Below are 56,001 nucleotides of genomic sequence, written 5' to 3'. Positions count from 1 at the left end.
CAGAGAGGTCGATCCCGAAACAGGCAGGGACAAGAAACCTTCGTGGCATCTCACGCATCTCAGTTCGTGGTCCACACTTGACGGCACGACTACATGTTGACGCAGCGGCGAACCTGCGACACGGACATCGGGTCCAGTTCTCTTCGTCAGCCTCATCGGCCGACACCGCCACCTGAAGTTCACTGCACATCGAAGAGAGCGGACGTAACGTGCAGCCAGGCTGAACTCTACTGTGTCGTGGTTCTTTTCACCACCGCAACGCAGCATCGAAACCCCTCGATTTCGCCAGCCGAATGTGCTGACCACGCGAAGATCACACACCCTCAGCCGGCCGTAGGACCAAAGTCCGCGAACATCCAACAACGCCCGCCGCCACCGGAAGCCGGTGCACACCAATCGAACAGGGCAAACACCACTCGCCCCGAAATCGACGGGCGGCGATCGAAGTTTCCACACCGGAACAGTTCATCTACTGACGGACCTTCGTCCCAGGCACGCGGGCACTCCCCTCGACGCCGTGCAATAACCATCCCTCACTGATGGTTTCACCGATCTACGGCCTTCCAAGACCTCGATAGGTCCACCCTGCGTCGCGCCAGGTGGTCGGTTCCAGGCAGTTACGTCCGTCGATGATGACCTTCTTGCGGACGACCGCTTCGAGATCCGACGGCAACAACTTTCGAAACTCGGTCCACTCGGTCAGAACCAAGACGACATCAGCCCCTGCACACGCGTCAAGTGCACTCGAAGTGTAAGTGAGGGTGGGGAACAACGCCTTCGAGTTTCCCATGGCCTTCGGGTCATAGACATTGACGGCAGCGCCTTGGAGCTGAATCTGGCCGGCAACGTTCAGCGCAGGTGAGTCGCGCACGTCGTCGGAGTCAGGCTTGAAGGCTGCACCGAGAACCGCCACATTGGCTCCGAGTAGAGAACCACACGCTTCTCGAGCCAGTTCGACCATCCGAGTACGACGACGCATGTTGATATTGTCGACTTCGCGTAGGAAAGTGAGTGCTTGATCTGCTCCCAGCTCACCCGCACGTGCCATGAAAGCACGGATGTCCTTAGGTAGGCAGCCACCACCGAAACCGATTCCGGCGTTGAGGAATCGTCTACCAATTCTCTCGTCGTGGCCGATGGCATCGGCAAGAACGGTCACATCCGCGCCCGACGCCTCGCACACCTCCGAGATCGCATTGATAAACGAGATCTTCGTCGCCAGAAATGCATTGGCTGACGCTTTGACCAACTCCGAAGTCGCAAGGTCGGTCACAACGAAGGGAATACCTTCGTTCAAGAGCTGCTCGTACACTTCACGCGCAACCGATTCCGCACGTCCGGGTCGATTACGGTCGACCCCGAGCACAAGCCGGTCCGGGTGAAGCGTGTCTTTCACCGCGTAGCCTTCCCGGAGAAATTCCGGGTTCCACGCCACCTCGACGTCTTGTCCGGCAGGGGCCAGTTCCCGTGCCCGCGAACCCAATCGCTCTGCTGTACCCACTGGCACAGTTGATTTCCCGAAAATGACGGTCGGCCTGGTCAAGAGGGGTGCAAGCGTCTCGATCACCGAATCGACAAAACGCATGTCGGCCGCGAACTCCCCCTTCTTCTGCGGCGTACCGACGCCGAGGAAATGGATGTCGGCGAACTCTGCGGCCTCCTCGTAGGAAGCCGTGAATCGAAGACGTCCCGCGGCTATGTTGCGGCGCAGCACTTCCTCGAGGCCCGGTTCGTAGAAGGGAACCTCCCCAGCTTCGAGCATAGCGAGCTTGTTCGGATCAACATCCACCCCGAGAACCTCGTGACCCAACTCGGCCATGCAAGCTGCATGTGTCGCCCCGAGGTAGCCGGTGCCGAATACCGCAATACGAGAAGTCATAACGATGTCTGCCTGTCGAAGTCGGGTTTACGTCGAATAATGCTGTAGTACTTCATGTCCTGATCGAATCGACATTCTGTCGATACCACTCCACGGTCGATGCGATCCCCGCACGAAGATCAATCCTGGGCTGCCACCCCAAATCTCGAAGCTTCCCGATGTCAAGCAACTTCCGCGGCGTCCCGTCAGGTTTCGAGTGATCCCATTCGATCTCGCCGTCGAACCCGATCTCGTCCGCCACGATCGCGGAAATCTCCGCGATACTCTGGTCCTCGCCCGTACCAACATTGACGTGTTCTGCTCCGTCATAGTGGTCGAGCAAATGAAGGCAGGCATCCGCCATGTCGTCGACGTGGAGAAACTCGCGCCTCGGCGTCCCGCTGCCCCAGTTCACGACTGACGCAGCTCCATCACGGCGCGCGTCGTCGAAGCGCCTGATGAGGGCCGGCAGCACATGAGAGCCCTTGGCAGAGAAGTTATCACCCGGGCCGTAGAGGTTCGTCGGCATCGCGGAGATCCACGGTCGCCCGAACTGCTTGCGAACAGCCTGTACCTGCAGGATTCCCGCGATCTTTGCGATGGCATATGCATCGTTCGTCGGTTCCAGATGACCGGTCAGTAGATACTCTTCGCGAATCGGTTGAGGCGCGAATTTCGGGTAGATGCAGGATGATCCGAGGAATAGAAGGCGATCTACGTCGAATTCGGCCGCCGCGTCCATCACGTTCACCTGGATGCGAAGGTTGTCGGAGATGAAGTCCACCGGCAGTGTGCTGTTCGCCAGTATCCCGCCCACTCTGGCCGCCGCGAGGACCACGTTCTTCGGCCTCTCAGCAGCGAAGAATTCGAACACGGCACCGCGGTCGCGAAGATCGAGTTCGGCGGACGTGCGACCGACAAGGCGATTGAAGCCGTCGGCTTCCAACCGACGCCAAATCGCTGAACCAACGAGTCCACGATGGCCCGCAACGTATACCGCGTCGCTCCGATCGAGGGACTTCTGCGTGTACTCCCCCGTCATCGAGCGTGCTCCCAATCCACCAGATTCGGACGGTCGATCCAGGGCTTGCCCTCACACGTCAGAGCCTCGATGTCCGCATCGACCATGATTCGAGCCAGCTCCGGGGTATGCACAGTCGCCTTCCAACCGAGCTTCTGCTCCGCCTTACCGGCATCTCCGATCAACGCATCTACTTCCGTCGGCCGCAGATAGCGCTCGTCGAAGCGCACGTGATCTTCCCAGTTCAGGCCGGCGTGCTCGAAGGCCACCGTCAGGAAATCCTTGACCGAGTAGTTACCGCCTGTCGCGAGCACGTAATCGTCCGGTTCGTCGGCCTGAAGCATTCTCCACATTCCCTCCACGTACTCCGGCGCATAGCCCCAGTCGCGGATTGCATCGAGATTGCCCATGTACAAATGGCTTTCCAGACCGGCCTTGATCCGCGCCACCGCTCGCGTGATCTTGCGAGTGACGAATGTTTCGCCTCGCCGGGGAGATTCGTGGTTGAACAGAATTCCGTTCACGGCAAAGATCCCGTACGCCTCGCGGTAGTTCTTGGTGATCCAGTACGAGTACACCTTCGCCGCACCGTACGGCGATCGCGGGTAGAAGGGAGTCTGCTCGTCTTGCGGAGGCGGTGTCGCACCGAACATCTCGGAACTGGACGCCTGGTAGAACCTGCATTCGAGACCAGCCATCCGGACTGCTTCGAGCAACCTGATCGACCCGATTCCCGTGGTGTCACCGGTATGTTCTGGCTCGTCGAAGCTCACCCGCACGTGGGACTGCGCTGCGAGGTTGTAGACCTCGTCCGGGCGTATCTGTGCGAGAAGAGTGACCAAACGCGCCCCGTCGCTGAGATCTCCGTAGTGAAGGAACAGTTTTGCATCCGGCGTGTGGGGATCCACATACATGTGATCGATTCGAGCTGTATTGAACGTGGACGACCTACGAATAAGTCCGTGGACCTCGTATCCCTTGCTCAACAACAGCTCGGCCAGGTATGAACCGTCTTGGCCTGTAATTCCGGTAATCAGTGCACGTTTCACTTGAAACTCCGTCCTCGAAGCAGATACTTGTCTGCGAGTAGTCATCGGCCGAATTGTGTTGTGTGGGAGTAACGAACCCACAACCAGAACTGAGAAACCCTCACGGCATTACTGCCCCCTTGATCCGCGATCTCAAATCCTCCAGTTCCGCGGCAGCGGAATCCATTCCGCGAGAGATACGGGTAGATTCGTCGTGCCCGAGATTCAAGCTGCCACCCGTCGCATCGTCCATCCAGGAGGCCTGCGGCGCGAGTACCGGTTCCAGCGAATCCCTCAGCTTCGGTACCGAACTGCTGCCCGCCATCACCGGTATCGATCCGCCTCGAGCGCTCAGGATCAAAACATGGAGGCGGTCACTGATGGTTACGGCAGCGCGCTCGTACAGGGCGCGGACAGCGGACTCCTGTTGCCGATGGGTCACGTCATCGTCCCATCCCACGTACTGAATACCCAGCGTTGCAGCAACTTCACGATTGTGGTTGTCGTCCTCGGCAACTTGGCAGCAGGCCACCAGATTCAAGCCGATTGCCTCGACCTGACTGTGGATCGACCGAAGAACCGCGTAGTTCACCGGTCGGTCATGCCGAAGTGAAAGCAAGGCTATTTCTCGGCTCGCAGATTCTCGGCCTGCAGACTTCGCTCCGTCGGATACGCCGGCCCGGAACGCGAGATCGGGATAGAACCGACTCTTGCCTCGCAGGTACTCACACGTCCTTTTGTCACGTGCCGCGTAGACGTCGGCTACGCCGACGAGGATCTTCTCGGGTACTGCCGCCATCGAGCTTCGCACCTCGATCGACCGTCCCAAAACGAGGACTCGTGTACCGAAAATGCGAAGCACCGCAAAGACTGTCACCAACAACGAGTGCTTGACGACGCTTGCTGCTGAAGCCCCCAGAACCGCCGGCCCAGGTGCCATCACGATCACTGCCCGCTTTCGGCGCACCGTATCGGACAAAATCGCTCGCCAGAAGCTGATACCCGAATCCATGACCTCGTCGGTTGGCTCCCAATCGAAGGCATCGACGTACTCCGCGCTCATACTGCCGGAAAAGACAACGGGTTTGAATCCCAGTTCACGCATGTAGTCGACTGCTGTTCGCCGTATCTCGATGTCACCCAGATTGCCCTGAGCTGCTGCAATACTCATGAAGAACCTACGCATGGGGATCCCTCCTCATTGCAACGACAACGACACAGGTCAGCAATGCGGTTTGAAGTACATAGCTGAGCGAGAGCGACCACCCCGCTCCGAGCGCCCCGTAACGGGGGGCAGCAAGCACGATTCCGACGAGGCAGATCAAGGTGCTCACAACCGTTATGTAGGAGACAATTTCAACTCTGCCCGTACCTTGCAGAATCGCATTCAATTGGGACGAGATCGCTGCGAAGATCAAACTGAAGCAGACGACCTGCATTACCGGTACCGCGTCTACGTACGCATCGCCCAAAATCGGTGGAACGAGCACAGGTATGGCAGCTGCGATCACACCGAAGATCACCGCGCTTGCGATGCATACGTACATCGCGGGTCGCAGAATGCCCTGGGTGATTCGCCCGGTCGTCGAGCGCGCCGCCGCCGGCATGAGAACTGCCGCAAATGATGTGGGAATCAGCCGCAACGGCGTGGTGATACGACTCGTCACGCCGTAGATTCCGGACACGGCCGGCGACGTGACAAGTCCAACCAGCAGTACGTCGAAGTTGCGCGTCTGAGTAGCAACGGAATTCAACCAGAAGTGCGAAGACTTGCCGATGATCGACTTGTACGAGCGTCTCGATCTGACACGAGTGATCGCCGGTCCGAGCCGAATGGCCACGAAGACAGCGATCATCGAAGAGAACGCGAGGCCCACGGAATACCAGAACACTGCGTCGGCTCCTGCGAGCCAAGCCGCCGCAACAAAAACGAGAGCAAGTGCTCGCCGGAGGAGCAACGACACCGCGTTCTGCCAGGTATTCCCGTCAGCGAGTGGTAGCGAGAGCAGCGTCTCGACGTAATTGTCCAGAACAACCCAAGCTGTCAACGGCACTACGAACCAAAGCTTCGGCTCGAAGACCGCGGCTACCGCCGCGGTAAATGCCAGCAATGCACCAACGGCCAGGTTGGCGCGGCGCGAGAACTCCAAGGTCGACGCGATGAGGGGGTCCTGGTCACCCAACGCACGGATCCGAACCAGAAATGGGGTGAACCCGAAGTTCAGAATGGTCTGAAGCACCAGTCCGACACCATAAGCCGCAGCGAAGATTCCAAAGCCGGACGGACCGGAGATACGCGCGAGTAGGACCATACTCAGTGCCTGAATCAACGCACCGACAAGACGTCCGCCGGCGATTCCCGTGAACTGAACCACCAGGGGGTTCGTCATCACCTTCATGTTCCACCACCCGGGCACTCGAACGAGTGCGGAACCCCGGCGCAGCGCGGTCGTGCGCCCTTCATGGTCGTCCGATCGACGAAACCGGGGCGCGGACGATCGAACTCGCCGGAACATCAGATGTAACAAGGCAATTTGCGCCGATAACCGAGTGGTCACCGACCGACGTGCCACGGAGAATTGTGGACCTGGCCGCAATCCACACTCCGTCGCCGATGACGATCGGTCCGTTGTCGAACTCGAAAGTCCGTGACTTTCTGCTGTGACTGCCCGCGCACAGAAAGACGTCCTGCGAGACACAACTGTTCGACCCGATACTCACCGGTTCGAGATTGAGGATCCATGCTCCCTCACCCACCCAAGTGTTATCACCGATCGACAGTTTCCACGGCCAATGGATCTTCACGCCGTGCCGAATCAGGACTGCATCACCGATCTGAGCGCCGAACAGTCTGAGAATGGCAACTCGTATGCGTGCCGGCACGAACCAGGCCCGGAACAGTGGTGCCACCGCGAGCCAGGCGACCTGCACTGATGCCGGACGTCCCTTGTCGTATCCTGCCCCGGTGAATTCACCGAGGGAGAGCTGCGGGTGTGTCATCGCGCTCGGGCTTGCGTCGGTCGAGTCGGCAAACTGTCTCGATTGATGAGTCCGTCGAAGAGGTCACCGAACGCCGTGGTGGCAGAGCCGGGAGACAAGGTTTCGTGCACGTACTCCCCCCCGCTTCGCGCGAGTTGAGCGGCACGGACGGGGTCGGATACCAGCATCTCTATTTCACGTACCAATGCTTCCGGATTTCCGGCGTCAACACGTACTCCCGCCCCGGACAGGGCGATCTCCTCGCCGGAGGCACTGTCCGAAGACGTAGCCGCGACGACGGGTACCCCTGAAGCGAAATACGATGTGAGTTTGCTCGGAACGGCCATACTGCGAAGATCGGCCAACTCGTTGAGAAGTAGTGCGTCCGCTGCTCGCAGCACATCGGTGAAGTCCTCGCCGCCAACAGGATCCATGAATTCGATCCCGGTGCATCCCTCGGACAGCTCTTCGAGATGGGCCCGCTGATTCCCATCCCCCATCAGCACGAATTTGATGTCGGACTGCCGCGGCCCAAGTAAACGCGCGGCGTCCACTACGTTCTCGAGCCCTTGCTTGGCACCCATATTGCCGGCATGCAGAACTATCTTCTGTTCCGGCCCCCAGCCCAATCGCTTTCGCGAATCTTCTCGGGTGCAGGCAGACTGGGAGAGATCCAGGTGGGTCCAGTTCCTGATGACTGTGACGCTGCTCGAGTCGACTCCGAGGTTGTCCTGAGCATGCTTCGCGAACCGCGGATGGATCACGACGACGTGATCGGACTTTCGCAAGATCCAGGATTCGGCTCGATCAACGAGAGACGACAGGCCTCCGCTCAGCTGACCGGTCTCGGACGCGCCCAGTCCGTAGAAGTCCTGCACCCACAGCACCACGGGTGTGCGCGACCGAAGGAGCCTGGTCCTGATGACAAATGCCGCCGAGGACAAAAGTGTAGGACTTAAACACAGTATGAGGTCTGCTCGATGGAAAAGAGTCGCCCAGGTCGCTCTCAAAGCGAAACTTGCCTCCATCAGAATTCTTCGCAGGAAGCTGGGATTCCGAGGGATGTAATGACGAAGTCTTTGAACCGTCAGATTTTCCGACTGCTCTACGGAGGACAGACCTGAGAAGCCATCCATCTTTCGCCAGAATGGATAGTGCGGATACCCTGTCACTACCCTGACGTCAGCACCGGCATCCGCTATCGCATTTGCCAAACCCTCCGTGTACGGAGCGATACCGGTTGGCTCAGGAGAATAGTTGATTCCCACGATCAGGATTTTATTTCCCTGATTATCCATCGTGCTCATTTCCCTTTTCAGCTAACTCAGGACGGCAGTCCGTGCACAGCTTGCAGGTGTGCACTTCTCTGCGTGTCACTCTCGAATCGTTCGGCGACTTTCCGTGCCGGAACTCCGACATTCACCGAGAAACTCTCGACGTCGTTCGTCACGACCGAACCGGCTCCGATAACCGCACCGTCACCGATCTTCACACCGCTCAATATCACCGAACAGGCGCCTATCCATACGTCTGTTCCAATTTCGACAGAATCGCGGGCACCAGGCTGACGGTCCCCCACCCACGTCGACGCGAGCATCGGAATACCCACCTCGTCGATCGCGTGGTCTTCGCGCCCCACGATGTAGACGTTCATTCCGATCATGACGTGGGATCCGATGGAGCCGTCTACCTGAATAACGGTTCGGGGTCCGACACTGACATTATCGCCGATATTCAGTCGGTGAGGCGCACTGATGATAGCTCCACGGCCGGCGTTGAAGTCGCGCCCTACTGAAACATTCCCGTTCGATATTGCGAGTCCATTCATAATTCCGCGAAGGGCTCGCCTGACACCTGACGGTAGGCGTGATCGGTTGCTCATCGTACGACCATCTCCTTGGGCCATCCCTCATTGTCGAATTCGACGACCTGACCTCGCAACGCAGCAGAGATCCCCGATGCCATGGTTTCGGCGGAATAGAGATCCCCGACCTTCGCTGAAACTTTCTCCGCTGGAACGGGATTGGAGACAAGATGCAGGAAGTAGTCTCGCAGCGCCGCAGCCAGCGACTCCTCGGTCGTCGGTGAGTAACTCTGCATAGGACCGACAGCAGCAAGTTCGATCTCGGGGGCGTGCGGGGCGTCCTCGGGGTACAGCATCGGGACTCCGAATCCCAAACTCTGAGTGACACTCAACCCGACGTATCCGGGAGAGATCGACATGATTGAGCGTGCGTAGATTTCAGCAAGTTCGATCGGACTTTCAATGCGACCGTGTACCACAACGGACTCTTCCAGACCTAAATCGATAATTTGCCGTTCTATCGTTTCCACCGCATTGCCGAAACCCACGATTTCCAACACGGCACCCTCGTCTACGAGGCCCGATCGGTGGAAAGCTGGAACCAATTGATCGACGTTCTTCTCGGCAACCAATCGGCCGACATAGACAATTGATCTACGCGATTCGCCGATGTTACCAGCGTTGATGTCAGCGCGTTTGTACAAAGAATTGGGTGCAACCCAAACTGGTTGGCCTGGAACCTCGAGCTTGGCTGGGACCACACTGGCGTACCCGTAAAGAATGGTCCCCTGAGACAAGCGGCGCATCGTTCGCCGAAGGAAAGCCGTCTTCGACGAAGAACCTTGCCTGGGATGCAAATGGCCCCAAAGAAGAGTACGGCGACGCGCTATTCGTCGAAGGACCAAAATACTCCACGATGTGAGACTACGGGGATTCAAATCCAGGATAGTCACGGACGCGGAAAGCGGATTTTTCCAAGAACCCACCTGAAGAAGAACCTTGTCACCGAAGATTCCGATCCGTCGAACGCGGTCGTAGAAATCCTTGTCGATGCCAGTTCGCACCGTGGAATCCAGCCCGTAGTCCGAAGCGAGAATATCGAGATTTCCTTCTTCCATCTCACGCAACACCTCGATGCACGGATTCCGATAGGTTGGAATCACCGCCAAATACATCGAGTATTTTGTTGATGACATCGAGCCTGCTCCCCCAAAGTTCTCATCGAGCACCACCGATTGGCCAGTGTGCATTGCGCAGTTCCCTTACTTCGGATCCCAGGCAGAGTTCGCCGGGAATGGCGAATCGGATTCGCGATACGAATACGAATACGAAAGACTGACTGAACGGATCAGTATGCGCCGTCACTAGCCATTACGGCTTTGAGCGTCTTCACGACGATCATCACGTCCCCGACCATCGACCAGTTGTCGACATAGGACAGATCCAGCCGAACGGTTTCTTCCCACGAAAGATCCGAGCGCCCGCTCACCTGCCACAAACCGGTGATACCCGGTTTGACCAGCAGTCGCCTTTTGACGGCCCCGTCGTATGCCTCTACCTCGCGCCTCAACGGCGGTCTCGGGCCAACTACGCTCATCTCGCGACGGAGCACATTGACGAACTGAGGCAACTCGTCAATCGAAAACTTTCGAATGACGCGCCCCACCTTGGTAACCCGAGGATCGTCACGCATCTTGAACAGGACGCCGGCGCCCTCGTTATCCGACAGCAGGCTGTCGACCTGCGTATCTGCGTTCTGAACCATCGATCGGAACTTCAGCATCGGAAAGGGAACCCCGTCCAATCCCATTCGCTCCGACCGATAGAGCACAGGACCCCGACTGGTGAACTTGACTGCCAAGGCCGTCACGATCAAAACGGGACTGATCAAAATGAGAATGACAGATGCGAAAACGACGTCGAAGGCTGTCTTGGCGAACCGTTGAGCACCATGGTATCGCGGACGTTCGACGTGAATCAGTGGAAGGCCCGCCACCGGCCGCATCGACAGTCGCGGACCGGAAACATCCAGGATTCCCGGTGCCACAACAAGATCGACGTCCTTACACTCCAGATCCCAGGCCAGTTTCCGCATACCGTCGTAGCCGAGGTGTTCCGTCGCCGTAACCGCCACCGCATCGGCACCGACCAAATCGAGTGCGTCGGTCACGTCGTGCTCGTCGCCTAGGACCGGTATTTCGTTGCCGTCGACCACTATGACTCTGTCGCGACGTCCTAGTTGACTGGGTTGGCAGACGCCCACTACCCGGTACCCGTCACCGGGAGCTCGTTCGAAGGTCTGGGCCATTTTCTTGACTGCAACCGGGCTTCCCACGACCAAGACGGACGTCTGAAAATCGCCGCGAGACCGCTTCCGCGCGATCACCTTTCGCCAGATCCAGCGGCTCGCCATCAGTGCGGTCAGACCGACCGGAAATGCGAAGGCCAGATAGAGCCGTGCGATGTCCAACTGCAACAGCAAGCTGACAATCGCAATGAGACCGAAGAGGCGAACTGTCGCGACGAAGATTCGTCTGTACTCCTCGGGGCCGCTGCCGATCACACGAATCGAGCGAGTGCGGAAGATCCCCAAAGACGATAACCACATCGCCGCCAATGCAATTGACACACCGGTGTAGCTGAGTTGCCCGAGGATTCCGGGGCTTACCGCACGGCCGTCTCCGCCGAATCGTAGCCATTGAGCCAGAAAAACCGTCGCCACGATGATCACCGAATCGCCCAGGAACAGCCTTCTGCGGTATGCCGTTTCCCATTCCCTCCGAGAAGTCGATCCGCGGCGGAGGTCGGGCACTGCGCGGGGAAGCGTGTGCTTGGTCTTGCCCAGTGTGGACACGTCGAGCGCCGTCACGTGATCAGTCCCTTCCTCATTCGTGGAATCCGTGTGTCGTTGAATCCGTGTGTCGTTGACAGGTGTTGAGCGTGATTCACCAGATTTGAGCAATCCACTGGAACAGCAAATTGCTCGCTTCGATCCGAAGAGTGCAATTGTTCGAGAATCGGAACGCTCTCACGCTCCGATTGGATTACATTGCAGCACTGTCCGAGCGCAGGATCAAACGCAAAGTCATCCCAGTTCAGGCCTGTAGCCGCCCACACCCCCACCTATTCCAATATGGCCGCAGCGCAAGCGCTTTGCCTCTCGCCCTTCGGCGGCGGATCGACTGGAACAACTGGACGAGAGATCGATTCAGAAGCAACTATCGCGTTACTTCAACGAAAGTGCGGCAAACGGGAGGACCTTACTCGCCAGTAGGCGGTTGCCACAGGGCACCACATTACCGATACCGCCTGAACAGAGGATCATTTCCATTGGTAACCAACGCTATGACTTTCGCCGACAGAAGGTGCCTGCGCCGTTGGGGACCTACGTCCCCGACAGGGATCTTGGTCCCTATTGCCGTTTCGATGTGCAATTCGAAGGCGAATAGCACTACAGCCCTTGCTGATACAGGCATCAACATCAGAACAAGAACAGGTCGCTCGTCCAGTTCGCAACTAACCGGCCCCGAAAAGAAATTTTTCCTTCGTCTCAATATGTGAGATTCTTACCCGGCTTCGGCCATTCCGCATCGGCCGGTGTGCGGATTCGCACCTTGCGATCGATCACGTAAGGTCGACAAAAGTCGGGTTCGCTGACACAACCTCGCTGCAGCCGACACGGCCGGAGTAGACGACCAGTTCGAATAGGACTACATATCTTGAAGATTCGCGACCTACGCACGCAGTCGGGAATTATCCCCCGCCTCACAGTACGTTGGCTGATGATTGCAGCCGCGACAATCTTTGCTTTCTGGCCTACCTGGACCAATTTGTGGAGGAGCACCGCGAGCGGTACCGCCATCGGATACGTTTTTGTCCTCCCCTTGCTCTGCCTGATAGCCGCCGTCGGAACAGATTTGCGGCGAGGCCCGGACCTTCCGATCCACGACCGCGAGACGGACAAGATTGTCGGCGGTATCGGCTTACTTGTCTCTCTGGGTTTACAGGCACTCCTCATGCCACGTTTTGCCGAGAACTATGAACTGATGCATATCGATGTAATCGCGGCTTGGGTATTCGTCTGGAGCGCAGCGGTTCTCATGTTCGGGCTGCGTCCGGTGAACCGCTACTGGGCAATCTGGGTTGTTCCGATCGTCCTGGCGCCGCTCATCTACCGCACGCTGGCGACTGAACTCGGCGGCACTCGATTCGACTACAGCATCATCATGGTGCTGGTCGCTTCGGCCGCAACGACGATCGCCGTCAGTAGGACCTGGAGACGAGGATTCGCCGGGTTCGTCGGCTCGTCCGTCCTGGGTGCCGCCTTGGTCTACTATCTCTCCCGTCAGTACCCGACTGCACCCTTGTTCAGCATCCAGCTGCTACCAGCACTAGGTAGCGCTTTACTGGTAGGCGGGTTCTTCTACCTGTACGAGCGACGTGGAAGGTCATGGAAGCCGTTCGAGCGTCCGCTCCGGAATCCTTCGACGTCGACCAGCAACTGGACGATCCTGGTGGTGTTCGCCGCGGCGATCGTGATGTTCTTTACGCCGGTGCCCACCGCTCAGGGCGTTCCGGTCTCGGTAGGCCCGCCGGCGACTGCTGATCCACGCCTCATCGTCCCCGCTGGTTGGCGTGAAATCTCGACCAACGAATACGATTGGCCGAGAAAATACTTCGGTTCCACTTCGGCACTCACTCGCCAGACGATTCGTGCTGATACGCCCAATCCTGCCTGGGACACCCAGATGCGCCCACGCACTGTCCAAATGGACGTTGTTCAAGTGCGTCGCCCGTCTACTCTGTCTGTCTATCCGAGCAATACAACTTATGATCTCCAGAACGCACGTGTCAGCCCCACCGTACGAGTCGAGTTGAGTCGTGGAGTCGTCGCGGAAATGTACACAGTTGTCGACGACTCCCTCCTACTCACCTGGAGCAACCTCAATTTCGTGTGGACACGCGGCGACGGTGCCGCACAACGCGTCACACTCTTGACAGTGGACAATCATGAACCGAATGCCTTGTTCCCCGAACCGAAACCATCAATGGCTTCGAATGGAAGCAACACCTTGGCCGTTCTACTCAGAGGCCGGATATCGACTGTGGACAGCGAATCTCAGTACAAGGATCTAGGTATGCTCCAGTCACTCGGAAGGCTCGTCGTGGAGGCACAGAAGTGGTAGATCCCGATCTCTCGGTTGAGGGCGAAAGCTCCGAAGAATTCAAACGAGCCGCACTCCACGACGCTGTGAACGGACTGCGTGAACGCAAACCGATTTCATCGGCATCAGTTGCGTTCTATCCGTGGCAGCGCAACATCCTGCTCCTGATTCTCGTGATCACCATGGTGTGTCTGGTCTTCTTCCTTACTCCCACGCTGATCGTTCTCACATTGGCGTGCACTCTCGGTTACGTGTGGGCGATGGTTGATCGACTCGTGCTGTTCACAAGAGGTTTGGATGCTTCCTCGATCATGACGATCAGCGATCAAGAGGCAAGCTCGCTTTCGGACGAAGAACTCCCGCACTACACAATCCTTGTTCCGGCATACAACGAGCCGGAAGTAGTCGGAGACCTGATTTCCGCTATGCGCGCGATCGACTACCCCTCGGACAAATTGCAGGTGCTCTTGCTCCTCGAAGAGGATGACACTGTCACTATCGAAGCTGCGACTGCCGCCGGAGTCGATGCTGTGGTGAGTATCTTGAAGGTCCCTGCTGCAGATCCGCGCACCAAACCCAAAGCCTGTAACTACGGATTGCACTTCTCTACGGGCGAGATAATCACCATCTACGACGCCGAGGACTCTCCGGATCCGCTCCAGTTACGTCGTGTGGTAGCAACTTTCGCAAAACTTCCATCGAATACTGCGTGCGTTCAGGCGAAACTCGCATTTCACAACGGAACTCAGAATTTGTTGACCGCATGGTTCACGGCCGACTACGCCCTCTGGTTCAATTTCATCCTCCCTGGGCTGATGCGCAGTCAGTCACCGATTCCTTTGGGGGGCACGTCCAATCACCTTCGGCGAAGTGTGCTCGACGAGATCGGCGCCTGGGATCCCTTCAACGTCACGGAGGACGCAGATCTCGGAGTTCGCATCGCCGAGAGCGGCTACCGGACCGCTGTTCTGAACTCGACGACGCTGGAGGAGGCCAACAGCGACACGATCAACTGGATCCGACAACGCTCACGCTGGTACAAGGGCTACCTGCAGACTTGGCTGGTTCACATGCGTCAACCCGTGAAACTGTGGCGCGGACTCGGCACGGTCGGATTTCTACGCTTCACGATCTTGATGGCGGGTACACCCGTCGTGGCGACGCTGAACATGGCATTCTGGCTGATCAGTCTCGGATGGATCCTCGGCCAGCCTGAGGTCATCCACGACGTATTTCCCAACTACGTCTACTTTCCGGCACTCGTGTCACTCGTCTTCGGTAACGCTGCAGTCCTTTACATGAACTTGGTGGCGTGCCGCGAGACGCGGAATCCCATGCTGCTGATTGCCTGCCTCACCGCTCCGCTCTACTGGGTACTGATGAGCATCGCAGCCATAAAAGGCACCTATCAGTTGATACGCAATCCGTCGTACTGGGAGAAAACCTTCCACGGACTGAACACGTAGCCTCAGTTCCCGATCGGAGATTGTTGCGCCGGTTGAGCTTTGGACCTCGCGGTCCGATCGCTGTCGGTCGAAAGACACGCAAACGCGAGTACGACCGGTAGCCAGTAGTATGCCTGCTCGAAAAATGCCGATGTCAGAGCGAACGTCATCATCGAGACCAGAACGCCGGCCGCGGCGGCGTTCTTGCCGGACTTCATCGATCTGAACGCAACCAATGCCGACGCGCAGATGATCAGTGCCACAGCCAGGGCAAGCACCACCCCGCCTTGGTACCAGGATCGTAGAAACACATTGTGGACGACTGTGACGTTGTCGAACGAGGCCGCATTGGCCGCGTTCAAACCCACCCCGGACAGCGGATGCGCACGAATAGCGTCCCAAGCGAATCCGTAAGTATCGTTACGGATCTCTAGAGTGCTGACGGCCTTGGTCTGCCCTGTGACCTGAAGGTATCGATCAGCCGGCGTCTCCAGGTGCTTTCCGAACTCGGTGTAGGTGATTGCGATCCAGAAGAGGACGGAGGCACCGACAAAACTCTTGACGATGGTGGCGATCTTCACTCGCGAAGAAATCGCCACCACGATCAATCCGATCGCGCACGCCGACAACGAACTCAAGCTACCGGTTGCCAGCAGTCCCACCGCGTTCACAATCGAGATCAGCACCAGAACGACCCGATTTCCGACCTTTTGCACTGCAGCCCCCAGGCACAGAATCAGCGCAAGTGAGGACATGATGCCCAGAACGTTCGGGTGACCTGCCAGACCTGGAGCACGACCGTTCACAACACCGAAACCGAAGACGGATGAACCTGCCAATTGGATAGCGGCGACCAGAGCAGAAACCGATTGGCTTGCTATGAACGCAATACATACACGCCTGACAAATTCCGGATCGCGCCGGACATTGGCGACCATCACAAATATTCCGAGCCCGAGAACAATGAAGAGTTGGATTCCAACGTAGAGATTTCCGGTGACGTCACTGCCACGCGTTGCTGTTACCGTGGCGACAAGAGCGGCGTAGCCGGCGATCAACCAGACGCCGACAAACTGCGGCCGAGCAACTCGTCCCAGTGCTACTGACGCCACGATGACCGCAAGCACTGCCATCGCCCACAACTGCGTGACGGCGCCGGGCAACGAGCGGTATATCGGAACTACGACCGCGATCGCCATCCAGACGGCGGTAGTCGGCGACAAAGGAATTCTGCCTGTTCGCCCTGCCGTCGGAGCGGCATCATCCCGAAGGCCTTCAGGTCTGATTTGACTCGGCGTTGTCATTGAGTTCCTGCTTCCGACAATCGAATTTTATGCATTTCACCCTCAATTTCACCCTTCGCCAACGCCGGGCTGAATAATCCCCGCTCAGCGCAGAAGTCAGCCTCAGTCGGCGACGTCGCGTAACTGCAAATAAGCGAATCGTCGACGTAAAACTTTGCCACGACATGGCAGATATCCAATTGTCCTCGACTCGTGGCCGAAAGGAAGTGGCATATACCTCTCGGCTCAGGCAATATGACCGCTATGAGTGGTTTCTCCGCATGGGTCGAGAATCAACTGGAACTTCGCTCGTTCGGCGACATCCAGGAAGCTGCGCGTGCGCTGAAGATTCGACCTTCCGAGCTGAGTCGATGGCTGTCGGCCAAGCGCCCTCCCACGCAGGACACGATGCGGACGGCATGTCAGGTCTTCGACGCTCCGATCATGGAGGTCCTCGTAGCCGCCGGTTATCTGACCTCTGAGGAGGCGGAGCCTGGAACGACTCCACCGCCGGTCGTCGCGACGATTGCGACACAGTCCCTGGTGGACGAACTCACCCGACGCGGTATCGACAAACGCAGCGAATGAATCCGGGCTACCGACATTCACATACGCACTAACCGAAAATGGTGCGGATTCTCTTGCACCAAAACATATTCCGATCTCAGCTGTCATGGACGGCATTCTTCAGTACGTCAACTGCGGATCCGGCTGATCCAATCGTTCCTTGAGCCAGACTCGCAACTCCGGACCGTACTCGGTGCGACTGAGCGCATGGTCGAGAGATGCTCGCAGAAAGCCTCCCGGGTTACCCAGATCGTGGCGGGTTCCGTGATGGACGACGACGTGAACCGGATGCCCCTCCGCGATCAACAGCGCTATCGCATCCGTCAGCTGCAGCTCACCACCTTGCCCAGGCAAGATTCGCCGGAGCGCATCGAACACGGCGCGATCGAGCAGATAGCGTCCGGCTGCGGCGAGGGTGGACGGAGCATCCGCCGGGTCCGGCTTCTCCACCATGCCGACGACCGCGAGCACATCGGGGTCATCGCCTTCCTCAGGCGCTTGGACGTCGAATACTCCGTACGCACCCACACGATCGGGCGCGACGTCGAACGCGCACAGCACAGAACCACCACGCTCGGCACGGACCTTCGCCATAGCGTCGAGAACGCCGCAGGGGTGAACCAGGTCGTCGGGAAGCAGCACCGCGAACGAGTCCTCGTCGGCATCCAACACCGACTCGACAAGACCGACGGCATGACCCAAGCCGAGCGGGGTTTCTTGGACGACAGGCTTCACCGATATGAGGCCAGGTGCTCGACGCACACGCTCGAGCAGATGGTGCTTTCCACTCGCGGCGAGCTTGCCCTCGAGCACCAGGTCCTCGACGAAGTGACCGATCACCGATGCCTTGCCTGGCGCGGTGACGATCACCAAGCGTTCTGCACCGGCCTGAGCCGCTTCGCTGGCAACCAGTTCTATCCCGGGCGTATCCACGACGGGGAGTAGCTCTTTCGGGATCGTCTTGGTGGCCGGAAGGAAGCGGGTCCCCATCCCGGCAGCCGGTACCACCGCAGTCCTGAAAGGCCGTTCAGAGTATCCAGTCATCGTTCACCTCTCCGCTCACGCGATGCTCCACACACTTACCGTTACGCGCATGCAGCGGTCGTCCCCTCATTTCGACGACCGAAAGCTCACATCGCATGTACAGCCTGCGCACAAGGTCTACCGGGCAGCCGATGCCGTCGCAAGTCGACTCGAACTCGGAATTCGTTGCGCGCGAGAGCTACACACCACCCCACATTGTCACTTCCGCGAGGGCCGCACCGAACTCCGCTCACTACCCGTTACCGCGGCGAACGGTCGTGCCCGCATTTCGACGTCAATCGGAAAGGGACTGCTCTGTCAACCAAAGGGGCAGGTACAGCGCAACTTCCGTTGCCGGCGTCTCGATTGGGCCGTCCTCGCACAACCGGACGTAGGTCCTGCGGGTGCCACGTCGATAGTCCTGCTTGGTCCCGCGGGCCTTCAAGTTCGGTTATCCGCAGGTGAATGCCACTGAATACCATTGGATGCAAACGAAATACGGTCATCACGTCACAACGCCAGGTTCAGGTTGTTATCAGATCGTGACCATACTCCCACTGGGCGGAACTCCTAGTGGACTACCAGCAGTGTCCTAACTTGCCAGTGAAGCGATCACGTCGAAGAGTGGATCATCGGGCCCGATGTCCATTGTGCACTCGTTCGGCCGCGGATCCGGTACGAAGGCCCACAGGAGAGCTCCGGCCGTGCCGGCCGCCTTCTGCCCCGTCAGCTTCGTCTCGATATTCGTGGCTCGGGTTGCCAATGATTCACAACTGCCCGCCAATTCGCCTGTCTCAGCGACCAACAACGGCTTCGAGACGTTCGTGGCCTGTTCGATGCGACGCGCCAGTCCGTTCCACTGGTCGCCCGGAAGCGGAACCCCGTCTGCTCCGTAGTCGTGATACTGCAGAATGTCGACGAAGTCGGACTCGCTCACGTATTGGTAGTCGTCACCAGCAGTGCCGCACTGACCGCCCCCGACGTATCCCGCCGTGATCAGGGTGTTCGGATCGATCGCCCGAAGTTCGGCGCCTGCCGTGTCGAAGAACTCCCGCAACACCTGCGCGGAATCAGACGGGCACGTTCTTGTCCACCAATTGCAGGCGGCGTCGGTACACAGGCTCGGTTCCGGCTCCCCCACCAATTCCCACGCCGCGACGGAAGGCTCGTTCTTCCAACGGTCGACGGCGGTGTGCATCCAGTCCTGAAAGCTCATGGTGGCTCGACCTGGGATCAGGTTCGCAACCTTCCAGTCGTCGGTGTACCAGTCCCTGGATTTGAACAGCCCGTCATCACACCCGCTGTCCTGTGGTGAGAGCACCGGAATCGTGAACTGGTTGTGTCGCGCCGCAGCGTCGAACACCGCGTCCATCGGTCCGAAATCCATCTCCCCGGACACCTTGTTCACCGCGAGCGCTTGGAAGGCGTTGAAACGCGTGACGGAATTCGGTGGCAGAGAACCGAAGTAGGCATCGAGATCGACCATCGCGCCACAGCCGAAGTTCACCGACCAATCAGTGGCCAGTTGATAAGCATTGAGCCCGGTGGGCCACCACGGCTGTCCGTCGAGTGTCAGTCCGCTCGACGACGCTCCGACCCGAACCGTCTTGGGCGAATCGGCAACCACCGGCGTCGTGAACATTCCTGTCACGACCGCGACGGTTGCAAAGCTGACTACAGCGGCAGCGATACGGCGACGCACTGTGCCACGCACACGCGGACGCGCTTCTTCAGAAGACATCTACAACCATCCACGTCATACGGACAATCCTCCCACACGAATTCCCTCATCGACCCGTTTGACGTTCACCGGTCACGCGATACAAACGCCAGGCCGAAGGGTCCATGCCGCCGTCGTTGGGCACCTCGAGCACCAGTGCTCCCACACCGCCGGCACCAGTGTCGTACATCGTCGGATAACGCCGATTGACCGCGTCCGACACACCGCGACCGGTGTTCGGAACCGACAGGATGTACTCGACGTGATGTTCGGCCGGGTTGTTCAGTACGCGCACGAAGTCCGCATCGGAAGGCACGACGAATTGCCGAGGGTTGTTCGACGAGGCCACGACGGCATAGCTCTGCACGGTGTCGAGCAGAACCGACCCCTCCGGCAGAGCCAAGTCGTCCAGGTACCTGGCGATGCGACGCTCGGCCGCAAACGTGCGTAGATTCGTCTGCTCCTCCAGGTTCTGGCGGCCCGGAATGATCGCGCTGGCAATGGAATGCTCGAGCACTGCGATCCGCGCACTACCCATCGCGACAAACGTGACCAGCGTCGAACCGACCAGCAAGCACAGGGAGATCACAAGAGGTAGAGACGGTCCCGCCTGCTCGGGGTACGTCGACACCGAGCGCGACGCAGCAGCCCCTGGTCGACGCGTGATGACCGGCGCTCCGCGAGGAGCGATCAGGACGACCAATACGAAACACAGCGGAATGATCGAAATGTAGAAGCGCAGAAGAGGAAACGTCGATCCCATCAGGTAGAGCAACGTCTGCGCTCCGAGGATGGCGCCGAACAGCACAAGAGGCACCACCACTTCGGTGTCGCGCCGCCGAAGTGCGTAGATGACTGCCAGGACCACGAACACCGGGAGCGCCGGCCCGAGTACCGCCATTTCGGTGATCGAGAACGCAAGGCGGGCAACCGGTGAGTCGGTTCCGGCACCAGCCTGTTCCAGGATGGAACTGTTCCCGTACACCGACGAGAACTGTTGGAACGCTTGACCCGTGATGAGCCAACTGGCAAACGACCACAAGGCGAAGGCCAGGAAACCCGGCATCAGCACGACGGCGCCGTCGAGCGCCGCTGCCCAGAGCCGCAAGCCAGGTCCTGCGCCCTCGCCCCGCTCCTCCGCTGTCGGTTGAAAACGAAGCCAACTCACCACGGTCACCAGCACCACCGCGACAGACAGAGGTGCCAATGCGTCGTATCGAGTGAGGTACGCCAGAGCGAACGCGAGGCCCGCACCGATGAGGTCGTGTACGTCGTCGCTGCGCATCCACCGAATCAGTCGACGTGTCGCCCACAGAACGAAGAAGAGGAACGGAGCTTCGCTCATTCCGCTCGCCGCGTACATGACGATCATCGGATTGACAGCGAACAGCACGGTAAGGACGACGGTGACCCATCGCGGACACCCACGGTCGCGGCTGATCCCGCGTATCTGAATCACCGCGCCAGCCATGAAGGCCGCGGACATCACGACCGCAGTGATGTTCCACCGCAGCAGATCCGGCCACCAATGACCCATCAGGCCCATCGGAATCTGGACTGCCGCCGTCAACGGGGTGAACACGAATCCGATCGCCGCGAAGTGCGGATCACGGCTGAGCAGCATCGCCGACACCGCGGCGACACGACTGAGCGAATCGGTGAAGATGAACCCGATACCCGCGTTCATCCACACGCCCAACGCGGTGTAGATCGCGAAGAGCACGACGAACATCCGCCATGGCTTCCGGCCCGGTAGATCGTGGACCGCGACGGACAGGGCCGGGCGATCGGTGACGGTCACTGTCCGCGACGCCGAGCCACGAGCACACCACCGACGGCAACAGCGATCAGAACCACGGTCCCGAATCCGATCCAGCCGATCGTGACCGCGCTCAGTCCGGTCTCTTCTTCGGCCGAGGTCGCAGTGCCCAACGGGGCGACGTCGACTCCGACGTCGAACGGCTCACCTCCGCGAGGTGCGACCAGTAGATCGCCGGTCAGTTCTGCGAACCGGTCTTTCCCACCTTCCAACCAGTTGAGCAGACCGTCGGCATCGGCCGCATCACCCTCAGACGTCAGCGCCACTACTTCGTTGTGCGAACCCGAAACCACCTGCAAGGCACCGTATTGTCCACCGAATTCCAGACCCTGCAAGCGCAGGAGTCCTTGATCTGCCGTGTCCATGGGTAGAGCCACAGGAGTGGGCAGCGTCCCGTCCGCTGCGATCAACAACGCCGGCAGCGAACTGGTCGCCGCGTCGCCGAACGGGAGCACGCGCGGTTGCAGCGGCAGATAGCTCAACCGCTGCATCGCGACAACGAGGCGCTGGGCTCGAACGAGATCTGCGAAATCACCGTGACTCAAACCGACATCGAGTGTGGGCAGCATCGACTGAGGCAATGACTGGAATCCTCCAGGCGTCGGCGGGAATCCGGTAGTGGACGTGATGGTGCTGGCCGGATCGACAGTGAGCGAAGAAGGGCTACTGGTGCCGCACTGGAAGTCGCCGGTCACATCCATCGAGACCTCGAACGTCAAGTCGCGACGCAGGAGTTCGTTCGGAACATCGACGCCGATGTCGAAGCGCCCTGTCTCGTTAACCGTCTGCGAGGCGAGTCGTCTATCCCCGAGTGAGATCGACAGTTCTCCGTTACGCGAATTCGGTAGCGGGACATAGGAACCAATCATTCGCACCGAGACATCCTTCATCGGGCGCCCCAGTTGCGACTGACTGAACGGGACGTCGACCTCGATGTGATTGAGACCGGAAGTCGTCAGCGTTCCGAGCTTGAGCTCACCGACGGTGATGGCGTCCTGGGAAATCTGGGCAACCGTGTTGTCCGGTGACGCCAGCGCTCTGCTCGCCGCCCAGTAGCCGTCGAAGTTCGCCGCCAAGAGACTGACCTGAGGAACGAGAGTCTTGTCATCCCCTGAAATCCGCAGCACGGGTGAACCATTCGGCGCCGTCGCGAGATCGATGCCGGCGTCCCCACTGTTACCGAGCACTACAGCTCTCTCGAACAGTCCCGGCTCAGCGGAGGGCAGACTCTGACCGTTCGGCAGCTGCTCCACCACCACGGCGTCAGGCTGACTTCCGTACTTGTTGACAATCGCTGCACTCAGTTGCAAAGCCGCACTCTGCTGCGCCCCTGACGAACCATCCGTGACGTAGATGGTTGCCTTCCTCAAAATCGGCGGGAAGAAGGTTGCAACAGTTGTGGGCTGCCGCTCTGCACCGTCGTAGGCGACAAAGGCATCCCGGAGCGCGAGGGGCTGGTATCTCGTTCGGTCGTAGCAGCGGTCGTCGACGGGAACGAGGTGAGCGATCATCGACACGGTGACGCTACGGTCGACCACTTCGAGACCTTGCAAGGGAACCGAAATCGGTAACCCGGTCCCGGCCTGCCCGGCGTCGAAGTCGACGCGGCTCACCAATCTGCCGTCCGAAGTCACTTCGAGCCAGCCCCTACTGAAGTCGGTCGGGGCGGTCAGGATTCCGGTCACGGCTGTTGCAGTGAGTCCGTCCGGCACCGGCACGGTCACCAACACTGGTGCGTCATCGGAAGAGAACACGATGTCCGTTCCTCGGCCGAGTTCGGTGAAGGAGATCGGAGTTGTGGCTGCGGCAACCACCGAAGTATCTGCGTCGTCCTCGAAATCCTGGGCCGAGGCGACACTGCCGAGAGGAAGCAACAAAGTCACCGCGACAGCCACCGGCATTGCCAGCGCGCGCGTCAGCCAGGTTCGAGAGTGGCCCATCAGCGTGTCTCCTCGACATTTCTTGTTTCCGCGCAATCACCAAACACAAATCACGAGTAGCAATCTCGCCAGTTCGCGACGGTCGCAGGTCCGATCGCACCGTTACGGACAAACGAACCATAACGACCAATTTGTGCGTTTGGCTAATTATCCCGACCGGCGAGACTTTTGTTACGGCGCGTCACATGATTAGCAATCGCTGCCGCTGGGAAGCCGAAAGAAACCGTCGGCAAGCCCGTCAACACGCCTGAACGTCCGTCCAGTCTGGGCGCTTCGGGGGGCGGAGAATTCTCAGATAAGGAAGCTGTGACGCTCAATTCGATCATCCCCGCCGGCAAGAGCGCCATCGGAAAGCTGGTCGGCGCACCGTTCCACTTCGCATCATCGCTGCGCATGGCCAGGGTTTTTCACCCGCACGGGATCGAACTGAAGGGAACATTGAAGCCGGCCACCCCGTGGTGGCCGGTAACGGAGTCGTCGACGATTACCGTCACCGCTCGAATGTCGAAAGCACTCGGAATTCCGGGAGACCTACCCGACATACTTGGCCTGGCGCTTCGGTTGCACGATGTCGGCGCAGATGAAAACCCGTGGGACATTCTTCTCGCAACATCAGGACTTTCTACCTTCTCGAAAATGTTTCCAGCTCCGGCTTTCTCGTGGAACGGCGCGAGATACAGCACACTGGTTCCTTACTCACGCGCGGGCGGGGCCGCGGCGTGGCTGATCGTGACACCGCGCGGCATCCACCCGGCCGGCACTTCTTTGTCTGCATTAAAAGCTGCGGTCGATCATTCCCCGCTGCACTTCTCCGTGTACCTCGCGAGAATTCAACTTCAGTTGATACCGATCGGACATCTCTGTCTCGACGAAGTCGAGGACCACCCGGATTGCCTCCAGCCGTCCCTCGATCCGATCCTGAACAGGCCGGCACACATGCGCATGCTTCCGGAGTGGCTCGCGGAAACGCGGAAGCTAGCGTATCGCGGTAGCCGCGACGGCCGAGGAGACACACAAAAGCGCGGTTGACCGGACATGCCGGTCAACCGCGCCGAAACTCATTCAGCTTGTGAACTTGTCCTTGATATCCGAGACCTTGTCACTGACAGTGTCTCCGGCCTTCTTGACCTTTGCCTCGCCCTGATCGGCAACACCTTCGGCAGCCAGATCGTCATTGCCCGTGGCATTTCCGATCTTTTCCTTGGCTTCGCCGATGAGATCCTCAGCGCGGTGCTTTGCCTTGTCGATGAAGTCAGACATGTGTTTCTCCTTCTTGAATTCGGTGTGGATTCGGTCGTGCGTTCGGCCGTGGGATTCGGCCGTGGGATTCAGTCGAACTCGAACTGCGTGGACAAATGTGTCAGCGCTTTCCGGTGACTGCCTTGACCAGGAACAGCAAGATGACTGCACCGAGAAGGCAAGTGAGGAAGCTGAAGATCCAGCCTGCACCCTCGACATCGACGCCGAAGACTCGAAGCAGGAAACCACCGATCAGGCCGCCGATCACACCGACAACGATGTTGAGGAAGATCCCCTGCTGCGCATCGGTTTTCATGATCTTACTGCCGATCCAACCCGCCAGCCCACCGATGATGATCCAGGCGATGATACCGAGAGGAAGCATTTGAACTCCTTAGAGTAAAGAGGGACGGCGCAATGAGTGACTGCCGGTGAAGGGAGAGTTCCGAGCGATCGGCCCGCGCAACTAGACCGTGATCGCGGGTTGTGTTTGCACACAACCGGACTCTCCGCCGCACGACGCGGGGGATCGTGCACTCAGTAGCAGCCACATTGTCTGCTTACCTTTCTATCAGGTGTTCACGACAGAACCAAAATGACTGGCGATTCACCACATACGAGAAACGACACTCACCGACGCGCACATGATCAGCGTCACTACGATCGCGATCGCCATCGAAGTGACGGTCGCAAGGAGCACCGTGACACACAGTGCCACAGCAACATCCATGACTCTGTGCACGATCGGGAGGTCTACCAATACCCGGTCACCGGGAGGCTCAAACCTCGATTGATCAGAGAGTTCTCGGCTCATCGCGTTTCGCGCTTTCCACGGCGATGTGAGTTCTGGTCGCGACGGATGGATCACCGACCATCGACTCGACTTGATCCCCCGTGTCAGTGACGCGAGAAATCAACTCGGACAACGTTTCCGATCCGGATACGACGCTACGTCTCAATGTCACTCGCAAATCGATCGTGCGAACTCCACGATCGAGCAACGCTTTTCCTCGGACACGCGACACTTCGTCGAAGTCCTCCAGTGATGCGCTCGCCCCTTCCGCCACCGCACCCAGATCCGCGGTGATGGAATTGTGCGAGTTCGACCCAGGGACCGTGATCTCCTTCACCCGACGCAGCGGCACATGCGCGATCAACCACCGCAACGCGAGGAGGACTAGCAGTACTCCCCCAGCTCCGACAGCCCATGGCCACCACGAGTGATCGACAAGATCTTCAGCCCACGGGATCTCGATACGCGCCGGGAAATCCTTGATCACGTCGCGATTCCACAGGATCGCTGCAACTCCCAGCGCTATCGCGAGCATCCCCACGACGCATGTCGCCACGCGATCCATCGCCGTCGCCGTCCGAGTCATGACAGTGATCCCGTCTGGATACGAACCTTGATTCGCGGCGATGGTGACAGCGACCCGGCCAAGTCCCCCAGCACCGCACGGATTTCCGATTCAGCGGTGGCGGCTCCATCGGGCGTGACCGAGGCCTTCACTTCCAGCTTGCGCCGGGTCGCGTGGGACGAAGCGGATCGAACCTGGGCCAGTGACTCGACGCGAACAGACGCTATCGCCGCTACATCGGCGGGATCGATCCATGTATTCGCGACTCCGACCAAGGCATTGGCAGTCTTTCGTCGCGGTTTGAGTCCGAGGATGACGAACCACAGGCCGAGAACGACGGCTGCGATCCCCGCCGGCAACATCCAACCCTGGTACGCGAGCCCGTCCACATATGCGGCAGCACTTGGTATCCACTGCGACCCGGTGATCACGCCGGTATCCACCAGCGCGTCGCGGACGCCGACCACGCCGAGCGCAAGTAGCGCCGCGGCGATGAGGAATCCCGTGACGGCCGATCCGGGCGCCGCAAGGGGAACAGGAGCAGCAGCCCTCGAGGCAGTGGGTGGTGCGACCTTGTCGGCGGTCATCGCACTTTCCTTCCCGCGTCACGCTTGGTCGATGCCGGGAGAACGCTCACGATCGCCACGTCCACGCCGTCTACGTCCAGGCCCGATACAGACTGCAACTGGGTTGTCACGTTCTCTCGCACCGCGGTACCGATGACCGACAAGGATCCGGGCCACTCGATCGCGATGTCCACCTTGGCCCGTACCCGCTTGCCGGATACCAGCACTCGCGCCCTCGGCAATTCGCGCCCGGTCAGTTTGTCCATGCCGGCGGCGTGATGGCGCACCCCCGGGGTTCCGCGCGTCGCCTCGAGAACCAACTTCTGCGCGACTCTGTCTCGAATCGTCAGCGTTCCGCGATCGCCCGGCTCACCAAGCACAGACGACTCCGGTCGAGCTGTCTCAGCCACGTCCGCGACCCTTCAGCATCACACCGAGATCGAACTCGCCGTCACGCTGACCACCGACGAGGTATCCGATCACACCGAGAACCAGAGCGATGAGGAATCCGGTGAAACCGCCTGCAGCAGCTGCGACTCCGAGAAGTAGTCCTGCCAGTAGGCCGACAGTCGAGGTGGTCATGTGAATCCTCCGTTGTGGATGATGTTCGATGGTGCCTGTCAGATCTCGGTGTAGGTCTTTGCACCCGGAAACCGAGCGCGCACCCGCGTGTACTGGGCCCGAACGGGTTTGGCTATCTGTCGCATCGTGCCGCGCAGCGACGTGCGCACAACCACACCGATCGGGGATGCGAAGTCCCGGTCGACGCGTTCGAGTGCTCGATTGAGCGCGTCGGCAGATCCGCCCACGTCGGGGTGGTAGTTCCTGATCGCCTCTCGGCGTGCGGATCGTCGATCGGGAACTGAACCCCGAGAGTGCTCAGGCATCGCGTCCACGACCGACTACGTCTTCCACTGTCACGTTCACGGGGCCTGTAACGAGTCCTGAAACCGCTTGGCGGATACGTAAAGCCGTGTCTCGAACGGCGGCGTCGGCGAAGATGCACACATGGATGTCTGTCGACGACTCCGTCACCCGCACGCCGACGACGCGGCGACCGGGGAGGTACGTGCCAACCTCGCCGAACATTCCGGCATGAAGCGAGGCGACCCCAGGTACCCCCGTCACAGCCGCCGCGATGGTGTCAGCGATTTCGGAACTCACTGCACCCGTGCAGTCTTGGGCTCGCCGGTTTCGTCGTCGCTGCCCTCGTCGAGGTGGACGTCGTGAACTGTGATGTTCACCTCGGTCACTTCGAGACCCGTCATCCGTTCGAGCGCCGCAATGACGTTGCGGCGAATGCCGGTGGCCAGATCGGCGAGCGATACGCCGTACTCGGCCACGATGTCGATGTCGACCGCTGCCTGCTTTTCGCCGACCTCGACCGATACTCCCTGGGAGTGGTTGACACTCGCGCCGGGGATCCGCTCGCGCAGTGCCCCGACAACCCGGGACGCTCCGCCGCCGACGTCGTACACACCGCTCACCTCTCGCGTGGCGATGCCGGCAATCTTCGAGACAACGGTGTCGGCGATCGACGTCTTTCCTTGAGAGCTCACGAGAGCCGAGTCGTTCGATGATGCAACATCCTTCGTAGATGCTGTCGCAACCTGTGTGCTGACCATTGTCATCTCCTCCTGTTGATCGATCTACCTGTGTAGTCGTCACTCGAAGGCAAAACCGAATGCCCCAGTCAGGTGACGTGCATCACTGACACTTGTTAGTTACTGTCCGTAACATTCAACGCCCCGGCCGGGCGAACAATCTTCGAACGCAGCCGAGTTTTCCGCATTTCCGCGAGAGGAGCGACTGTGGCGTTACCGCACACACAGGGGCTCACCGAAGCACCTGACGGCTTGGACACCGCAACGGTGGACGCTGCGATACTCGGCGACCGAGAAGCATTCGAGTCACTGGTGCACTACTACGGACCTGCACTTCACCGCTATGCGCGTCGAATGCTCGCAGATGAAGGCGACATTCTCGAGGTAGTCCAGGACACCTTCGTGGCCGCGTGGCGCCGACTCGATTCATTTCGTGGCGAATCGTCGATGCGAACATGGCTTTTCGCGATCTGTTCCCGAAAGATCGTGGACAGCTATCGAATCAAGAGAGCGCAACCGATCGACGACAAGCTGCTGGATCCTCTCGTGCCGTCTCCCGAGGCCGGCCCGTTCGACACGACCTCGAACGCCGCGTTCCTGGAGGCACTGGAAGAAGCGTTGGGTGAATTGCCTTATCGCCAGCGTGCGGCCTGGACGCTGCGAGAGGTGGAGATGCTCACGTTCGTTCAAATCGGCAAGATTCTGAGACTCACTCCGGATGCAGTGCGAGGGCATCACCATCGTGCACGGGCTAACCTGAGTGAACGAATGACGAGGTGGCGATGACTGAATCACGAACCGACGCATTGATGGCGCACGCATCCGACGTCCTGCGGAACGCTCCTGAGCCAGGCTGGGATCGAATCAGCGACAAGGTGATCCGGGCGCTACGGTCGACCTCGGCGTCCGGTTGGCCGCTCGACGCACACGCGTCCGAAGGTCCACGTCTAGGCACGGTGTCGGTGAGCGATCACGTACTCCGCACCCATTTGGCCGCCGAGATACGTTCTCGACACCACTGCTCGCCGAGCAGTATCGAGTTCTTCGTCGACGGCCACGAAATACGTTCACTACGTATCGAACTGGCAGCGCCATACGGAGTGGATCTGGCCGAACTGTCGGACCGGGTTCGATTCACCGTCGTCGATGTCGTTCACCTGATCCTCGGCGACATGGACCCACCCGTCTCTGCAGAGAACGTCCACATCGCCGTAGTCGACATCGTGGATGATCTACCTGCCGAGGAGAACACCAAAAGCCACGCCGAGCACTAGGTGTTTGTTCGGCAAGTGTTTGGGAACCCGGCACTCATGACCACTCCCCCACCACCGGATCCGGGCCCCGTCCCCGACCCGGGGTCGCCGACACCACCCGCGCCGGCACCACCCGATCCGCTGAATCCCCCGCCCGTGCCACCGACTCCGACGCCACCGAACCCGTATCCCCCGGATCCGATCCCGCAGATCTGAAGTCAGCTGCCCCGAACTTCAGACTTCAGCCGCCGAGTTCGGCGATCATCTCGCTCAACGATTCTGCCGCGATACGTAGTTCACCTTCGTCGGGGTTGTCGGGCGAGGACGGTAGGCGCTCGGCCAACTGCTCGCGAGTGACAAGCGAGATACCATCGAGGCCGAACCCTTCTTCATCGGGGACGTAGATCTCGATCTCACCCCCAATCGCTACCAATTCCGAATGGGGCCCGCTGCCCAGCAGTGCACGCAGGTGTTCGGTCGTCACGGTCATATGGTTCACGTGAAATCTCCTGCTTCGGTGACAGCTGACTTTGCCGGTATGGCTCGACGTGACGTACTGACTCGACGTGACGTACTACCCCTATTGAGTACCCCTCGCGGGTGAGCAAGAAACGACAAGTACATGAACACCAACCTTCAGAGAGACGCAGCCACCATGAGTGAACGAAATTCCACCGACCGCACTGATCAGACGGACGAGCCGCAGACCACCGGCACCGACCACGGTCCCGGAACCGGGGCCGATCCCGCACACAAGGACGTTCAGACCGATCCGTCGGGCGAGCGTACGTGGGCCGACGAGGGTGGAGCCTCGAGTACCGGCCCGGCAACCGACACCGACTGATCGCGCAAGAGCTCAGTCATCGGGACCAAGGTCCCGTGGGCCGACGCTCACGGGTCCTTGAAATCCTTACGGATCTAACGCTTTTCACCTGGGTTTTCGCGATGCGGTAAGGTAGGCACTCAGCACGGTTGAGTACCCAGCCGTTGAAGACGAGCACGGTTCGTGCGTTGCTTCCCGTGCCGTTTCCCGGTTTCGAACGAAACCGTTTCGAACCAGACCGTTCGAACGAACCGTTTCGAGCAATCCGTCAGGAGTTTCGATGAACGAGTTTTCGAGAACTACAGATGAGCGTACGGACAGTCCCCCCACATTCACCACGACGTGTGCGGAAAACATTCAATCACTCGTGGTCAGCGGCGAGATCGACGTCCGGTCCCGAGCTGATTTCGCTGCCTGCGTCGACGACCTGATCGGTGAGCGTCACCCGTTCGTACTCGACTGCTCGGACGTCCAGTTCATCTCCGTCGGAGGTCTTTCCATCATCGAGACTCTGTCGGCCAAGGCACGAAGGCTCGGCGTTCCTTGGACGCTCGTCGCAGCGCACCCCGTCAGGCGCCCGCTGTCTCTTCTGAAGATGGACGCAGACATCGTGTTCACCGACTCGACAGCCGAGGCGGTCACATACCTGTCCTCGACCACCGTGCTGGACGAGACCCTGGCGGAGCCGATGTCGGCGTGAGTACCGATCTCGAAAAGCTCTCCGAATTCGTCGTCGTCGCAAACCGACTACCCGTCGATCTCGAAACCGACGAGGACGGTGGCAAGAACTGGAAGCGAAGTCCGGGTGGACTCGTCACTGCTCTCGAACCCATCCTGCGACAGCGAGACGGCGCTTGGGTCGGCTGGCCGGGCGTCGCGGACGAGAAGGTAGATCCCATAGTGGTTGACGGCCTTCGTCTGTTTCCCGTCGAGCTGACCTCTCAGGACCTCGCCGAGTACTACGAGGGGTTCTCCAACGACACGCTGTGGCCGCTCTACCACGACGTCCTGGTGGCACCGACGTTCGAACGGTCGTGGTGGCACACGTACGTCGCGGTCAACCAGCGGTTCGCCGAGGAAACCGCCCGTTGCGCCGCGGACGGAGCCACCGTCTGGGTGCAGGACTATCAATTGCAACTCGTGCCGGCAATGCTGCGCGAACTGCGCCCGGACCTGACGATCGGGTTCTTCCTTCACATTCCGTTTCCTCCGGTCGAGCTCTTCATGCAGCTTCCGTGGCGCAAGGAGATCGTCAAGGGAATGCTGGGCGCCGATCTGATCGGCTTCCACTTGCCTGGTGGCGCAAACAATTTCCTGTTTCTGGCCCGAAAACTACTCGGACTCAAGACAACGACCGCGGGCGTCGGTGTTCGAAGTGCGCTCGGGCATGTGGATTTCGACTCTCGCGTCGTCAAGGTGGGGGCATTTCCCATCTCCGTCGATTCGGCCGAGCTGGAGCGCCAGTCGAAGAGCGAATCGGTCCTGCGCCGCGCACGCGAATTGAAGGAAGAGCTCGGAAATCCCGAAAAAATCCTGCTGGGAGTCGACCGCCTGGACTACACCAAGGGCATCGACCTGCGACTGCAAGCCCTCAAGGAACTCCTCGACGAGGGCCGCTTGGATCCGGAGAAGTACACGATGGTGCAGCTCGCCACGCCCAGTCGTGAACGCGTGCAACACTATATCGACCTTCGCAGTGTCATCGAGGAACAGGTGGGCCGCATCAACGGCGACCACAGTCAGATCGGCCGCCCCGTAGTTCACTACCTGTATCAGCCGGTCGACCGCGAAGAACTGATCGCACTGTTCGTCGCTGCCGACGTCATGCTCGTGACGCCGATGCGTGACGGGATGAATCTGGTGGCCAAGGAGTACGTGGCCTGCCGAGGCGACCTCGGAGGCGCTCTCGTTCTCAGCGAGTTCACCGGTGCTGCAATGGAATTACGACAGTCATACCTGGTCAACCCGCACGATTTGGACGGCGTGAAGAATACAATCCTGACCGCAGTTCATCAGGATCCGAAAGAGGGCCGTCGCCGTATGGCTGCGCTGCATCGCCAGGTCATGACGCATGATGTGCATCAGTGGGCCGAGTCGTTCCTGACTGCACTTTCGCCGCCAGAACCGCGCCCGGACAATCAGTTCGTCACGGAGCGCGAGTCTGACTTTGCACGCAACAACTGACCCCGTGGGCTTGCGTCAAGGGTGAGCGGAGACTCGAGCTAGGATTGGTTTCAGTTCATCGTCAAGCAGCGGCTGCGAACTGATCTCCTCAACATAGCCGTGCAATGCTGCATCGGCCCAGAAAGACAGGCCGACCATGCCCCTCACGGTGAAGTACTCCGAAACCTACAACGACGCTCTCATCGCGCTCGCTGCTGCTACTCATCGGCCGGCCAATGTGGTGAACCTGTTCGGCGAGTACGCCATTCGTGTCGATCTCGAATACAACCGTTATCTTCTGGCGACCAATACCGCGGCCGGACTCTCCGATCGACCCGACAACGGAGAATCGTGGCTGGTGCGGTTCTTCCAATCCGAAAACACCGACACACCGGATCGCCTCCTCGCGGAAGCGTCGCATCAATGGTTGGTCGATGCTTTGGACGCCGCGCTCGAACAGATCGAAGCGGCAGGCAACAAGATCTCCGCCGACGCGGACTTCGGCGACCCTACCCGCACCGAAACTCCATCCTGAACGGCATCGTATGGAGCAACGCTACTAGTGACCCTCGGCGGTCAACTGGCTGATTCGAGCCGCCAAGACTGCATTTTCGGCCTCCAGGGACAGAATCAGACGGATACCGACCAGATTGACTCCGTCGTCGATCAGCGCGGTGATTCGTCCGAGCGTATCCAGGTCGGCCTCGCTGTAACGGCGCGTACCGCCATCCGTGCGGGTTGGTGTGAGCAGGCCCCTTCGCTCGTAAAGGCGCAGCGTCTGAGGTCCTACCCCGGACAGTTCTGACATCACTGAGATCCCGTATACGCCGCGCAGCGCCCGGGTCTGGGATTCCGACGTCACTGGAACCTCCTAGTTCGGTGTCGGCTGTCTCAATCGGCGTCATCCGACCTTAGCATCATCACGCAGTGAATCTGACGCCCAGGACATAGATTCAAGCGTGTCCAGGGCCACTCATGACAAAAATCGTCGAGCCGAGAAGGCATGTAATGGCAGATCAAAGCCGATTTCGGCAAGATCGCACAGGGAGCTTCCCTTAGCCGTCGAATCGAAGTAGCCTTGCCAATTATCTACATCGGCTGATATAGATTTTGTAGCACTTGAAAGCGCCATAACCGGCACTCGAAGGTGTAGAACACCCAGACGTCGGAGTCGGTGGTTCAGCCGACTCCCTCACGGCACACTCTTCACCGGGAGCAAGATGACGACGATCGACATCCCGCCCACACAGGGCGAGAGCACCACCGGCATCGGAATCACTGTTGCAAGCGCGACTTTGACAACCGAAGAGGTCAAGCGCCGAATCGCGATGATGTACGGCGACCCGGTGACAGAGGAGCCAGTAGCACTCGCGCACTGAACCTGACCGACACGCGATCCGATTGACGATGGCGCGAGACCGCCCCGTTCGCGGGCGATCCCCATCAAGACGAGAGGAAAACATATGTCCGAGTTCACCGTACCGGGACTGAGCAGCGCAGACGGTTCGTCCGTCGCCGATATTCTGCAGGAACGCCTCAGCGCCTACAACGACCTTCATCTGACGCTCAAGCACGTCCACTGGAACGTCGTCGGACCCAACTTCATTGGCGTGCACGAGATGATCGACCCACAGGTGGAGCTGGTTCGCGGCTACGCCGATGATGTGGCGGAACGTATCGCGGCACTGGGCAACTCCCCCAAGGGCACAGCGGGAGCGATCGAGCGCGATCGGACTTGGGACGACTACTCCGTCGGCCGCGACGACGCTCGCGCCCATCTGGCTGCGCTCGACCTCGTCTACACCGGGGTCATCACCGACAGCCGCACTGCAATCGACAACGTCGGCAAGATCGATCCGATCACAGAAGACATGCTGATCGGCCAAACGGCACAGTTGGAGAAGTTCCAGTGGTTCGTTCGTGCGCACCTCGAGAACTCCGGCGGCAGCCTCGTACACGAAGGCGCGTCCACCGAGCAGGATGCCGCAAACGAGGCGCGTCAGAACTGACGCTCCGTCCGCGATTTCGGCCGATCGGGGGTCGGCCGAAATCGCGATCCCCACAACAGGAAAGGGCAAGAGCATGTCTGCGGACTCGCGCGGCACGTCGGCACAAACGCGTCGCGAGTATCAGATGTTCGTGTTGCAACAGCGTTTGTTGTTCGGATCGATCGTGGCAGGCACCGCCCTTGGAGTTCTCGCGATCAATTACTTCTGAAATATCAGGGGCCGCAGCCGTCGAAGACAGGACAGAAACGACACAATCATGAGTTCGAGCACTCTCCGCTCGATCGTTCGAAGCGATCGATTTGCGGCAAGCACTTCTTCTCTTCTGCTCGTGGACAGCGATTTCCGTATCCAGGGCGCAAACGACGAATACCTTGCCGTGTCCGGCCGCAGCCTCGATCAGTTGCACGGAGTGGAAGTGTTCGAAGCCTTCCCCGACAATCCCGACGACTCGTTTGCCGACGGAATCTTCTCGTTGACAGCGTCATTCGAGCGCACGATGCACTCCAGAACTCGGGACGCACTACCGACTCAGCGTTACGACGTGCGCGATGAGCGAGGTAGTGGGCTGTTTGTCACGCGCTATTGGAATACGGTGAATTCCGCCGTCACCGATGATGACGGCAGGGTGATCGGAGTGCTTCATCGTGTGTACGAGGTTCAACGACCCCAGGCTCAGCAGTCCAGTTCAGCGTCAGACGTCCTCACCCGCCTTCGCGCGGAAAACGACGAACTGAGAAGAGCTTTGGATTCTCGGCCCGTGATCGAGCAGGCCAAGGGATTACTGATGGCCGAGCGCGAGTGCTCGGCCGACCAAGCCTTCGACCTTCTGGTCGAGATGTCGCAGGAATGGAACGTCAAGGTGCGCGACATCGCCGGTGGTCTTGTCGCCGCAGCAGAGAGACGTGCCGTCGATCAAAAGAATTCCTGACGACCGGGATTCAAAGGTTGTACGGCTGGGTAATGACCGACCAGAGGTACCCCCGAAATCTTCCCCTCGAGGGAGGAGCCTCGAAGGTCCCGCCGGTTCAGGCCGGCGGGACCGAGCTTTGCCTTAACACCCGACCTGGATCCCCGATCCGAGTCGAGTTCGTCACGCAGCGAAGGGAACGTCCATGTTCATGCGCTCCTACACATCTCCCAGGCCCCTTGCCGACGAGTGGGATTGGCAGCTGTCCGGCACCTGCCGCGACACCGACCCCGCCCTGTTCTACGACGACACGAACGAGCGCGGCTCCAGGCGAGCGAAACGCGAGAGTTCGGCGAAGCTGGTGTGCGCCAGGTGTCCTGTCGTGCAGAGATGCCTCGTGCACGCCATCCAGACCGGGGAACCCCACGGTATCTGGGGCGGCATGACCGCGACCGAACGAGAATCGTTGCGTAAAGGTCGAACTGAACCACTGATCAGTGCCGCTGCGAACTCACCGGAGTAGGTGGCAACCTCAAGGCCTGGCCTCGTGATGTCGTAAACCGTGCGTGCGGCGTCGCTCCTTCATCTCGGCTTCGAAGAGGTGCGGCACTCCGCCGGCCAGCTTGTCACGCACCACCTGTTCGCATTCCCGAAAGAAGGACCAGTAGTTCTCGTCGAACTCCTCGACCAGCTGGAAGGTCCAGCGCCCTTCGACCACGTTCCGGCCCATCAACTCTTTCTCGACCTGATCGGCCAGCTCGTCGTTACCGCTGGTTCGCAGTAGCTCTACGACCTCGTCGAGCATCAGATCTGCATGTCCGATCAGCTGATGGAAGTCGTACAGAGCGCCTCGCGCCCGCTCCACCGTTTCGAGGGCGTTCGACAACACCCCCGCTGCCTTCACCTCGTCGTCCGTGACGCCTTCCGGTCGTGCGTGTACGGGGATCTGCCTGTCCGCCTGAGTGCCCATGAAACGGACGTACCCGAACGGGTCACAAATGAAAGATGGGATTCGGTACGAGCGCACCACAGGTGATGTGTCTCACAATTCATCCTCTAGTTCGGGTAAAGAGGATTACTTCGCCGGGCGAAGGGTAATCGAAGGCCATGAATACTTCCGGGGTAGAGATGGCTGGCACGCATGGCCGGTACCGTTCCTTGCCTCGGTCCGCCGGAATTACGCCACATCTACCTACAGGAAGCCCCTTGATTCCTCTGTCGAGTCCGACCGAAGCCGAACTTACTCACGACTCCATTGCCTCGCTCCGCGTCCGAGCGTCGTACTCCCAATTGCCGACTCTGCGCGGAATCACCCGCACGGTTGCCAACAACACCGGATTGGACGTCGACGGGACAGCCGACCTTGCTCTGGCGATGGACGAAGTCGCGAGCATCCTCATCGGCCATGCGATACCGTCCAGCGACTTGACCTGCCGATTCGAGACCTACGGTCGCACTCTTCGGATCGTCGTGTCGGTGATCGCGCACTCCGAAATACCCGACAAGTCCCACAGCTTCGGATGGTTCGTTCTCGAAGCACTGGTCGACTCGGTCCGTTTGGAGCAATCGGAAATCGACGCGGACGGTCACATCACGCTGACGATGACGCTTGAAAAGGGCTTGCTCCAGGAGCGTGCGTGACCGCTGTCCCACCGGACGATACTGTCCCACCGGGCAAGGCTGTACCACCGGACAAGAAGGACCAGTACGAACTAGCTGTCGAATTGTTCGTCTCGATGGCTTCGCTTCCGCCGGATGATCCGACCCGGGAAAAGATCACCAACTCGATCATCGAACTGTGCCTACCGCTCGCCACCCACGTTGCACGTCGCTACCAGGGGCGCGGCCAGCCTTTCGAGGACTTGGAACAAGTTGCGCGCGTGGGGTTGGTACAGGCTGTGCAGCGATTCGACGTAGACAAAGGATCGGATTTCCTGTCGTTCGCAGTCCCCACCGTAATGGGTGAGGTGCGCAAGCATTTTCGCGATCACGGCTGGTCCGTACGCGTACCTCGCAGCCTTCAGGAACGACATCTTGCCCTCAACCGGGCGCTCACGTCGTTGTCGCAGACGCTCGGCCGTGCACCGACGGTAGCGGAACTTGCCACGGAGCTCGACATCGAGCCGGACGAGGTCGAACAGGGGTTGACCGCCGGAAATTCGTATCGAACCACACCGCTCGACACCGCGTCAGCCGGCGACGGGAGCGGACTGACTCTGATCGATACTTTGGGACAGTACGACGAAGCGATCAGTCGGATCGACAATCACGAAACCCTGCGACCCGCGCTCCTTGCACTACCGGAGCGCGAGCGCACGATCGTGGTTCTCAGATTCTTCGGTCATCTCACCCAGTCCCAGATTGCCGAAAAGATCGGCATCTCTCAGATGCATGTATCCAGAATCCTCACTCAGACACTGAAGCAGCTGCGCACCGAGATGGGTGAAATCTTCTGAAGTAGGTCCCCAGGATCAGATGTATTCCTGCGCAAGACGTTCCATCTCGTCTCGGTCAATGAGCCCGGGCTGGCCGATGTCGAGAGCCTCGAGATACTTGTTGGCGAGACGGTAATCGTGCCCCCACCGGCCGTGCTCGCCGTCCTGCTCGGTGCGCTGAACACTGGAACCGGGCGGAACCTCGTCCTGCAGACCGTTGGTCTCCGCGCCGATCAGTGTGTCGAGCTTGGTCGAGATGGCCGTGAGTGCATCGCGGTCGTTCATCTGAAATCCCTTCGTCAGGTGGCGCTGATCCCCAACCATACCGAAGTGTCGAGCCAAAAACATTGCACCGCTTAATGTTCGACTACAAGCCTGGACCGATCCAAGCCCTCGAGCTACACTGAGCGATACCGAGGTTGAGAATACAGCCGGGGCTGAAGCCGCTGGCGCTCGGTTCGCATCAGGACTCTGGATTCAGGTCACAACTTCCTGCGTACATCCATTGGGCTCAATGCTTTCCACACCTGGACTCTTCCACTTTCCGTGCCGCCAGGTCGGTCGTCAGCCTTTCGACGAAAAGCACACAGACCGGATCTGCCATGAATCTGAATGAACTCGACCACACAGCGATCGATTTCGTCGATCCCTCAACACAATTGGGTCCGATCGTGGACACACAAGGCTTCGCAGCCTGGCGGATAACGCCCTCGACAGTCCTGATCCAGGTCGACGTCGACCTCGATAAACTGTCCGCCCCAGAACTGAGAGAACTTCTCAACTCGTACGCTGCGGAGTGGTCCCGCGTCATTCTCGACCTGTCCAACTCACTGTTCGTCGGTGCGGTCTGCCTCGAACTGTTCGCCGAACTGAACTCCCGTTCACGAGCGCACGACTTCCAGTGGTCCGTCATCGGGTCACACCCGCTTCGACGCTTGCTTCGGGCCGCACGGGCGGAAGAGGAATTTCCGGTCACCAACTCTGTCGAGGGAGCAATGCGCGCGCTCGCCGAAGCAGAAAAGTCACTCGAAGCCTCCTGACGCCAAGCCTGCACCGGCGTCGAGCGCCGCGCGCTCGCAGCGACTAAGGTTCGTCGGGCTGTCCGACGAGCTGAGAGAGACCGAGAATGACAATCGCCAAGCGCCTCGATGCCTTGCAACAGAAGCATCCGGCCCTGGGGTTCCCGATAGCGGTCCTCTACAAGTTCCTCGACGATCAAGGTGTTTATCTCGCCGCGCTGATCGCGTACTACGGCTTCGTCTCACTCTTCCCTCTTCTTCTGTTGCTCTCGACCATTCTCGGCTTCGTGCTCTCTGGCAACCCCGAGCTTCAGCAACAAATCTTGGACTCCGCTCTGCATCAGTTTCCGGTGATCGGTGACGATCTGGGCAATGCGCAACAGATCGGCGGCGGTGTCACAGGGCTGGTGATCGGAATCGTCGGTGGTCTCTACGGTGGCCTCGGTGTCGCTCTGGCTTGCCAGAATGCGATGAACACGGTGTGGTCGGTGCCCCGAAACATGCGACCGGATCCCATCCGCGGGCGTCTTCAAGGGTTACTGCTCCTGGGCACCATCGGTCTCGCGATCTTGGGGACCACCGCTGTCTCCAACATCGGCGGTGCGCTTCATCTGGGCGGTTCGTTCAGCTTCCTGTTGACCCTTGCGGTAGTCGTCTTGAATGCAGGCATCTTCATCGTCGCTTTCCGGCTCACCTGCGCCCGCCCGCTCTCGGTAGCCGATGTGGCGCCTGGAGCGATCGCCGCTGCTGTTCTCTGGCAAGCACTTCAGTCCTTCGGTGCCCTCTACGTGACCTCCGTGGTGCGGGGTGCCTCCACCACCAATGGCGTCTTTGCCATCGTTCTGGGTTTGTTGGCCTTCTTGTTCCTCGCTGCCGCCTCGATCGTCATGTGCGCGGAAATCAACGTCGTGCGAGTCGACAAACTCCATCCGCGGGCGTTGTTGGCTCCGTTCACCGACAACACCGAACTCATCGAAGGCGATCGGCGTACCTTCGCCGATCAAGCAAAAGCCCAACGCGCGGTTCCCCACGAGAACATCCATGTGACGTTCGACGGGCACACCAAACCCGACGATTCGGACTGATCTCGACCCCGATCGAGTTGGGTATTTGGTCCCCTCCTGGGTATCAGGGTGGCATTCTGCGCCGCGAATCCAGATTTAACACAGGTGTTGTCATTTCGCGCTACATCGAAGCGACGAATACATCACAGCAGGTAAACGTGCATAGTTGAACAATCACCTGCTTCCGACGGGGTCCAGGAACGGGACAAACCCGTCAAATACTGCAACTCGCCATGCATGTAATTGGAGACAGAAAAAGAAGAGCATGGCAGGATCAGGTGTGAGACCGGACTCTCGATGGGAGGGCTCGGCTCGATGGATCCAGGAGAATTTGGTTATGGCTCAGGGCAGTGTCAAGTGGTTCAACGGTGAAAAGGGCTTCGGATTCATCGAGCAGGAAGGTGGCGGACCGGATGTGTTCGTTCACTACTCGGAGATCCAGGGCAGCGGCTACAAGTCCCTCGACGAGGGCCAGAAGGTCGAGTTCGAGATCGGACAGGGCCAGAAGGGCCCCCAGGCTCAGAACGTTCGCGCCATCTGAGTTCGATCCCAGTCTGACTTCAGACTGAAAAGGCTGGACGCTGCACCGCACGGTGCCGGCATCCAGCCTTTTCTTGGTTTCAGGGCCGTCTTGGTTTACGGGTCCGGCTCGTTCCGAGTTGGCCCCGGTTACGTCGCTCGCGCCCGCTTCTTCTTGTGGGAGCTGTCGCAGAACGGCGCGATGCCGGTCCGCCCGCATCGACACAAAGCAACCGTAGAGCGCTTGTTCTCTATCGGAGTGCCGTCGTCACGGAGCAACTCGAAGTCACCACGCACCAGCAGCGGGCCGTCCGAGCAGGCGGTTATGGTGGTGTTGTTACCGGCAACACTCGGTGTTTCGGCAGATGACGATTCGGGAAACGCGGTCATATGTCCTCTTCACTTCTCGATTCGGCCACTGGCGTGCCCACTTCCATGCCTGTTCCACAGGCTCGCGGCCCATTGAGCGCCACTCTCGTTTCCATTCTGCGCTCCTCGGCCGATCCGAGGGAGCTTACGGCTGCCGCTGACGCGTACGAGGTTGCACGGTCCATCGACCCCACCTACGACATTCTTCGAGACGACGACGCTCAGTTGACTCTGACGCTCCTCTACGAGCTTCATTTGCAGGGAATCGAGAACGTCTCGGACGCGTGGGAGTGGAATCTGGACCTGCTCGCGGCGAGGTCGCGTCTCGAGACGCATTTCGAGGCCGCCATCGTGGAACTCGTGGGAAAGGTTCCGTCGTCCGGTGACGTCGTAGCCGATTTGTGGGCGATGACGGCTCCCAGTGCAGGCCCCGGTCTGGCGTCCTTTATGGCGAAGGACGCCACAATCGATCAGTTCGCGGAGGTGCTGATTCACCGTTCGCTCAATCAGCTGCGTGAAGCGGATGTGCACACCCTTGGAATTTCGCGCCTCTCCGGTGCCGTCAAAGCAGCCCTCGTCGAAGTGCAGAGCGACGAGTACGGAGGGGGCAGCGCAGAGCGAATGCATTCGCGTCTTTTTGCCGACACCATGCGGGCTGTCGGCCTTTCGGACCGCTACGGCCACTACATCGATGCTGTTCCCGCGGTAACCTTGGCGTCGTTGAATGCTCTCTCGCTCTTCGGCTTTCATCGCCGACATCTCGGAGCGCTGGTCGGGCACCTGTGCGCCGTCGAGACCACGTCGGCGCTGCCGAGCAAACGGTACAGTGCCGGCTTGCGCCGACTCGGATTCGGTTCGGACGCGACACTGTTCTACGACGAGCACGTGGAAGCGGATTCCGTTCACGAACAGATCGCCGTTCGGGAACTTGCCGGCGGTCTTGCTTCTTCGCACCCGCACCGCACTGATGACATCTTGTTCGGCGCTGCAACGTGCCTCGCGTTCGACGACCTTCTCGGCGATCACCTCACATCGAGTTGGGAGAAGGGCGAGACTTCGTTGCGCGAATGATCACGAGTTGTTCGATTTCCTGACCGGTGGTGATCAACCCTCGTGCCTCGAGCATGGTGCGCCTCTCGCGCATCACGGGCCCGAAGGGAATGTACTTCCGGGCCGAGATCTCCACGGCCATACCGTGTTCCTCGAGTATCGCCCCGGTCTTGTCGACCCCACACAGTACCGACTGCAGAAGAAGTAGTGTGCCGCCGGGGACGAGTACCTCGTGAACGGTGGCCGCGATTCTGTCGATGAGGGCGCGTCCGTCCTTGCCTGCGTCCCAAGCCCGTTCGATTCCAGCGGTAGGTAGATCGTCTGCCAGTGCAGGGACGTACGGCGGGTTGGAGATCACCAGATCGAAGAGTTCGCCGTGTACCGCCTCGGTGAGGTCGCCGCGACGGGAATCGATCAAGGTTCCGTTGAGGATTCCGTTGAGACGAGCATTGGCACATGCTCGGCGAGATATGTCGACCGCGACGACGTGGCCTGCACCAGCCGCCGATGCCGCGACGGCGAGGGCGCCGGTCCCCGTGCACAGATCCAGGACCCGGCTGCGAGCGGTGAGGTGCTCGAACAGCAGCGCATCCGCCAGTAACGACGTGTCATGTTGCGGTCGATACACACCAGGTAGTCGCAGGATCATCATCGGCTCCTCTTTTTCAGGCGACATCGCACATCGCTGCGTGCGGCTACCCAGGAACCTCGGATTTCATGCGAACATCGCAGCATCGACTGCCCGGAACGGTTACATCGTCGCAGTTTGCGGAGTAGACCTGAGTCATGACAGGCAATGCGGACGCTCCTCAGGTAGCCGCGGCGTTTGCTTCCGCAGCAGATTCGCTCGACACACTCGCCGAAGCGATTGCCGGACTCCGGTCCAGTCTGAACACGGACGAGCATCTCGACTCCATGCTCCAACGTCTGGCCGAGACCGCGGTCAAAGCACTGCCTGACGCCGATGCTGTCAGCGTGACGGTGTTGTCCACCGATGGCCCACGAACTGCTGCGTCCACCGCGGACTACCTTTCCGAGATAGATGACGCCCAGCACTCCGCTGATCGTGGTCCGTGCGTTGACGCCGCGCGCACGGTGTCCTCGGTTCGGGCAAAGGTGGGTGATCACGTCGACGAATGGCCGGAATTCACCGACGAAGCCCGCAAACAAGGCGTCCGGTCCTACTTGTCCGTGCCGATCACCATGGGCGAAGGGAACACCGAGCTGCTCGGCGCTTTCAACGTCTACGGATTCGCCTCGACAGAGTTCAAGGCCTTCGACGAAGAGTTGATGAAATTGTTCACCGCCGGTGCGGGCGCGGCGATCGCAGATTCACGACGCTGGCGTCAAGCACACGAGCACATCGCACAGTTGCACTGCGCCATGGAATCTCGGGCCGAGATCGAACAAGCCAAAGGTGTCCTGATCGCCGTCCACGGCATCGACGCCGAGGAAGCATTCAGCCGTCTTGTGCAGCAATCGCAGAACACCAACGTGAAACTGCACGAGGTTGCCCGGATGCTCATCGATTCGGTGCGCCACCGCCGGCTCTGAAGATTCTTCGGTGCAAAACCCCGTTTTGCACCCGAAAGCACAGTCGCAAAACCCCGTCTTGTACCCCGAAGTCACAGTTCCCAAACGCATCCAGAGATGTTTCACCGAAACAGTTTTCGACCTGCGTGACTGCTGGCGGTCGAGCGGCGGCACTCGTCCGAAATGTGGTTATCTGTTGAGAACCGGGACGAAAGAAGACCCGACCGTACCAGGGTGAGGAAAGGATCGTCACTGTGCCAATCGACCAGGTTCTTGTCGTAGTTCCCGCCCACAACGAAGCCGAAGACCTCCCCAGTTGCCTTCGCGCACTCGCAACAGCGGCGTCGGCTTGCGTTGTCCCCGTCCGACTGGTTGCCGTCCTCGACAACTGTTCGGACGGAACCGCCGGTGTCATCCCCGACGGGGTCGAAGTACTCCGCGTCGAGCACCAGAACGTCGGACGTTCGCGAGCGACGGGCTTTTCCGAGTTCGGCCGAGAGTTGGGAGCTTCGGCGTGGTTCACCACCACCGATGCAGATTCGGTGGTCGGCCCCACCTGGATTGCGCGCCAATTGGAGTATGCGCGTACTGCGGACGTCGTCGCGGGAACCGTACGCATCGCGGATTGGGAAGGCCATCCACACTCCGTTCGCGAACGATACGAACGTATGTACCACGCACATCCATATGGTCGACACGGTCACGTCCACGGGGCCAACCTCGGTGTCCGCGCGGATATGTACTGGAGCGTCGGAGGATTCTCCGATCTCGAAGAAGACGAGGACGTCGATCTCGTCCGGCGGTTGAGCGAGGCTGGTGCCTGTATCGCGTGGGCAGAAGACATTGCGGTCACCACGTCTGCGCGTCTCGACGGCCGAACTCCGGGCGGCTTTGCCGGACATATCCGTAACCTGGGTTGTACGACCGCCGATAACGAAGAAGCGGAGCTGGCACGATGAAACGACTACACACACTCCTGGACGCAGGTGGACTGTACTTGCCGCTTCCCGGCGGCGGCGCGACAGCCGCGCGGTGGACCTCCCTGGCAGAGCTCACGCGCGAGAATGTGGTTCTCGGGCGGATGGCTGAGGCTCACACCGATGCCGTCGCGATACTCACCGAACTCGACGGGCCGGATCCCGAACCCGGGCAGCTGTGGGGAGTGTGGGCGGCCGAGCCACCCGAACCGGTGGTGAATGCGTCTGAGCACGTAGGGATCTGGACGCTCACCGGCCGCAAATTGTGGTGTTCCGGTGCCAACACCTGCACGCATGCACTGATCACCGCCTTGGTCGACGGAGTACCCTCACTCTTCGCAGTTGAGCTCGGACTACCTGGGGTGCATCCCGTTCCCGATTCGTGGAAGGCCGTCGGTATGGCCGAAAGCGACTCCAGCGCGGTCGACTTCGACATGGTTCCGGCGATACCGGTCGGGACGGCAGGCGCCTACCTGAGCAGGCCGGGGTTCTGGCACGGCGCGATAGGCGTGGCTGCATGTTGGTACGGCGGTGCCTGCGGCGTTGCAGATCCGTTGTACGACAAGGCTGCAAGCAGCGACGATCCCTACCTACTCGCCCACCTCGGCGCGGTCGATGCGGCGCTGGCCGCAGCGCGCAACGCGCTCGCAGTCGCGGCGGCGGAGATCGACGCCGATCCTTTCGATGAAAATGCCGAGGCCATGCAGCGGGCACTCCGTGTGCGGGCAATTGTCGAGCGCGCCGCCACCGAGACCCTGGATCGGGTGGGACGCGCTCTCGGCGCCGCACCGCTCTGCATGGACGCCGAGCATGCCGCGCGGGTAGCCGACCTCACCGTCTACTTGCGGCAGAGCCACGCCGAGAAGGATCTCGCCGAACTGGGCCGGATTGCGGCCAAGGGGAAACGGCCGTGGTGAACTCGAAACTGTTCGCGCAGAAGCCTGTCGACGATGGCGGCACTCCCGAATCGACATGGCAGGAGTGGGGACGCAGCTTTCCGGAACTGGATCTCACCGGGTGCTCGCGATTGATCGTCGTCGCTCCCCATCCCGACGACGAAATACTCGGACTGGGTGGAACTGCTCTTCTCGCAACGCTTTCCGGCATCGACGTTCACGTGGTGTCTGTCACCGACGGTGGAGCCTCACATCCCGATTCACCAACAGTGACTCAGCCTGAGATGGAACATCTCAGGCGGTCCGAGTCGGATCGAGCAGCGCGTGCACTCGGAATTCCCGCACCGGTTCGATTGAGCCTTCCAGACGGGAAGATCAGCGAGAACCGACAGGAGTTGACCGACCGTCTCAGCTCGATTCTCGGTGATTCCTCGACGGGTACCTGGTGCGCCTCGACATGGCGCGGGGACGGCCACCCCGACCATGAAGCCACCGGGGAGGCAGCGGCGAAGGCCTGCGCGGACACTGGATCACGATTGATCGAGTACCCCATCTGGGCGTGGCATTGGGCTGAGCCGGATCATGCAGCAGTCCCGTGGGAAAGGGCCAGAAGAGTGGCCTTGCCCTCCGACGTTCAGGCTGCAAAATCCGCTGCTGCCAATGAGTTCACTTCACAGATCGCCCCGCTTTCCGACCATCCCGCGGATGCCCCCATCCTCCCCCGACATGCGATGGAACGACTACTGCGACCGTACGAAACGGTGTTCGTATGACCGATCGTGAGCTTCCCGCGGACTACTTCGCCAAGATGTATGCGGCGCAATCCGATCCGTGGGACTTCGAATCCCGGTGGTACGAGCAGCGAAAGTACGCGCTCAGCGCCGCGATGCTCCCCAAACCTCGATACCGTCGCGCATTCGAACCAGGATGCTCGATCGGGGTTCTCACCGAGAAGTTGGCAGAGCGCTGCGACAGCGTTCTCGCCACCGACATCGTCCCGGCCGCACTCGAGAGCGCCCGTGCGCGGCTTACCGGACGTGATGCCGAATTTCGTCTGTGGGCGTTGGGTGACGACTGGCCCGACGAGACTTTCGACCTCGTCGTCATCAGCGAGGTCGGCTACTACCTGACCTTCGAAAAGCTGATCGAGGCAATGCTGCACGTCGTCGAGCATCTCGAGCCTGGTGGAACGCTGCTGTGCGCCCATTGGCGTCACGTCGTACCGGAGTATCCGCAGAACGGTGACGCCGTTCATTCGGCTGTGCGCCAGACACCGGGGTTGGCGCAGTTCGCGTCGTACCAGGACGAGGACGTGCTGATCGATGTCTTCGTGAAGGGTCCGCCGTCACCACCATCGGTAGCGCGTTCCGAAGGTCTGATCTAGAAGACCTGTGCGCGGTTGAGGAGTGTGGGGACTCCTCAACCGCGCACAGGGGTCAGTCTCGCTTCTCCAACGCGAGGTCCGTATCCGAGTGCAGTTCACCGACTTCGGTCTTGAGGATCCGCATCGACCTGCCAAGGCCGCGGGCCGCGTCGGGCAGCTTCTTCGAACCGAACAGCACCACGAGCACTACTGCAACGATTGCCCAGTGGGTCGGGCTGAGCGCGCCCATCAGGCGGGTTCCTTGCCATCGGGGTACACCGCGTCGACCTCTACCTCGACGAGCCAACCGGCAACGGGCAGTCCGGCAACCTCGAGGGCGAAGCGGGTGGGCCGAGCGCTGTTGCGCTCGATCGGAGCGATCGGCTCGGCAGTGCCCATCGGCACCAGCTCCGTATCACCGGTGTCGAGATTGGTATTGGCGAAGAACTGGCGGTACGCGCGATTCCATCCTGTGTAGTCGGCCTTGTCCGACCCCGGCGCGTTGTCCAGGAAGACGCGCATCGTCACGACGTCTTCGAGACTCAATCCCTGGGCTTCGAGGTTGTCGCGGATCTTCTTGAGTACGTTGATGCCCTGCGCCTCGGTGACGGTGACCCCGGCAGGCAGAACTCCGCCGGAGAACTGGCCGTCGATGTACGACTCCGGCGAACCTTCCGGCGCCGCCTTGTTTCCTGCCGACGGGCCGATGCCGCTGGTCTTGTAGATCGCGGTGTCGCCGCCGATCGCGACACCCTGAGCGATCATCGGGTTTGCCTGCCCCGCTTCGAGAATCGATTTGGAGACGAACGAACTCGACGTGGTTTCGGCGTCCGCCTCATCGGACGAGCAGGCCGTGGCGAAGCCCAGTAGCGCGGTGGCGGCGAATGCCGCTGCAAGGACCTTGGTGCTGCGAGATTTCATGATGTGACCTCCAGAGAAAGTGATGGAAAACGAAGCACGTCAGGCAGTTTGCGCAACACGCTGATGCAGATGGGTGACGACGTCCTGCGCGGACGTGAAGGCCCCGTGCTGCCAGGCGATGGCGTTGGAGAGGTGATCGCCGGCGAAGTAGATCCGGTCGACGGGTTCGAGCAGCTTGGTGTACTCGGGAGTTGCCATGCCGCCGTGGGAATCTCCTGCGCCGGCCCATGATGCCCAGGCGGATTCCGAATACTTGGTGCGACGCCAGCTTCCGGAGAAGGACGACGAGATGTCGCGAGTGTATTTGTCGCCGTGGATTTCTGCGCCTTCGGCGATGGCCTTTGCCAGCCGCTGACGGTGGGTGAGCGATTCGAAAGCCTGTTGACGCTTACCCGAGCTGTAGTACGCGACCACGACGCCGCGGTCGGAGTTGTAGTGGTCGTAGGGGAACATGATCTGGGAGATGTCGCGGTCGGTGTTCGACGCGCCGCCGTAGATGCGGTCCTCCGTCTCCCACCACCGACGCGAGTATTCGATACCGAGCTTGCCCGACGACGACGGCTTGGCTGCATCCAACGCGAGCAGGATGTCGGAGGGCAGGTTGTTGTTCAGCCGCTTGATCAGGTGCGGTGGGATCGTGCAGATTGCGTAGTCGGCGGTGATCGACTTGGTTTTGCCGTCGACGACGTAGTCGACGGTGACGCCTTCCGGCACGTTCTTCATGCCGCTGACCTCGGCGCCGAACTCGATGTTGTCCATCCCGATCGCGTCCTGGAACTTGTAGTAGATCCGGTCCATGCCGCCGACGGGGGTCATCATCGTCATGGCCTGGTCGTAACCGAACTCGAAGGAGAATGCACGTCCGATGCCGCCCTGGATGACATCGCTCATCCCGAATGGTTCGATCTCGGTTCCGAAGTTGAGGCCGGCGCCCGGCTCGGCGGAGTGTCCTCGACGCGAGGATCCGACGTAGCGGCCGTCGCTGGAGAGATCACCGAAGTCGGTGAGGAAGGACGAGAGTGCTTCTTTGTCTTCCTTGCTCAAGACCTGGTCGAGAGCGCCCTGATTGGTGGCCTTCTGCAGCAGCTCGGACATGTATCCGTAGGTGTCGGCTTTGGCTGCTCGGTAGGTGATCGACTGATTCGCCAGCGGCTTGTTGCCGGTGTAGTTGACGAAGGTGTTCGCATTCTGGTTTCCGAACATCTGCAGTTCGACGCCCAGTTCGCGGCAGTAGTCGATGGTGTTGTGATTTTGCGGAATACGCGTCGCACCGAGGTTGTAGAAGTGCCCCTCGGAGAACGTACAGGTCTGTGTCTCACCGTTCAGGTCGGTTTCTTCGGTGCCGTTGCGGATCGACCACACCCGACCACCCGGCCGGTTGCGCGCTTCGAGGACAGTGACCTTGTATCCGGCCTTCTGAAGTTCGTAGGCGGAGCACAGACCGGACGGTCCACCGCCGAGGATCACGACGGAGTGATTTCCCTTGACCTTTCCGATCAGGTCACCCGCGGCAGGTGCCTGAAATCGCCTCGGCGTCGACGCCACCGCCGGCGCCAGGCCGATGGACGACATAGCACCGAGTGCCAGGCCGGCGCCGCCGGTGATTCCCAGACTGCGCATGAAAGATCTACGTGTGTATGGCATTCGAGCTCCCCAGTGTGCTCCCGGTGACCCGGGTGGTTGGTGTTGAACACAGACTTCAGGAGCGTTGGGTCCGGAACTTGACGCGCAGGAAACAGTCAGTGGGGACCGAGTGAGAAACCTGCGAGCATCAGCATCGGGCTCTCTCACCCGAGTGCGATCAGCGGAAGCATGTCCGCAATATCCGCGTTACAGAACCGGACTAGCGTGACGCGACATGTCCGCTCTCACCGAAGCTATCGCGCGGTCCTTCACCACGCGCGAGAAGCAGCCCCCCGGCGCGACCACCGCTGCGCGCGTTGGGCCGTCGGCAACTCTCGGGCGCCGAAGTGCTGGCCCAGTCGGTGGCAACCACCGCCCCTGCTGTGTCGATGGTCGTTCTGCCCGTCACCATGCTGACACACGGCCGATTGTTGAGCGGGATGATCACCATCATCGCGGCCACCGTGCTGGTGACGCTCATCGCTTTCTGCGTTTCGCAGTTCACGCGCCGAATGGCAGCATCGGGCGGGCTGCACAGCTTCGTCTTTCGTGGCCTGGGCACCCGGGCAGCATTGACCACCGGCATCGCCATGCTGGTCAAGTACGTCGGCAGCGCGGTGATGACGCTCTATCACGGAGGACAGGCCGCAATCGCATTACTCGGCTTCGCGGGTGTGCACGTGGACAAGACTTTTCACGTCATCGCGCTCTACCTTGGGATAGCCCTGCTGATTCTCGGTGCCCTCGTTCGAAGTGTCAGATTTGCTGCTCTCGCGATCCTCGTCGTCGAAAGCTGTTCACTTCTGTTCATCGTCGGGCTCATGATTCTGGGCGGTTCCGGAAGTCAACAAGCACAGATCGTTCCGCCTACCTCCGGCCACGGGCTGTTACTCACCGCCCTGGCTGCCGTGTTCGCTCTCGCCGGATTCGAGAGCGCGGCCTTCTTCGGCCCCGAATCTCGTCGACCGCTGGTAACCGTCACCCGCACAGTCCTTCTCACCCCGATCATCTGTGGATCGCTCTTCATCTTTGCGGGCTGGGCCGCTTGGTCGGGACGTAGCGACACCCTCGTCAACGCCTATCTCCACGGAACCGCGACGGGTGTGAGTCCAGGTGTCGTCATCGCGCTCAACGTCGGTCTGGGGTGCTCGTGGCTGGCGTCGTCGATGGCGTCGTCCAATGCTGCGTCGCGACTGGTCTACTCGTTCGGCGTCGAACGCCTACTCCCCCGCCGGTTCGCCTCGGTTCACAGCGCATTTCGCACGCCCTACTTCGCGCTGACCGTCGTCGTCTGCACAGTTCTGGTGGGCGGCGGAGCCTTTGCCATCCTTGGACGCGGAGAGATTTTCGACGACGTTCGACTGACGGTTCGCGGTGCCGTCATCGTTGCCTATGCACTGGTGGCGATCGCATCGGTTGTATTCCTGACGCGTATCGGAGAGCACACTCCCGGCGTTCTCGCAGCCGCGTCGTGTGGAAGTGGTGCCGGTGCGATAGTTCTCGGTTACCTCGTTTACGCCAACACGATCGACCATGCGTACGTTGCACCGATCGCTGTGCTCGTGATCCTGACCTCGGGCACGCTCTGGCAGTTCTACCTGCGACGCCGAAGCCCCAAGAGCCTGCTGCACGTCGGCGCGTTCGACAGTCCCGAAACCGAGGACGTACTACCAGGAGCTGGGGTGTTCGCCACCGACGCAGCCGGAAACATCGTGCTGGTGGGCGAGCCGACTGCCGGCGCCCGCTGATGGTGGGCCGACCACGCGACCTCGGTGGGCACGAACCCCGAGCGGTTCAGCGCGCCCTTGCCCTCCTAGAGTCGGCGGCCAGGCTCGGATCGGGAGCCACCGCCAAGGACATTGCCGCCCTTGCCGACATCCCACCTGCCACTGCGTATCGGTTGCTCAACATCCTTGTCGCCGACGGTTACCTGGTTCGGATCGCCGACCTCTCCGGCTTCGCGCTGGGCCGACGCACCCGTGAATTGGCCGGGGCTGCCGCCGAACCCACCCCCGTCGACAATTCGGTGCTCCTCGAAGAACTCCGCGAACAGCTACGGTTCGGCGTCTACCTCGCGTCGTTTGCAGAGAACAGAATTCGACTGGTCGATCGCGATCCAGACCACGAGCTCAGCGGCGAACGGACGCTGGTCACAGCCGTTCACGCGTCGGCTATCGGGAAGCTGCTCCTCGCCAGCCGACCCGAATTGGCCGAGGCCCCATTGCGAAAGGTCACCGCACACACCATCACCGACGGCGACCAGTTGGAACTCGAACTCTCTCGGATCCGGCGCGGCGAGCCCGCCCGTGAGGTCGACGAGATCCGTGTCGGACGCTCCGCCGTCGCCGTCCCGATCCACGACGCGGAAAGGTGTGTCGTCGGTGCCTTGGCTGCGATAGGTCCGACCGGCAGACTTTCCGTCGACGACGTAGACCTGGTGGCACTGTTGCGGGAGTACGCGGAACGCATCGTCGCACCGACGATGTCGAAGGCAAGCTGAAAATCAGAGACCGAACACGCGTTTGGCAAAGCCGAGGTGCTCGTCGGCCCAGCCGATGACGCCGAGCGTGGAATCGAGATTCTGCGGCGGAGTGCGCACCAAGGTGTCGAGTCGGACGAGTCGGTCGAAATCGACCTGAGCGCGGTCGAACTGGACCCCGGCCGTGACCATGATGTTCGCCAGTTCTTGCGCCATCACCCCGTACGCGACTGTCGTGGGATGAACGCCGTCGAGCGAGAAGAGGCCGCCCGACGCGCGGCCGCCGCGACCGTCGGCGGAGAGGAACAGCGAGTCCGGCACGGGTTGCAAGTCGGTCAGTGCTTTGGGGAGGGGGTACGGCGTCCACCATGATGGCCGCGCATTGACGTCGGTGACGTAGCGCCGTGAGGCCACGCGCTCGAGCAACCCGGCAATATCGCAGAGGTACCAGTCCTTCCCCACCCGACGGGCATTCGCGACGGCTTGCTCGATTCCGTCGTTGTACACATCGATTGCGGTATCGACGGCCCACGCCTGCGCGCCGGTGATGTGTTGATCGCGCTGTGGGTCGAAGTCTGTGTCGCGCACCCACGGTCGCGCGTAGTACGGGAAATAGCGGGATCCGATTTCGATCTTGCCGCCGAGCCCGTGGGCGATCGGTGCGATGGTCACGTGTGGGACGGTGCAGAGGATGACGTGCTGGGCGTTGATCTTGCGGATCGCGGCCAGCACCTCGGCGTACTCCGACGCGAAGTGCTCGGGCTGCCACACCGTGTATTCGCGCTTGCCGTCCGGGTCACGGAAGTTGTTGCCGCTCCACTCGACTCGGAGTTCGGTGACGGTGCGGAGCGCATTGTTGGCCCCGAGAAAGACGATCAGAGTTTCGATGCCTTCCTTGCCCAGTTCCGCTGCCGCGTCGAACGCCGTCATGCGCTTCTCTGCCTCGGAGCCTCGCGGCAGAACTCTCAGTGCGGCGCGTTCGCCGTTGTTCTCGACGATCTGGCTGATCAGGTCGTCGTGCGGTTCGTGCAGGGCTGCCTCACACCCATGCGCGGTCTTGGTCAGAGCGTCACGAAGATCCCACCCGTAGACCGAAAGGTTGTGATTGATCGCCGAGAACGTCGGCGCCACGCTGCCCGGCCCACGCTCCCAGTAGTCCTCCACCTGATCCATGAACCCGCGTGCAGCAAAGAGTGCGAGCGGAACCTCCCAGAGGTCGAGCCGTGGGCCGAAGCGCTCGTCGAGGGTGCGGAGCAGCAGTTCGATGTTGAGTGGGAGCCCGCCCGGACCGCCGTATCGGGGAAAGCGGAACCGCTCGAGCCAGCCCAACTGGTGAGCAATGATCGACGGATACGACAGATCGGTATTGAAGACCGCCCCGCTCTGAAATCCCTGCGACAGCGAGTCGCCGATGACCACCAACCGGTGTGGAGCATCTCCCGCAGGCGGAACTACCGGAATCCCGACTGTGGGATCGAACTGCGGAATCCTGGGTCCTCCGGCGGCTGCGGCCACGACGTCGTCGGGAGTATCGGATGGAAGTTCCACGCCCACTCACCTCCGGAAAAGTTCAGCTGGTCAGCTGATCAGTGGTGGCTTACGCCGATCGGCATTGTCCTGATCCGATTGCTTCTCTATCGACCTGACAACCTCGTCGGCCCACTGTTGATTTCGGCCGTCGAATTCTGTGCGGTCCCGGCGCGCGATACCGCGTCCGACCAGGATGGCAATCGGAATGGAACACACGACCCATACGAGTAGTACGCCTCCGACAATCCACCACATACTCAGTAATTGTGCCCGATTCGCCGACCATTGTGCTCCAGGTCGAAACTTCTGTCCGAATCGTGGCGTTCAATTGAGGTGAGCTCGCAGGTCAGTAACGATCGGCGTCGACGGTTTCGCGGACCTTACGGACCTGATTCCAACCACGAGCGGCGATGCCGAAGGCAACAAGCGACATCAGATCCGAGACCGTCAGACCGTGTTCTCGATTCAACGACCACAAGACCTGACCTTCCAGCGGGCCGTTGAAGAAGAGCCACGCCACTCCTGCGCAGACGGTCGCAACAACACTGGCCTTCGACGGCTTCATCAAGCACACGGTGCTGGTCACGAACAACAAGTTCATGAACACCAGACCGTAGAAAAATCCGATCATGCCACTCCCCCCGAAGTTGGTTCGTTCAGCTGCGGTTGAAGTTCAGGTACGCCTTCGACGGAGTCGGGCCGCGCTGGCCCTGGTACTTGGATCCGGCCTCGGAGCTTCCGTAGGGGAACTCTGCAGCGCTCGACAGCTTGAGCAGGCAGAGCTGCCCGATCTTCATTCCCGGCCACAGCGTGATCGGCAGGTTTGCGACGTTGGACAGCTCCAGTGTGATGTGGCCGCTGAAACCCGGGTCGATGAAGCCGGCAGTGGAGTGCGTCAAAAGGCCCAGGCGCCCGAGGCTCGACTTACCTTCGAGGCGGCCGGCCAGGTCGTTCGGCAGTGAGCACACTTCGAGAGTCGAACCGAGAACGAACTCGCCGGGATGAAGCACAAACGGCTCGCCCTCTGCCGGTTCAACCAGGCTGGTCAGCTCGTCCTGGCGCAGTGCCGGGTCGATGTGCGTGTACCGCGTGTTGTTGAACACCCGAAACAGACCATCCAGGCGCACGTCGACGCTCGACGGTTGCACCATGGAATCGTCGAAAGGGTCGATACCCAGACGTCCAACGGAGATTTCGGCACGGATGTCACGATCGGAGAGCAGCACAGGTAGAGGTTACCGGTTCTGCGGGCAGTGCCGACCCATCGATGGGTGCGATCACACTGTGGTTACCGAACACGATGCGCGGGTTCTGGACTCCCACGGCAGAGCCCAGCCCCACCTGTCTTGAGTTCTCCACCCCGAAAGGCGTTCCCGCGCAAAATTTTTAGACGAAACATCCGCCAATTTTGCCGACTTCGACACGCGCCTTCTCTTCAACGACGGCCAGTGATACGTCTGCTCGAATGCTCGTCTGATAATGTTCGGAAAGCACGTTGATCGGCGGTGAAAACACGTCCGGTCGGCTGCGACGCCGATGTAGTTCAATGGTAGAACATCAGCTTCCCAAGCTGAATACGCGGGTTCGATTCCCGTCATCGGCTCCACAGATTCTCCGCAGTTCAGAGTCCTTTTTGGGGCAGACGAACTTCGCTTGTTTGGGTCCCAAATCCTGTGACAGGTACACGGCAGGTACACAACCTCCTCCATTCAGTGATCAGTGAACGTGTATCCAACGCAAATGGGGGTGCTAGAGGACCGGATCTCGGAATTCTGCAGTTCATCGATGCCGTCCGACTGGTCGTGCCCCGGCCTAAATCGGTGTCCATTGCGCGCACTGTCAGGAGAGTGCTGTCGGCCTCGAAGCCGATGGTCGCCGGTACCTCGGTTCGTTTGCCGTCCATCAGTGATTCGAGCGCGACTACCAACCGATGGGGTTGGAAACTGTCTCTGCTCGGGCACCGCGCGCTTATCAGTTTTTAAAACCGATCTGCCGTAGCGCACCCGGACACCGGGGACCACAACTCACGCAAGAATGCAGGTCTTCTCACAATCACAACTGTGAAAATACCCAAGTCCGTCAAAAATCACCTTCGAAAAGCAACAAGTACGTATCCTTCCTCAGTACCGGACAGCCCTAACCGTAAGTCCCAATGCACGACCATCGGTCTGCACATTAAAAACCCTCACCAACCTACATCTTGTTCCTGCTCGGATCATCCGTGGATCGACTCATACACTCCGGATCCGGAAGAGCCGGATAAATCTCGAAGAAATACCCCAGTTTGGAGGACTGTCACATTAGCGTCGCGCTACCTTCCCGAAGATCTTAAAAAACCGGCAGGTTGGCCCCAATTCGATAGAAGGCCGTAGGTGTCCAGAGTCGAAACCTTATTACTCACAAGCATTGCAGCGTCTTCCCTGGTTATGACGTTCGGAGCTACGGCTTCTCACGCAACTCCCAAACCGGGTAACTTAGGCGGAGGCAATTTTGGTGGACCTTGGTTGGTGGACTAAAACTCCTCGAATGGCCTCGGATATCAGGACAGTCACCTCATTCGGTCCAGGCTCGCCCGCTTACATTGCAGGTCCCAATTTCGATAGCAGGGCCTCTGCCCTGTATGCAGTAGCGAATGCTGCCGGGCTCTAG

General features: G+C 60.1%; 64 protein-coding genes, 1 tRNA gene and 1 pseudogene. 29 read left to right on the top strand and 37 right to left on the bottom strand.

Annotated features, from left to right (window positions below; translation table 11 throughout):
* Positions 1-553 precede the first annotated feature (553 nt).
* The 10 genes from RE4_RS18495 to RE4_RS18450 all read right to left on the bottom strand — a co-directional run bounded on the left by RE4_RS18495 (position 554) and on the right by RE4_RS18450 (position 11,559).
* Positions 554-1,879, bottom strand: a complete 1,326-nt coding sequence (locus RE4_RS18495; RefSeq protein ID WP_019747430.1) for a UDP-glucose dehydrogenase family protein — start codon at positions 1,877-1,879, stop codon at positions 554-556.
* Positions 1,880-1,931: 52 nt separating this feature from the next.
* Positions 1,932-2,900 carry a GDP-L-fucose synthase family protein gene (locus RE4_RS18490; RefSeq protein WP_019747431.1) on the bottom strand — a complete coding sequence of 323 codons (969 nt, stop codon included), beginning with the start codon at positions 2,898-2,900 and terminating at the stop codon, positions 1,932-1,934.
* Entirely contained in the window at positions 2,897-3,928 is a 1,032-nt protein-coding gene (gene gmd, locus RE4_RS18485) for a GDP-mannose 4,6-dehydratase (RefSeq protein WP_020968749.1), read from the bottom strand. The genes RE4_RS18490 and gmd overlap by 4 nt, the downstream gene beginning before the upstream one ends.
* A gap of 100 nt (positions 3,929-4,028) precedes the next feature.
* Positions 4,029-5,093 (bottom strand): polysaccharide pyruvyl transferase family protein, encoded by a 1,065-nt coding sequence (locus RE4_RS18480; RefSeq protein WP_020968748.1) that lies wholly within the window; start codon positions 5,091-5,093, stop codon positions 4,029-4,031.
* Positions 5,086-6,297 carry a lipopolysaccharide biosynthesis protein gene (locus RE4_RS18475; protein ID WP_158630211.1) on the bottom strand — a complete coding sequence of 404 codons (1,212 nt, stop codon included), beginning with the start codon at positions 6,295-6,297 and terminating at the stop codon, positions 5,086-5,088. Before RE4_RS18475 ends, RE4_RS18480 begins: the two co-directional genes overlap by 8 nt.
* Positions 6,298-6,367: 70 nt before the next feature.
* Positions 6,368-6,907, bottom strand: coding sequence for a DapH/DapD/GlmU-related protein (locus RE4_RS18470; RefSeq protein ID WP_020968746.1), 540 nt, complete (start codon positions 6,905-6,907; stop codon positions 6,368-6,370).
* Positions 6,904-8,184: a glycosyltransferase gene (locus RE4_RS18465; protein WP_020968745.1), complete on the bottom strand. Its 1,281-nt coding sequence runs from the start codon at positions 8,182-8,184 to the stop codon at positions 6,904-6,906. Before RE4_RS18465 ends, RE4_RS18470 begins: the two co-directional genes overlap by 4 nt.
* 26 nt (positions 8,185-8,210) lie before the next feature.
* Positions 8,211-8,549 (bottom strand): DapH/DapD/GlmU-related protein, encoded by a 339-nt coding sequence (locus RE4_RS31635; protein ID WP_024487404.1) that lies wholly within the window; start codon positions 8,547-8,549, stop codon positions 8,211-8,213.
* Between the two features lie 215 nt (positions 8,550-8,764).
* Positions 8,765-9,940 (bottom strand): glycosyltransferase, encoded by a 1,176-nt coding sequence (locus tag RE4_RS18455; RefSeq protein ID WP_081098391.1) that lies wholly within the window; start codon positions 9,938-9,940, stop codon positions 8,765-8,767.
* Between the two features lie 98 nt (positions 9,941-10,038).
* The gene (locus tag RE4_RS18450; protein WP_029254699.1) at positions 10,039-11,559 is read right to left on the bottom strand and encodes a sugar transferase; all 1,521 of its coding nucleotides are present in this window, start codon (positions 11,557-11,559) and stop codon (positions 10,039-10,041) included.
* Positions 11,560-12,409: 850 nt separating this feature from the next.
* On the opposite strand from RE4_RS18450, the gene RE4_RS18445 reads away from it, so the two are divergent.
* On the top strand, positions 12,410-13,876 hold the full coding sequence (locus RE4_RS18445; protein ID WP_232816784.1) for a hypothetical protein: 1,467 nt from the start codon (positions 12,410-12,412) through the stop codon (positions 13,874-13,876).
* Positions 13,870-15,321: a glycosyltransferase gene (locus tag RE4_RS18440; protein ID WP_029254697.1), complete on the top strand. Its 1,452-nt coding sequence runs from the start codon at positions 13,870-13,872 to the stop codon at positions 15,319-15,321. Before RE4_RS18445 ends, RE4_RS18440 begins: the two co-directional genes overlap by 7 nt.
* 2 nt (positions 15,322-15,323) lie before the next feature.
* Here the strand turns inward: RE4_RS18440 and RE4_RS18435 are convergent, their stop codons facing one another.
* Positions 15,324-16,499, bottom strand: a complete 1,176-nt coding sequence (locus RE4_RS18435; protein WP_060939094.1) for an O-antigen ligase family protein — start codon at positions 16,497-16,499, stop codon at positions 15,324-15,326.
* Between the two features lie 348 nt (positions 16,500-16,847).
* On the opposite strand from RE4_RS18435, the gene RE4_RS18430 reads away from it, so the two are divergent.
* A complete protein-coding gene (locus RE4_RS18430; RefSeq protein ID WP_238076993.1) occupies positions 16,848-17,171 on the top strand; it encodes a helix-turn-helix domain-containing protein in 324 nt (107 codons plus the stop codon).
* Between the two features lie 99 nt (positions 17,172-17,270).
* On the opposite strand, the gene RE4_RS18425 is transcribed toward RE4_RS18430, so the two are convergent.
* From RE4_RS18425 to RE4_RS18410, 4 genes are all read right to left on the bottom strand, one after another.
* Positions 17,271-18,194 (bottom strand): UTP--glucose-1-phosphate uridylyltransferase, encoded by a 924-nt coding sequence (locus RE4_RS18425; protein WP_020968737.1) that lies wholly within the window; start codon positions 18,192-18,194, stop codon positions 17,271-17,273.
* A 571-nt stretch (positions 18,195-18,765) separates the two neighbouring features.
* A complete protein-coding gene (locus tag RE4_RS18420) occupies positions 18,766-19,914 on the bottom strand; it encodes a hypothetical protein (protein ID WP_020968736.1) in 1,149 nt (382 codons plus the stop codon).
* Between the two features lie 46 nt (positions 19,915-19,960).
* The gene (locus RE4_RS18415; RefSeq protein ID WP_046378102.1) at positions 19,961-21,694 is read right to left on the bottom strand and encodes a glycosyltransferase family 39 protein; all 1,734 of its coding nucleotides are present in this window, start codon (positions 21,692-21,694) and stop codon (positions 19,961-19,963) included.
* Entirely contained in the window at positions 21,691-23,652 is a 1,962-nt protein-coding gene (locus RE4_RS18410) for a hypothetical protein (protein WP_019747447.1), read from the bottom strand. The genes RE4_RS18415 and RE4_RS18410 overlap by 4 nt, the downstream gene beginning before the upstream one ends.
* Before the next feature lie 306 nt (positions 23,653-23,958).
* Here RE4_RS18410 and RE4_RS18405 point away from each other — a divergent pair, with 306 nt between their 5' ends.
* On the top strand, positions 23,959-24,681 hold the full coding sequence (locus RE4_RS18405) for a hypothetical protein (protein ID WP_060939093.1): 723 nt from the start codon (positions 23,959-23,961) through the stop codon (positions 24,679-24,681).
* Positions 24,682-24,714: 33 nt separating this feature from the next.
* Here the strand turns inward: RE4_RS18405 and RE4_RS18400 are convergent, their stop codons facing one another.
* The 9 genes from RE4_RS18400 to RE4_RS18360 form a co-directional block, all read right to left on the bottom strand.
* On the bottom strand, positions 24,715-24,912 hold the full coding sequence (locus RE4_RS18400) for a CsbD family protein (RefSeq protein WP_019747449.1): 198 nt from the start codon (positions 24,910-24,912) through the stop codon (positions 24,715-24,717).
* Positions 24,913-25,012: 100 nt separating this feature from the next.
* A complete protein-coding gene (locus RE4_RS18395) occupies positions 25,013-25,276 on the bottom strand; it encodes a GlsB/YeaQ/YmgE family stress response membrane protein (protein ID WP_003943661.1) in 264 nt (87 codons plus the stop codon).
* 409 nt (positions 25,277-25,685) lie between these two features.
* Entirely contained in the window at positions 25,686-26,270 is a 585-nt protein-coding gene (locus tag RE4_RS18390) for a hypothetical protein (RefSeq protein WP_046378100.1), read from the bottom strand.
* On the bottom strand, positions 26,267-26,836 hold the full coding sequence (locus tag RE4_RS18385) for a DUF6286 domain-containing protein (RefSeq protein ID WP_019747451.1): 570 nt from the start codon (positions 26,834-26,836) through the stop codon (positions 26,267-26,269). The genes RE4_RS18390 and RE4_RS18385 overlap by 4 nt, the downstream gene beginning before the upstream one ends.
* Positions 26,833-27,225, bottom strand: a complete 393-nt coding sequence (locus RE4_RS18380) for an Asp23/Gls24 family envelope stress response protein (RefSeq protein ID WP_019747452.1) — start codon at positions 27,223-27,225, stop codon at positions 26,833-26,835. Before RE4_RS18380 ends, RE4_RS18385 begins: the two co-directional genes overlap by 4 nt.
* Positions 27,218-27,397 carry a hypothetical protein gene (locus RE4_RS18375; RefSeq protein WP_003943629.1) on the bottom strand — a complete coding sequence of 60 codons (180 nt, stop codon included), beginning with the start codon at positions 27,395-27,397 and terminating at the stop codon, positions 27,218-27,220. Before RE4_RS18375 ends, RE4_RS18380 begins: the two co-directional genes overlap by 8 nt.
* A gap of 38 nt (positions 27,398-27,435) precedes the next feature.
* Complete coding sequence (locus tag RE4_RS18370; RefSeq protein ID WP_223258031.1) at positions 27,436-27,624, bottom strand: hypothetical protein; 189 nt, start codon at positions 27,622-27,624, stop codon at positions 27,436-27,438.
* 70 nt (positions 27,625-27,694) lie between these two features.
* Positions 27,695-27,979, bottom strand: a complete 285-nt coding sequence (locus RE4_RS18365) for an Asp23/Gls24 family envelope stress response protein (protein WP_021343181.1) — start codon at positions 27,977-27,979, stop codon at positions 27,695-27,697.
* The gene (locus RE4_RS18360; RefSeq protein WP_003943699.1) at positions 27,976-28,440 is read right to left on the bottom strand and encodes an Asp23/Gls24 family envelope stress response protein; all 465 of its coding nucleotides are present in this window, start codon (positions 28,438-28,440) and stop codon (positions 27,976-27,978) included. Before RE4_RS18360 ends, RE4_RS18365 begins: the two co-directional genes overlap by 4 nt.
* Positions 28,441-28,626: 186 nt before the next feature.
* Here RE4_RS18360 and RE4_RS18355 point away from each other — a divergent pair, with 186 nt between their 5' ends.
* Positions 28,627-29,205 carry an RNA polymerase sigma factor gene (locus tag RE4_RS18355; protein ID WP_020968728.1) on the top strand — a complete coding sequence of 193 codons (579 nt, stop codon included), beginning with the start codon at positions 28,627-28,629 and terminating at the stop codon, positions 29,203-29,205.
* A complete protein-coding gene (locus RE4_RS18350; protein ID WP_020968727.1) occupies positions 29,202-29,693 on the top strand; it encodes a hypothetical protein in 492 nt (163 codons plus the stop codon). The genes RE4_RS18355 and RE4_RS18350 overlap by 4 nt, the downstream gene beginning before the upstream one ends.
* 220 nt (positions 29,694-29,913) lie before the next feature.
* Here RE4_RS18350 and RE4_RS18345 read toward each other — a convergent pair whose 3' ends face one another.
* The gene (locus RE4_RS18345) at positions 29,914-30,162 is read right to left on the bottom strand and encodes a hypothetical protein (RefSeq protein WP_060939092.1); all 249 of its coding nucleotides are present in this window, start codon (positions 30,160-30,162) and stop codon (positions 29,914-29,916) included.
* A 165-nt stretch (positions 30,163-30,327) separates the two neighbouring features.
* On the opposite strand from RE4_RS18345, the gene RE4_RS18340 reads away from it, so the two are divergent.
* The 4 genes from RE4_RS18340 (at position 30,328) to RE4_RS18325 (ending at position 33,193) form a co-directional block, all read left to right on the top strand.
* Positions 30,328-30,516 (top strand): PI-type proteinase, encoded by a 189-nt coding sequence (locus RE4_RS18340; protein ID WP_238076990.1) that lies wholly within the window; start codon positions 30,328-30,330, stop codon positions 30,514-30,516.
* A 259-nt stretch (positions 30,517-30,775) separates the two neighbouring features.
* Complete coding sequence (locus tag RE4_RS18335) at positions 30,776-31,195, top strand: STAS domain-containing protein (RefSeq protein ID WP_019747460.1); 420 nt, start codon at positions 30,776-30,778, stop codon at positions 31,193-31,195.
* Positions 31,192-32,679 carry an alpha,alpha-trehalose-phosphate synthase (UDP-forming) gene (locus tag RE4_RS18330; RefSeq protein ID WP_019747461.1) on the top strand — a complete coding sequence of 496 codons (1,488 nt, stop codon included), beginning with the start codon at positions 31,192-31,194 and terminating at the stop codon, positions 32,677-32,679. The genes RE4_RS18335 and RE4_RS18330 overlap by 4 nt, the downstream gene beginning before the upstream one ends.
* A gap of 136 nt (positions 32,680-32,815) precedes the next feature.
* Positions 32,816-33,193 carry a hypothetical protein gene (locus RE4_RS18325; protein ID WP_019747463.1) on the top strand — a complete coding sequence of 126 codons (378 nt, stop codon included), beginning with the start codon at positions 32,816-32,818 and terminating at the stop codon, positions 33,191-33,193.
* A gap of 24 nt (positions 33,194-33,217) precedes the next feature.
* Here RE4_RS18325 and RE4_RS18320 read toward each other — a convergent pair whose 3' ends face one another.
* The gene (locus RE4_RS18320; RefSeq protein ID WP_060939090.1) at positions 33,218-33,520 is read right to left on the bottom strand and encodes a MerR family transcriptional regulator; all 303 of its coding nucleotides are present in this window, start codon (positions 33,518-33,520) and stop codon (positions 33,218-33,220) included.
* A gap of 358 nt (positions 33,521-33,878) precedes the next feature.
* Between RE4_RS18320 and RE4_RS31300 the strand changes: the two genes are divergently transcribed.
* From RE4_RS31300 to RE4_RS18300, 5 genes are all read left to right on the top strand, one after another.
* Positions 33,879-34,037, top strand: coding sequence for a hypothetical protein (locus tag RE4_RS31300; RefSeq protein WP_003943664.1), 159 nt, complete (start codon positions 33,879-33,881; stop codon positions 34,035-34,037).
* Between the two features lie 84 nt (positions 34,038-34,121).
* Positions 34,122-34,667, top strand: a complete 546-nt coding sequence (locus tag RE4_RS18315; protein WP_019747464.1) for a Dps family protein — start codon at positions 34,122-34,124, stop codon at positions 34,665-34,667.
* 73 nt (positions 34,668-34,740) lie between these two features.
* Positions 34,741-34,875: a hypothetical protein gene (locus RE4_RS31630; RefSeq protein WP_020968725.1), complete on the top strand. Its 135-nt coding sequence runs from the start codon at positions 34,741-34,743 to the stop codon at positions 34,873-34,875.
* A 48-nt stretch (positions 34,876-34,923) separates the two neighbouring features.
* Entirely contained in the window at positions 34,924-35,595 is a 672-nt protein-coding gene (locus tag RE4_RS18305; RefSeq protein WP_020968724.1) for an ANTAR domain-containing protein, read from the top strand.
* A gap of 184 nt (positions 35,596-35,779) precedes the next feature.
* Positions 35,780-36,097, top strand: a complete 318-nt coding sequence (locus RE4_RS18300) for a WhiB family transcriptional regulator (protein WP_020906545.1) — start codon at positions 35,780-35,782, stop codon at positions 36,095-36,097.
* 9 nt (positions 36,098-36,106) lie between these two features.
* Here the strand turns inward: RE4_RS18300 and RE4_RS18295 are convergent, their stop codons facing one another.
* Positions 36,107-36,544: a hypothetical protein gene (locus RE4_RS18295; protein WP_029254688.1), complete on the bottom strand. Its 438-nt coding sequence runs from the start codon at positions 36,542-36,544 to the stop codon at positions 36,107-36,109.
* Positions 36,545-36,780: 236 nt separating this feature from the next.
* Between RE4_RS18295 and RE4_RS18290 the strand changes: the two genes are divergently transcribed.
* Positions 36,781-37,215 (top strand): ATP-binding protein, encoded by a 435-nt coding sequence (locus RE4_RS18290; protein ID WP_019747468.1) that lies wholly within the window; start codon positions 36,781-36,783, stop codon positions 37,213-37,215.
* A gap of 95 nt (positions 37,216-37,310) precedes the next feature.
* Complete coding sequence (locus RE4_RS18285) at positions 37,311-38,030, top strand: SigB/SigF/SigG family RNA polymerase sigma factor (RefSeq protein ID WP_223258034.1); 720 nt, start codon at positions 37,311-37,313, stop codon at positions 38,028-38,030.
* Positions 38,031-38,045: 15 nt separating this feature from the next.
* Here the strand turns inward: RE4_RS18285 and RE4_RS18280 are convergent, their stop codons facing one another.
* A complete protein-coding gene (locus tag RE4_RS18280; protein ID WP_020968722.1) occupies positions 38,046-38,294 on the bottom strand; it encodes a hypothetical protein in 249 nt (82 codons plus the stop codon).
* A 317-nt stretch (positions 38,295-38,611) separates the two neighbouring features.
* Here RE4_RS18280 and RE4_RS18275 point away from each other — a divergent pair, with 317 nt between their 5' ends.
* From RE4_RS18275 to RE4_RS18265, 3 genes are all read left to right on the top strand, one after another.
* On the top strand, positions 38,612-39,049 hold the full coding sequence (locus RE4_RS18275) for an STAS domain-containing protein (RefSeq protein WP_019747471.1): 438 nt from the start codon (positions 38,612-38,614) through the stop codon (positions 39,047-39,049).
* 86 nt (positions 39,050-39,135) lie between these two features.
* Positions 39,136-40,113, top strand: a complete 978-nt coding sequence (locus tag RE4_RS18270; RefSeq protein WP_003943713.1) for a YihY/virulence factor BrkB family protein — start codon at positions 39,136-39,138, stop codon at positions 40,111-40,113.
* Positions 40,114-40,429: 316 nt separating this feature from the next.
* Positions 40,430-40,633 (top strand): cold-shock protein, encoded by a 204-nt coding sequence (locus RE4_RS18265; RefSeq protein WP_003943666.1) that lies wholly within the window; start codon positions 40,430-40,432, stop codon positions 40,631-40,633.
* A gap of 128 nt (positions 40,634-40,761) precedes the next feature.
* On the opposite strand, the gene RE4_RS18260 is transcribed toward RE4_RS18265, so the two are convergent.
* Positions 40,762-41,001, bottom strand: a complete 240-nt coding sequence (locus RE4_RS18260; protein ID WP_019747472.1) for a CDGSH iron-sulfur domain-containing protein — start codon at positions 40,999-41,001, stop codon at positions 40,762-40,764.
* Between RE4_RS18260 and RE4_RS18255 the strand changes: the two genes are divergently transcribed.
* Positions 41,002-42,051: an iron-containing redox enzyme family protein gene (locus RE4_RS18255; protein ID WP_029254686.1), complete on the top strand. Its 1,050-nt coding sequence runs from the start codon at positions 41,002-41,004 to the stop codon at positions 42,049-42,051.
* Here the strand turns inward: RE4_RS18255 and RE4_RS18250 are convergent.
* Entirely contained in the window at positions 42,008-42,706 is a 699-nt protein-coding gene (locus RE4_RS18250) for a HemK2/MTQ2 family protein methyltransferase (RefSeq protein WP_060939089.1), read from the bottom strand. The two genes, RE4_RS18255 and RE4_RS18250, sit on opposite strands and share 44 nt — an antisense overlap.
* A gap of 110 nt (positions 42,707-42,816) precedes the next feature.
* Here RE4_RS18250 and RE4_RS18245 point away from each other — a divergent pair, with 110 nt between their 5' ends.
* The 5 genes from RE4_RS18245 to RE4_RS18225 all read left to right on the top strand — a co-directional run bounded on the left by RE4_RS18245 (position 42,817) and on the right by RE4_RS18225 (position 46,820).
* Positions 42,817-43,584 (top strand): GAF and ANTAR domain-containing protein, encoded by a 768-nt coding sequence (locus RE4_RS18245; RefSeq protein WP_047890189.1) that lies wholly within the window; start codon positions 42,817-42,819, stop codon positions 43,582-43,584.
* A gap of 233 nt (positions 43,585-43,817) precedes the next feature.
* Positions 43,818-44,522 (top strand): glycosyltransferase family 2 protein, encoded by a 705-nt coding sequence (locus tag RE4_RS18240; protein ID WP_019747476.1) that lies wholly within the window; start codon positions 43,818-43,820, stop codon positions 44,520-44,522.
* A complete protein-coding gene (locus RE4_RS18235; protein WP_021333864.1) occupies positions 44,519-45,457 on the top strand; it encodes an acyl-CoA dehydrogenase family protein in 939 nt (312 codons plus the stop codon). Before RE4_RS18240 ends, RE4_RS18235 begins: the two co-directional genes overlap by 4 nt.
* Positions 45,451-46,209: a PIG-L deacetylase family protein gene (locus tag RE4_RS18230; protein WP_020968715.1), complete on the top strand. Its 759-nt coding sequence runs from the start codon at positions 45,451-45,453 to the stop codon at positions 46,207-46,209. Before RE4_RS18235 ends, RE4_RS18230 begins: the two co-directional genes overlap by 7 nt.
* Positions 46,206-46,820: a class I SAM-dependent methyltransferase gene (locus RE4_RS18225; RefSeq protein ID WP_019747479.1), complete on the top strand. Its 615-nt coding sequence runs from the start codon at positions 46,206-46,208 to the stop codon at positions 46,818-46,820. The genes RE4_RS18230 and RE4_RS18225 overlap by 4 nt, the downstream gene beginning before the upstream one ends.
* 52 nt (positions 46,821-46,872) lie before the next feature.
* On the opposite strand, the gene tatA is transcribed toward RE4_RS18225, so the two are convergent.
* From tatA to RE4_RS18210, 3 genes are read right to left on the bottom strand one after another with little or no spacing between them, the layout of a single operon-like run.
* Entirely contained in the window at positions 46,873-47,049 is a 177-nt protein-coding gene (tatA, locus tag RE4_RS18220) for a Sec-independent protein translocase subunit TatA (RefSeq protein ID WP_019747480.1), read from the bottom strand.
* The gene (locus RE4_RS18215; RefSeq protein WP_020968713.1) at positions 47,049-47,720 is read right to left on the bottom strand and encodes a Rid family hydrolase; all 672 of its coding nucleotides are present in this window, start codon (positions 47,718-47,720) and stop codon (positions 47,049-47,051) included. Before RE4_RS18215 ends, tatA begins: the two co-directional genes overlap by 1 nt.
* Positions 47,721-47,759: 39 nt before the next feature.
* Complete coding sequence (locus tag RE4_RS18210; protein ID WP_041814722.1) at positions 47,760-49,340, bottom strand: flavin monoamine oxidase family protein; 1,581 nt, start codon at positions 49,338-49,340, stop codon at positions 47,760-47,762.
* 238 nt (positions 49,341-49,578) lie between these two features.
* On the opposite strand from RE4_RS18210, the pseudogene RE4_RS18205 reads away from it, so the two are divergent.
* Positions 49,579-51,091, top strand: a pseudogene (locus tag RE4_RS18205) (APC family permease).
* Entirely contained in the window at positions 51,091-51,843 is a 753-nt protein-coding gene (locus tag RE4_RS18200; protein ID WP_019747484.1) for an IclR family transcriptional regulator, read from the top strand. The pseudogene RE4_RS18205 and the gene RE4_RS18200 overlap by 1 nt, the downstream one beginning before the upstream one ends.
* A gap of 3 nt (positions 51,844-51,846) precedes the next feature.
* Here the strand turns inward: RE4_RS18200 and RE4_RS18195 are convergent, their stop codons facing one another.
* The 4 genes from RE4_RS18195 to dcd form a co-directional block, all read right to left on the bottom strand.
* On the bottom strand, positions 51,847-53,370 hold the full coding sequence (locus tag RE4_RS18195; protein WP_060939088.1) for a hypothetical protein: 1,524 nt from the start codon (positions 53,368-53,370) through the stop codon (positions 51,847-51,849).
* Between the two features lie 30 nt (positions 53,371-53,400).
* Positions 53,401-53,607, bottom strand: a complete 207-nt coding sequence (locus RE4_RS18190; RefSeq protein WP_060939087.1) for a hypothetical protein — start codon at positions 53,605-53,607, stop codon at positions 53,401-53,403.
* Positions 53,608-53,698: 91 nt separating this feature from the next.
* Positions 53,699-53,983, bottom strand: coding sequence for a hypothetical protein (locus RE4_RS18185; RefSeq protein ID WP_060939086.1), 285 nt, complete (start codon positions 53,981-53,983; stop codon positions 53,699-53,701).
* Between the two features lie 25 nt (positions 53,984-54,008).
* Positions 54,009-54,578 carry a dCTP deaminase gene (gene dcd, locus RE4_RS18180; protein WP_019747488.1) on the bottom strand — a complete coding sequence of 190 codons (570 nt, stop codon included), beginning with the start codon at positions 54,576-54,578 and terminating at the stop codon, positions 54,009-54,011.
* A gap of 306 nt (positions 54,579-54,884) precedes the next feature.
* Between dcd and RE4_RS18175 the strand changes: the two genes are divergently transcribed.
* Positions 54,885-54,958 (top strand) — tRNA-Gly (locus tag RE4_RS18175).
* Positions 54,959-56,001 lie beyond the last annotated feature (1,043 nt).

Source organism: Rhodococcus erythropolis NBRC 15567, from assembly GCF_001552595.1.
Classification (GTDB): domain Bacteria; phylum Actinomycetota; class Actinomycetes; order Mycobacteriales; family Mycobacteriaceae; genus Rhodococcus_F; species Rhodococcus_F erythropolis.
This window is presented reverse-complemented; position numbering and strand designations above follow the sequence as displayed.

Coding starts and splice junctions, on each gene's coding strand:
- RE4_RS18495 (WP_019747430.1), bottom strand. CDS start 1,879: ATGACTTCTCGTATTGCGGTATTCGGCACCGGCTACCTCGGGGCGACA.
- RE4_RS18490 (WP_019747431.1), bottom strand. CDS start 2,900: ATGACGGGGGAGTACACGCAGAAGTCCCTCGATCGGAGCGACGCGGTA.
- RE4_RS18480 (WP_020968748.1), bottom strand. CDS start 5,093: ATGCGTAGGTTCTTCATGAGTATTGCAGCAGCTCAGGGCAATCTGGGT.
- RE4_RS18475 (WP_158630211.1), bottom strand. CDS start 6,297: ATGACGAACCCCCTGGTGGTTCAGTTCACGGGAATCGCCGGCGGACGT.
- RE4_RS18470 (WP_020968746.1), bottom strand. CDS start 6,907: ATGACACACCCGCAGCTCTCCCTCGGTGAATTCACCGGGGCAGGATAC.
- RE4_RS18465 (WP_020968745.1), bottom strand. CDS start 8,184: ATGGATAATCAGGGAAATAAAATCCTGATCGTGGGAATCAACTATTCT.
- RE4_RS31635 (WP_024487404.1), bottom strand. CDS start 8,549: ATGATCGGAATGAACGTCTACATCGTGGGGCGCGAAGACCACGCGATC.
- RE4_RS18455 (WP_081098391.1), bottom strand. CDS start 9,940: ATGCACACTGGCCAATCGGTGGTGCTCGATGAGAACTTTGGGGGAGCA.
- RE4_RS18435 (WP_060939094.1), bottom strand. CDS start 16,499: ATGGCGATCGCGGTCGTAGTTCCGATATACCGCTCGTTGCCCGGCGCC.
- RE4_RS18430 (WP_238076993.1), top strand. CDS start 16,848: ATGAGTGGTTTCTCCGCATGGGTCGAGAATCAACTGGAACTTCGCTCG.
- RE4_RS18425 (WP_020968737.1), bottom strand. CDS start 18,194: ATGACTGGATACTCTGAACGGCCTTTCAGGACTGCGGTGGTACCGGCT.
- RE4_RS18420 (WP_020968736.1), bottom strand. CDS start 19,914: ATGTCTTCTGAAGAAGCGCGTCCGCGTGTGCGTGGCACAGTGCGTCGC.
- RE4_RS18410 (WP_019747447.1), bottom strand. CDS start 23,652: ATGGGCCACTCTCGAACCTGGCTGACGCGCGCGCTGGCAATGCCGGTG.
- RE4_RS18400 (WP_019747449.1), bottom strand. CDS start 24,912: ATGTCTGACTTCATCGACAAGGCAAAGCACCGCGCTGAGGATCTCATC.
- RE4_RS18395 (WP_003943661.1), bottom strand. CDS start 25,276: ATGCTTCCTCTCGGTATCATCGCCTGGATCATCATCGGTGGGCTGGCG.
- RE4_RS18390 (WP_046378100.1), bottom strand. CDS start 26,270: ATGACTCGGACGGCGACGGCGATGGATCGCGTGGCGACATGCGTCGTG.
- RE4_RS18385 (WP_019747451.1), bottom strand. CDS start 26,836: ATGACCGCCGACAAGGTCGCACCACCCACTGCCTCGAGGGCTGCTGCT.
- RE4_RS18375 (WP_003943629.1), bottom strand. CDS start 27,397: ATGACCACCTCGACTGTCGGCCTACTGGCAGGACTACTTCTCGGAGTC.
- RE4_RS18360 (WP_003943699.1), bottom strand. CDS start 28,440: ATGGTCAGCACACAGGTTGCGACAGCATCTACGAAGGATGTTGCATCA.
- RE4_RS18350 (WP_020968727.1), top strand. CDS start 29,202: ATGACTGAATCACGAACCGACGCATTGATGGCGCACGCATCCGACGTC.
- RE4_RS18345 (WP_060939092.1), bottom strand. CDS start 30,162: ATGACCGTGACGACCGAACACCTGCGTGCACTGCTGGGCAGCGGGCCC.
- RE4_RS18340 (WP_238076990.1), top strand. CDS start 30,328: ATGAGTGAACGAAATTCCACCGACCGCACTGATCAGACGGACGAGCCG.
- RE4_RS18335 (WP_019747460.1), top strand. CDS start 30,776: ATGAACGAGTTTTCGAGAACTACAGATGAGCGTACGGACAGTCCCCCC.
- RE4_RS18325 (WP_019747463.1), top strand. CDS start 32,816: ATGCCCCTCACGGTGAAGTACTCCGAAACCTACAACGACGCTCTCATC.
- RE4_RS31300 (WP_003943664.1), top strand. CDS start 33,879: ATGACGACGATCGACATCCCGCCCACACAGGGCGAGAGCACCACCGGC.
- RE4_RS18315 (WP_019747464.1), top strand. CDS start 34,122: ATGTCCGAGTTCACCGTACCGGGACTGAGCAGCGCAGACGGTTCGTCC.
- RE4_RS31630 (WP_020968725.1), top strand. CDS start 34,741: ATGTCTGCGGACTCGCGCGGCACGTCGGCACAAACGCGTCGCGAGTAT.
- RE4_RS18305 (WP_020968724.1), top strand. CDS start 34,924: ATGAGTTCGAGCACTCTCCGCTCGATCGTTCGAAGCGATCGATTTGCG.
- RE4_RS18300 (WP_020906545.1), top strand. CDS start 35,780: ATGTTCATGCGCTCCTACACATCTCCCAGGCCCCTTGCCGACGAGTGG.
- RE4_RS18295 (WP_029254688.1), bottom strand. CDS start 36,544: ATGGGCACTCAGGCGGACAGGCAGATCCCCGTACACGCACGACCGGAA.
- RE4_RS18285 (WP_223258034.1), top strand. CDS start 37,311: ATGGCTTCGCTTCCGCCGGATGATCCGACCCGGGAAAAGATCACCAAC.
- RE4_RS18280 (WP_020968722.1), bottom strand. CDS start 38,294: ATGAACGACCGCGATGCACTCACGGCCATCTCGACCAAGCTCGACACA.
- RE4_RS18275 (WP_019747471.1), top strand. CDS start 38,612: ATGAATCTGAATGAACTCGACCACACAGCGATCGATTTCGTCGATCCC.
- RE4_RS18270 (WP_003943713.1), top strand. CDS start 39,136: ATGACAATCGCCAAGCGCCTCGATGCCTTGCAACAGAAGCATCCGGCC.
- RE4_RS18265 (WP_003943666.1), top strand. CDS start 40,430: ATGGCTCAGGGCAGTGTCAAGTGGTTCAACGGTGAAAAGGGCTTCGGA.
- RE4_RS18260 (WP_019747472.1), bottom strand. CDS start 41,001: ATGACCGCGTTTCCCGAATCGTCATCTGCCGAAACACCGAGTGTTGCC.
- RE4_RS18255 (WP_029254686.1), top strand. CDS start 41,002: ATGTCCTCTTCACTTCTCGATTCGGCCACTGGCGTGCCCACTTCCATG.
- RE4_RS18250 (WP_060939089.1), bottom strand. CDS start 42,706: ATGTCGCCTGAAAAAGAGGAGCCGATGATGATCCTGCGACTACCTGGT.
- RE4_RS18245 (WP_047890189.1), top strand. CDS start 42,817: ATGACAGGCAATGCGGACGCTCCTCAGGTAGCCGCGGCGTTTGCTTCC.
- RE4_RS18235 (WP_021333864.1), top strand. CDS start 44,519: ATGAAACGACTACACACACTCCTGGACGCAGGTGGACTGTACTTGCCG.
- RE4_RS18225 (WP_019747479.1), top strand. CDS start 46,206: ATGACCGATCGTGAGCTTCCCGCGGACTACTTCGCCAAGATGTATGCG.
- tatA (WP_019747480.1), bottom strand. CDS start 47,049: ATGGGCGCGCTCAGCCCGACCCACTGGGCAATCGTTGCAGTAGTGCTC.
- RE4_RS18215 (WP_020968713.1), bottom strand. CDS start 47,720: ATGAAATCTCGCAGCACCAAGGTCCTTGCAGCGGCATTCGCCGCCACC.
- RE4_RS18210 (WP_041814722.1), bottom strand. CDS start 49,340: ATGCGCAGTCTGGGAATCACCGGCGGCGCCGGCCTGGCACTCGGTGCT.
- RE4_RS18200 (WP_019747484.1), top strand. CDS start 51,091: ATGGTGGGCCGACCACGCGACCTCGGTGGGCACGAACCCCGAGCGGTT.
- RE4_RS18190 (WP_060939087.1), bottom strand. CDS start 53,607: ATGTGGTGGATTGTCGGAGGCGTACTACTCGTATGGGTCGTGTGTTCC.
- RE4_RS18185 (WP_060939086.1), bottom strand. CDS start 53,983: ATGATCGGATTTTTCTACGGTCTGGTGTTCATGAACTTGTTGTTCGTG.